The 57,671-nt window shown below is 73.9% G+C and carries 43 protein-coding genes (1 of these 43 cut by a window edge); 29 read left to right on the top strand and 14 right to left on the bottom strand.

Going from position 1 to position 57,671, the window contains the following annotated elements; all coding sequences use genetic code 11:
* The 3 genes from WME96_RS27225 to WME96_RS27215 all read right to left on the bottom strand — a co-directional run.
* A protein-coding gene (locus WME96_RS27225) for a hypothetical protein (protein WP_437284502.1) crosses the window boundary here: on the bottom strand, positions 1–386 show its 5' portion. It extends 157 nt beyond the left edge of the window; 386 of the gene's 543 nt are visible here — the first part of the coding sequence; its start codon is at positions 384–386; its stop codon lies off the left edge, out of view.
* 229 nt (positions 387–615) lie between these two features.
* On the bottom strand, positions 616–6,471 hold the full coding sequence (locus WME96_RS27220; protein ID WP_437284501.1) for a HAMP domain-containing protein: 5,856 nt from the start codon (positions 6,469–6,471) through the stop codon (positions 616–618).
* A 532-nt stretch (positions 6,472–7,003) separates the two neighbouring features.
* Positions 7,004–7,591, bottom strand: coding sequence for a hypothetical protein (locus WME96_RS27215; RefSeq protein ID WP_437284500.1), 588 nt, complete (start codon positions 7,589–7,591; stop codon positions 7,004–7,006).
* A gap of 406 nt (positions 7,592–7,997) precedes the next feature.
* Between WME96_RS27215 and WME96_RS27210 the strand changes: the two genes are divergently transcribed.
* Positions 7,998–9,182: a mechanosensitive ion channel family protein gene (locus WME96_RS27210; RefSeq protein WP_437284499.1), complete on the top strand. Its 1,185-nt coding sequence runs from the start codon at positions 7,998–8,000 to the stop codon at positions 9,180–9,182.
* A gap of 389 nt (positions 9,183–9,571) precedes the next feature.
* Complete coding sequence (locus tag WME96_RS27205) at positions 9,572–10,693, top strand: CBS domain-containing protein (RefSeq protein ID WP_437284498.1); 1,122 nt, start codon at positions 9,572–9,574, stop codon at positions 10,691–10,693.
* Between the two features lie 291 nt (positions 10,694–10,984).
* Here WME96_RS27205 and WME96_RS27200 read toward each other — a convergent pair whose 3' ends face one another.
* From WME96_RS27200 to WME96_RS27185, 4 genes are all read right to left on the bottom strand, one after another.
* A complete protein-coding gene (locus WME96_RS27200; RefSeq protein WP_061618929.1) occupies positions 10,985–11,533 on the bottom strand; it encodes a hypothetical protein in 549 nt (182 codons plus the stop codon).
* Between the two features lie 10 nt (positions 11,534–11,543).
* Positions 11,544–12,038: a YtxH domain-containing protein gene (locus tag WME96_RS27195; protein WP_433926767.1), complete on the bottom strand. Its 495-nt coding sequence runs from the start codon at positions 12,036–12,038 to the stop codon at positions 11,544–11,546.
* Positions 12,039–12,598: 560 nt separating this feature from the next.
* Positions 12,599–13,060: an OmpA family protein gene (locus WME96_RS27190; protein WP_437284497.1), complete on the bottom strand. Its 462-nt coding sequence runs from the start codon at positions 13,058–13,060 to the stop codon at positions 12,599–12,601.
* A 355-nt stretch (positions 13,061–13,415) separates the two neighbouring features.
* Positions 13,416–15,944 (bottom strand): PAS domain S-box protein, encoded by a 2,529-nt coding sequence (locus WME96_RS27185; protein ID WP_437284496.1) that lies wholly within the window; start codon positions 15,942–15,944, stop codon positions 13,416–13,418.
* 300 nt (positions 15,945–16,244) lie between these two features.
* Between WME96_RS27185 and WME96_RS27180 the strand changes: the two genes are divergently transcribed.
* On the top strand, positions 16,245–16,751 hold the full coding sequence (locus WME96_RS27180; protein WP_437284495.1) for a hypothetical protein: 507 nt from the start codon (positions 16,245–16,247) through the stop codon (positions 16,749–16,751).
* A 187-nt stretch (positions 16,752–16,938) separates the two neighbouring features.
* On the opposite strand, the gene mug is transcribed toward WME96_RS27180, so the two are convergent.
* Positions 16,939–17,451 (bottom strand): G/U mismatch-specific DNA glycosylase, encoded by a 513-nt coding sequence (mug, locus tag WME96_RS27175; protein ID WP_437292365.1) that lies wholly within the window; start codon positions 17,449–17,451, stop codon positions 16,939–16,941.
* A gap of 192 nt (positions 17,452–17,643) precedes the next feature.
* On the opposite strand from mug, the gene WME96_RS27170 reads away from it, so the two are divergent.
* The 7 genes from WME96_RS27170 (at position 17,644) to WME96_RS27140 (ending at position 31,830) form a co-directional block, all read left to right on the top strand.
* Positions 17,644–20,889 (top strand): hypothetical protein, encoded by a 3,246-nt coding sequence (locus WME96_RS27170; protein WP_437284494.1) that lies wholly within the window; start codon positions 17,644–17,646, stop codon positions 20,887–20,889.
* 132 nt (positions 20,890–21,021) lie between these two features.
* Positions 21,022–24,189, top strand: coding sequence for a hypothetical protein (locus tag WME96_RS27165; protein ID WP_437284493.1), 3,168 nt, complete (start codon positions 21,022–21,024; stop codon positions 24,187–24,189).
* A gap of 56 nt (positions 24,190–24,245) precedes the next feature.
* Positions 24,246–27,476 (top strand): hypothetical protein, encoded by a 3,231-nt coding sequence (locus tag WME96_RS27160; RefSeq protein ID WP_437284492.1) that lies wholly within the window; start codon positions 24,246–24,248, stop codon positions 27,474–27,476.
* A gap of 111 nt (positions 27,477–27,587) precedes the next feature.
* A complete protein-coding gene (locus WME96_RS27155; protein ID WP_433926759.1) occupies positions 27,588–28,193 on the top strand; it encodes a hypothetical protein in 606 nt (201 codons plus the stop codon).
* A 133-nt stretch (positions 28,194–28,326) separates the two neighbouring features.
* On the top strand, positions 28,327–29,253 hold the full coding sequence (locus WME96_RS27150; protein WP_437284491.1) for an MYXO-CTERM sorting domain-containing protein: 927 nt from the start codon (positions 28,327–28,329) through the stop codon (positions 29,251–29,253).
* 231 nt (positions 29,254–29,484) lie between these two features.
* A complete protein-coding gene (locus WME96_RS27145) occupies positions 29,485–30,954 on the top strand; it encodes an alpha-amylase family glycosyl hydrolase (RefSeq protein ID WP_437284490.1) in 1,470 nt (489 codons plus the stop codon).
* 42 nt (positions 30,955–30,996) lie between these two features.
* Entirely contained in the window at positions 30,997–31,830 is an 834-nt protein-coding gene (locus WME96_RS27140) for a glutathione S-transferase (protein ID WP_437284489.1), read from the top strand.
* A gap of 132 nt (positions 31,831–31,962) precedes the next feature.
* On the opposite strand, the gene WME96_RS27135 is transcribed toward WME96_RS27140, so the two are convergent.
* Together WME96_RS27135 and WME96_RS27130 are read right to left on the bottom strand one after the other, a co-directional pair.
* The gene (locus tag WME96_RS27135) at positions 31,963–33,003 is read right to left on the bottom strand and encodes a phosphatase domain-containing protein (RefSeq protein WP_437284488.1); all 1,041 of its coding nucleotides are present in this window, start codon (positions 33,001–33,003) and stop codon (positions 31,963–31,965) included.
* Positions 32,996–33,262, bottom strand: coding sequence for a hypothetical protein (locus WME96_RS27130; protein ID WP_437284487.1), 267 nt, complete (start codon positions 33,260–33,262; stop codon positions 32,996–32,998). Before WME96_RS27130 ends, WME96_RS27135 begins: the two co-directional genes overlap by 8 nt.
* 202 nt (positions 33,263–33,464) lie before the next feature.
* Here WME96_RS27130 and WME96_RS27125 point away from each other — a divergent pair, with 202 nt between their 5' ends.
* A complete protein-coding gene (locus WME96_RS27125; RefSeq protein WP_437292364.1) occupies positions 33,465–35,417 on the top strand; it encodes a M2 family metallopeptidase in 1,953 nt (650 codons plus the stop codon).
* 17 nt (positions 35,418–35,434) lie between these two features.
* The gene (gene thpR / locus WME96_RS27120; protein WP_437284486.1) at positions 35,435–36,022 is read left to right on the top strand and encodes an RNA 2',3'-cyclic phosphodiesterase; all 588 of its coding nucleotides are present in this window, start codon (positions 35,435–35,437) and stop codon (positions 36,020–36,022) included.
* 84 nt (positions 36,023–36,106) lie between these two features.
* Here the strand turns inward: thpR and norR are convergent, their stop codons facing one another.
* Complete coding sequence (gene norR, locus WME96_RS27115) at positions 36,107–37,681, bottom strand: nitric oxide reductase transcriptional regulator NorR (RefSeq protein WP_437284485.1); 1,575 nt, start codon at positions 37,679–37,681, stop codon at positions 36,107–36,109.
* A 393-nt stretch (positions 37,682–38,074) separates the two neighbouring features.
* Between norR and WME96_RS27110 the strand changes: the two genes are divergently transcribed.
* Positions 38,075–38,542, top strand: a complete 468-nt coding sequence (locus WME96_RS27110) for a globin domain-containing protein (RefSeq protein WP_437284484.1) — start codon at positions 38,075–38,077, stop codon at positions 38,540–38,542.
* Here the strand turns inward: WME96_RS27110 and WME96_RS27105 are convergent.
* Positions 38,523–38,936: a secondary thiamine-phosphate synthase enzyme YjbQ gene (locus tag WME96_RS27105; protein ID WP_061605341.1), complete on the bottom strand. Its 414-nt coding sequence runs from the start codon at positions 38,934–38,936 to the stop codon at positions 38,523–38,525. The genes WME96_RS27110 and WME96_RS27105 overlap by 20 nt on opposite strands.
* 156 nt (positions 38,937–39,092) lie before the next feature.
* Here WME96_RS27105 and WME96_RS27100 point away from each other — a divergent pair, with 156 nt between their 5' ends.
* Positions 39,093–39,467, top strand: a complete 375-nt coding sequence (locus WME96_RS27100; protein WP_433926751.1) for an HNH endonuclease — start codon at positions 39,093–39,095, stop codon at positions 39,465–39,467.
* Positions 39,468–39,478: 11 nt separating this feature from the next.
* Here the strand turns inward: WME96_RS27100 and pdxH are convergent, their stop codons facing one another.
* Positions 39,479–40,066, bottom strand: a complete 588-nt coding sequence (pdxH, locus tag WME96_RS27095) for a pyridoxamine 5'-phosphate oxidase (protein WP_437284483.1) — start codon at positions 40,064–40,066, stop codon at positions 39,479–39,481.
* 246 nt (positions 40,067–40,312) lie between these two features.
* Between pdxH and WME96_RS27090 the strand changes: the two genes are divergently transcribed.
* The 10 genes from WME96_RS27090 (at position 40,313) to WME96_RS27045 (ending at position 53,515) form a co-directional block, all read left to right on the top strand.
* A complete protein-coding gene (locus WME96_RS27090) occupies positions 40,313–41,887 on the top strand; it encodes a serine/threonine-protein kinase (RefSeq protein ID WP_437284482.1) in 1,575 nt (524 codons plus the stop codon).
* Between the two features lie 29 nt (positions 41,888–41,916).
* Positions 41,917–43,113, top strand: coding sequence for a hypothetical protein (locus WME96_RS27085; protein WP_437284481.1), 1,197 nt, complete (start codon positions 41,917–41,919; stop codon positions 43,111–43,113).
* Between the two features lie 12 nt (positions 43,114–43,125).
* Entirely contained in the window at positions 43,126–44,766 is a 1,641-nt protein-coding gene (locus WME96_RS27080) for a hypothetical protein (RefSeq protein ID WP_437284480.1), read from the top strand.
* Between the two features lie 225 nt (positions 44,767–44,991).
* Complete coding sequence (locus tag WME96_RS27075) at positions 44,992–45,930, top strand: ATPase (RefSeq protein ID WP_437284479.1); 939 nt, start codon at positions 44,992–44,994, stop codon at positions 45,928–45,930.
* Positions 45,931–46,040: 110 nt separating this feature from the next.
* Positions 46,041–46,238 (top strand): hypothetical protein, encoded by a 198-nt coding sequence (locus tag WME96_RS27070; RefSeq protein ID WP_437284478.1) that lies wholly within the window; start codon positions 46,041–46,043, stop codon positions 46,236–46,238.
* Positions 46,239–46,282: 44 nt separating this feature from the next.
* A complete protein-coding gene (locus WME96_RS27065; RefSeq protein WP_437284477.1) occupies positions 46,283–48,430 on the top strand; it encodes a hypothetical protein in 2,148 nt (715 codons plus the stop codon).
* Positions 48,431–48,509: 79 nt separating this feature from the next.
* Positions 48,510–50,018, top strand: coding sequence for an FAD-binding oxidoreductase (locus WME96_RS27060; protein ID WP_437284476.1), 1,509 nt, complete (start codon positions 48,510–48,512; stop codon positions 50,016–50,018).
* A 4-nt stretch (positions 50,019–50,022) separates the two neighbouring features.
* Entirely contained in the window at positions 50,023–50,562 is a 540-nt protein-coding gene (gene ruvC / locus WME96_RS27055) for a crossover junction endodeoxyribonuclease RuvC (protein ID WP_433926743.1), read from the top strand.
* 196 nt (positions 50,563–50,758) lie between these two features.
* Positions 50,759–51,448, top strand: coding sequence for a LolA family protein (locus tag WME96_RS27050; protein WP_061619525.1), 690 nt, complete (start codon positions 50,759–50,761; stop codon positions 51,446–51,448).
* Positions 51,449–51,799: 351 nt separating this feature from the next.
* Entirely contained in the window at positions 51,800–53,515 is a 1,716-nt protein-coding gene (locus WME96_RS27045; protein ID WP_437284475.1) for a PrsW family glutamic-type intramembrane protease, read from the top strand.
* 27 nt (positions 53,516–53,542) lie between these two features.
* Here WME96_RS27045 and WME96_RS27040 read toward each other — a convergent pair whose 3' ends face one another.
* Positions 53,543–54,133: a serine O-acetyltransferase gene (locus WME96_RS27040; protein WP_437284474.1), complete on the bottom strand. Its 591-nt coding sequence runs from the start codon at positions 54,131–54,133 to the stop codon at positions 53,543–53,545.
* 149 nt (positions 54,134–54,282) lie between these two features.
* Between WME96_RS27040 and WME96_RS27035 the strand changes: the two genes are divergently transcribed.
* The 5 genes from WME96_RS27035 (at position 54,283) to WME96_RS27015 (ending at position 57,563) form a co-directional block, all read left to right on the top strand.
* A complete protein-coding gene (locus tag WME96_RS27035) occupies positions 54,283–54,990 on the top strand; it encodes a response regulator (RefSeq protein ID WP_437284473.1) in 708 nt (235 codons plus the stop codon).
* Between the two features lie 177 nt (positions 54,991–55,167).
* A complete protein-coding gene (locus tag WME96_RS27030; protein ID WP_437284472.1) occupies positions 55,168–55,944 on the top strand; it encodes an energy transducer TonB in 777 nt (258 codons plus the stop codon).
* Positions 55,945–56,001: 57 nt separating this feature from the next.
* The gene (locus tag WME96_RS27025; RefSeq protein WP_433926738.1) at positions 56,002–56,709 is read left to right on the top strand and encodes a MotA/TolQ/ExbB proton channel family protein; all 708 of its coding nucleotides are present in this window, start codon (positions 56,002–56,004) and stop codon (positions 56,707–56,709) included.
* Positions 56,663–57,121 (top strand): ExbD/TolR family protein, encoded by a 459-nt coding sequence (locus tag WME96_RS27020; protein ID WP_437284471.1) that lies wholly within the window; start codon positions 56,663–56,665, stop codon positions 57,119–57,121. Before WME96_RS27025 ends, WME96_RS27020 begins: the two co-directional genes overlap by 47 nt.
* Positions 57,122–57,125: 4 nt before the next feature.
* Positions 57,126–57,563, top strand: a complete 438-nt coding sequence (locus WME96_RS27015; protein ID WP_437284470.1) for an ExbD/TolR family protein — start codon at positions 57,126–57,128, stop codon at positions 57,561–57,563.
* Positions 57,564–57,671: the final 108 nt, after the last annotated feature.

The raw sequence follows: 57,671 nt of genomic DNA, 5'->3' as shown, positions 1-57,671 counted from the left end.
ACGCGCGCGCGGTGCTCGGGGATCCCCGCGGCGACGAGCGCGCCGACGAGCCCGCCCGCCGCGCTGCCCGCGCCGGCGAGCGCGGCCTCGATCGGCCCTGCCGCCACGAGCCCGAGGCCGGGGAACGCGGCGCTCGTGCCGAGCGCCGCGACCGTGACGACGGCCGCCCCCGCGGCCCCGCCCCTGCCGACGTCCGCCGCCTTCGCGCTGGTTCCGCTCTCGACATGCTGGCCGCGCGCGGCGTGACTCATGACAACGCTGATGGTGTCGCGCCTGTATCCACAGCTCATGACGCGCTCAACCGCCCTCTCGGCGTCCGCCCGCGTCTGCAGCAGACCGGTCACCAGCTTCACCTTCACGTACCACTCCTTTCCCAGGGGCGTCACCGCGCGGCGCGATCCCTCGCTGTATTCTGGAATCCCACACGAGCCAGCAGACGGCGTGCCAGCCGAAATTGCCGCGGATCCCGGGGATCCAGCGCTGTCGGTTGTGGACGTTCGCGCAAGGAGCTGCGCAGGGACGCCACACTGGGGCATCATTGCAGCGCAGACGAACTGTCCGCCATGCCCTGAGCTGAGCCCGCTGTGGCGATGGTGGACAGCGGCGGAGGCGAGCTCAGCGATGCAGCCAGATCCGGAGCAGCGCGAGGAGCTGCTCCGTGTCGACCGGCTTCGAGATGTAGTCGGTCGCGCCCGCCTCGAGGCACTTCTCCCGGTCGCCCTTCATCGCCCTGGCCGTGACCGCGATGATCGGCAGCGTCTGGAACACGGGACGTTTGCGGATGGCGCGCATGGTGTCGTATCCGTCCATCTCCGGCATCATGATGTCCATGAGGACGACATCGATACCGCTCGTCCGCTCCAGGCGCTCGATGGCGGCCTTGCCCGTGTCCGCGGCGAGGGTCGTCATTCCGTGGCTCTCGAGGACGGTCTTCAGCGCGTAGATGTTGCGGAAATCGTCGTCGACGATCAGCGCGCACTTGCCGGAGAGCGCGGTGGCCGACTCGTGGAGCTGCTCCACGATGAGCCGCTTCGGCTCCGGCAGGTCCGAGAGCCGGCGGTGCAGCGCGAGCGTCACCTCGTCGTAGAGGCGCTCTCGCGACTGGACGTGCTTCACCGGGAGCCGCTGCGCCAGCCGGGCGACCTGCACCTCGTCGTCCCCGGCGATGTCGGCCGGCGTGTACACGATCGCCGTCAGCTCGGCGAAGCGCCCGGCACGGTCGAGGTGGTCGATGAGCTCCAGGCCGGACATGTCGGGCAGGCGCAGCCCGAGCACAAGGGCGTCGAACCCCTCGTGCTGGAGCGCCGCGAGCGCGGCCTGCCCCGTCTCCACGGTGGTGATCGCGACCCCCTCGTCCTGGAGCAGCTCGGCCACGGGGTCGCCCGAGGCCCTGTCCGGCTCGATCAGGAGCAGCCGGCGCCGCGGCGAGTTGACCAGCCCGCCGAGCCGCCCGAACGCGTCGTCGAGCGCCGTCCTGCTGCTCAGCGGCTTGTTGAGCAGCCCCACCGCGCCCATCCGCCGCGCGCGGCACCGCTCCTCTTCCGTCTCCGTCGTGATCACCTGGACCGGGATGTGCCGCGCCTGGAGATCGCGCTTCAGGCAGTCGAGCACGCGCCACCCGTCGATGTCGGGCAGGTTGATGTCCAGCGTGATCGCCAGCGGCCGGAGCTCGCGCACGAGCGAGAGCGCGGTCGCGCCGCGGACCGCGACGATCGCCTTGAAGTTGTGCTCCCGCGCGACGTCCACGAGGAACCGCGCGAAGACGGTGTCGTTCTCGACGATCAGGAGCGCGCGATCGCCCGGGCGCACGTTCTCGCTGTCATCGATGATCTGGGTGTCGGCGCCGGCGGACATGCGATCGGACGGGCGGCTGCTGTGGACCGGCTCCTCCTGGACCGCCGGGGCGTCGAGGACGTGCGTCGGCTGCCGCCGCGACGCGCGCACCGGGCGGTAGCTGCGCGGCAGGTAGAGGGTGAACGTGCTCCCGCGGCCCGGCGCGCTGACGAGCACGAGATCGCCGCCGAGCAGCCGCGCGATCTCCCGGCTGATCGCGAGCCCGAGCCCGGTACCTCCGTACTTCCGGCTCGTGCTCCCGTCCGCCTGCTGGAACGCCTCGAAGATGATCTGCTGTTTGTCCGGCGCGATCCCGATGCCGGTGTCGTGGACAGAGAGCGCGATCACCGCGTCGGCCCGGCTGAGCACATCGTTCTCACGGCTCCAGCCCTCGCGGGCCACTGTCACCTCCAGGATCACCCGGCCGCGCTCGGTGAACTTGAAGGCGTTGGAGAGCAGGTTCTTGAGCACCTGCTGCAGCCGCTTCGCGTCGGTGAGCATCGACGGCGGCAGCTCCTGCGCGAAGGCGACCTCGAACTCGAGCTTCTTCGCCTCGGCGACGTGCCGGAACGTGCGCTGCACGTAGTCCGAGAGGTCCTTGAAGCTGATCTCCCCGACGTCGACGACGACGGTGCCCGACTCGATCTTCGAGAGATCGAGGATGTCGTTGATGAGCGCCAGGAGGTCGGTGCCCGACGCGTGGATCGTCTTCGCGAACTCGACCTGCCGCGGGGTGAGGTTCTGGTCGTTGTTCCTGGAGAGCTGGTCCGAGAGGATGAGCAGGCTGTTCAGCGGCGTCCTGAGCTCATGGGACATGTTGGCCATGAACTCCGATTTGTACTTGGAGGTGAGGGCGAGCTGCCGCGCCTTCTCCTCGAGCGCCTGGCGGGCCTGCTCGACCTCGTGGTTCTTCCGCTCGACCTCGACGTTCTGCTCGGCGAGCAGCCGCGCCTTCTCGCCGAGCGCCGCGTTCGTCTCCTGGAGCTCCTCCTGCTGGCTCTGGAGCTCGCGCGCCAGCGACTGGGACTGCTTGAGCAGGTCCTCGGTGCGCATGTTCGCCTCGATCGTGTTGACCACGATGCCGATCGACTCGGTGAGCTGATCGAGGAACGCCTGGTGCGTCGGGCTGAAGCGCTCGAGCGACGCGAGCTCGATGACGGCCTTCACCTGCCCCTCGAAGATCACGGGCATGACGATGATGTTGACCGGGGGCGCCTCGCCGAGGCCGCTCGTGATCGTGATGTAGTCGGGCGGCGCGCTGACGAGGAGGATCTTCTCCTTCTCGAGCGCGCACTGCCCGACGAGCCCCTCGCCCAGCTTGAACTGGTTGTCCACGTGCTTGCGCTGCTTGAACGCGTAGCTCGCGAGCAGCTTCAGGACGGGCTCTTCCCGGGACGAGTCCATGATGTAGAAGACGCCCTGCTGCGCCGTCACGACGGGCGCGAGCTCGGAGAGGATGAGCCGGCCGACGGTGAGCAGATCCTTCTGCCCCTGGAGCATGCGCGAGAACTTGGCGAGGTTGCTCTTGAGCCAGTCCTGCTCGCTGTTCTTCAGCGTCGTGTCCTTGAGGTTCCGGATCATCTCATTGATGTTGTCCTTCAGCGCGGCGACCTCGCCCTGCGCCTCGACCTTGATCGACCGGGTGAGGTCGCCCTTGGTCACGGCGGTGGCGACCTCGGCGATCGCGCGCACCTGCGTGGTGAGGTTCGCCGCGAGCCGGTTCACGTTATCGGTGAGGTCCTTCCAGGTGCCGGCGGCCCCGGGCACGCTCGCCTGCCCGCCGAGCTTCCCCTCGACGCCGACCTCGCGCGCCACCGTCGTCACCTGATCCGCGAACGTCGCGAGCGTCTCGATCATGCCGTTGATCGTGTCCGCGAGCGCGGCGATCTCGCCCTTCGCGTCGACGATCAGCTTGCGCTTGAGATCGCCGTTGGCGACCGCGGTCACGACCTTGGCGATGCCGCGCACCTGGTTCGTCAGGTTGCCGGCCATCGAGTTCACGTTGTCGGTGAGGTCCTTCCAGGTGCCGGCGACGCCGCGGACGTCGGCCTGGCCGCCGAGCTTTCCCTCGGTGCCGACCTCGCGCGCGACGCGGGTGACCTCGGAGGCGAAGGAGTTGAGCTGATCGACCATCGTGTTGATGGTGTTCTTGAGCTCGAGGATCTCGCCCTTGACGTCGACGGTGATCTTCTTGGAGAGATCGCCGTTGGCGACGGCGGTGGTGACGGCGGCGATGTTGCGCACCTGGGCGGTGAGGTTGCCGGCCATCGAGTTGACGGAGTCGGTGAGGTCCTTCCACGTCCCCGCGACGCCGCGGACGTCGGCCTGCCCGCCGAGCTTGCCCTCGGTGCCGACCTCGCGCGCGACGCGGGTCACCTCGGACGCAAAGGAGCGGAGCTGATCGACCATCGTGTTGATGGTGTCCTTGAGCTCGAGGATCTCGCCGCGGACATCGACGGTGATCTTCTTGGAGAGATCGCCGTTGGCGACGGCGGTGGTGACGGCGGCGATGTTGCGCACCTGGGCGGTGAGGTTGCCGGCCATCGAGTTGACGGAGTCGGTGAGGTCCTTCCAGGTGCCGGCGACGCCGGTCACCTCGGCCTGGCCGCCGAGCTTGCCCTCGGTGCCGACCTCGCGCGCGACGCGCGTCACCTGCGCCGCGAAGGCGCTGAGCTGATCGACCATCGTGTTGATGGTGTTCTTGAGCTCGAGGATCTCGCCCTTGACGTCGACGGTGATCTTCTTGGAGAGGTCGCCGTTGGCGACGGCGGTGGTGACGGCGGCGATGTTGCGCACCTGGGCGGTGAGGTTGCCGGCCATCGAGTTGACGGAGTCGGTGAGGTCCTTCCAGGTGCCGGCGACGCCGCGGACGTCGGCCTGGCCGCCGAGCTTTCCCTCGGTGCCGACCTCGCGCGCGACGCGGGTGACCTCGGAGGCGAAGGAGTTGAGCTGATCGACCATCGTGTTGATGGTGTTCTTGAGCTCGAGGATCTCGCCCTTGACGTCGACGGTGATCTTCTTCGAGAGATCCCCGGTGGCGACCGCGGTGGTGACGGTGGCGATGTTGCGCACCTGGGCGGTGAGGTTGCCGGCCATCGAGTTGACGGAGTCGGTGAGGTCCTTCCACGTCCCCGCGACGCCGCGGACGTCGGCCTGTCCGCCGAGCTTTCCCTCGGTGCCGACCTCGCGCGCGACGCGGGTGACCTCGGCGGCGAGCGAGCTGAGCTGATCGACCATCGTGTTGATGGTGTCCTTGAGCTCGAGGATCTCGCCCTTGACGTCGACGGTGATCTTCTTGGAGAGGTCGCCTTTCGCGACGGCGGTGGTGACCGTGGCGATGTTGCGCACCTGGGCGGTGAGGTTCGACGCCATCGAGTTGACGGAGTCGGTGAGATCCTTCCAGGTGCCGGCGACGCCCTTGACGTCGGCCTGGCCGCCGAGCTTTCCCTCGGTGCCGACCTCGCGCGCGACGCGCGTGACCTCGGAGGCGAAGGAGTTGAGCTGATCGACCATCGTGTTGATGGTGTTCTTGAGCTCGAGGATCTCGCCCTTGACGTCGACGGTGATCTTCTTGGAGAGGTCGCCGTTGGCGACGGCGGTGGTGACGGCGGCGATGTTGCGCACCTGGGCGGTGAGGTTGCCGGCCATCGAGTTGACGGAGTCGGTGAGATCCTTCCACGTCCCCGCGACGCCCTTCACCTCGGCTTGCCCGCCGAGCTTGCCCTCGGTGCCGACCTCGCGCGCGACGCGGGTGACCTCGGAGGCGAAGGAGCGGAGCTGATCGACCATCGTGTTGATGGTGTCCTTGAGCTCGAGGATCTCGCCCTTGACGTCGACGGTGATCTTCTTCGAGAGATCGCCGGTCGCGACGGCGGTGGTGACGGCGGCGATGTTGCGCACCTGGGCGGTGATGTTGCCCGCCATCGAGTTGACGGAGTCGGTGAGATCCTTCCAGGTGCCGGCGACGCCCTTGACGTCGGCCTGGCCGCCGAGCTTTCCCTCGGTGCCGACCTCGCGCGCGACGCGCGTGACCTCGGAGGCGAAGGAGCCGAGCTGCTCGACCATCGTGTTGACGGTCTTGGCCGTCCGGAGGAACTCGCCGTCGAGCGGCCTGCCGTCCACCTCGAGGGCCATCGTCTGCGAGAGGTCGCCCTTGGCGACCGCCCCGATGACGCGCGCCGTCTCGGCCGTGGGGTGGACGAGATCGCCGATGAGCGCGTTCATGCACGCGATCGCGTCGGCCCAGGCGCCGTTCACCTCGCCGATGAAGGCGCGCTGCGAGAGCTTGCCCTCCTTGCCCACCACGCGGCTCAGGCGCTGGAGCTCTCGCGCCATCTTGTCGTTGAGCTCGACGACGTCGTTGAACGTGTCCGCGATCTTCCCGTCGAGCCCCTCCAGATCGGGGGGCAGCCGCACCGAGAAATCGCCCTTCTTGAGCGCCGTCAGCGACAGCAGCAGCGTCCGCCGGTCGATCCCGCCCTGCTCGACGGCCGGCGCGGCGCGGGCGACGCTGGCCGCAGGGGCCTTCTTCGCGCGCGCGGCGCCGTGCAGCCCGTCCCCGGACGCGCCCTTCTTGGTCTTGCCGTTGCCAGCTCTCGCCTTGCGGGCCGCCTTGTCGAGGTCGCTTCGCTGCTCCATGCCGCTGTTCTCCTGGCCCCGCCTGTGAGCGGGGCCGATCTTTCAAGGGAAACGAGAGCGCGCCCCGGACACGGAGGTGTCCCGGAGCGCCGCAAGCGGTCGGGCCGGAGGCCCGCGCATGGCCCCCGTGCGGTGCCCGCGCATCGCCGTGAGGCGGGGAGAGGACGGCTGGAGGACAGGCCCTCTCGCCTGGTGGGCAAAACCCTCGATCGCCTCGAGCAGGGCGGGCCTTTGCGGGCCGCTCGCGCCGCCGAAGGGCAGGGCTCTCGCTGCCCGACCGCGGAGATTCCGTCGGGTCTCATCGATGTTCAGGCTTCGGTGCACGATGCGCGTCCGCACCCACCGCACGACAGCATGGGTTCGTATACTACGCAGGCGCGCAGCCGGGCAAGCTTCGCGCCGCGCGCGTCGCGCGCTTTGCCTGTCGTGCGCCGTCGGGCCAGGTGTGTGGCGAGCAGGCCCGCGCAGCCACGCTGTCAGAGCACCGTGAGGGCAGCCATGCGCGGGGAGAGAGGGGGCGAGGTGCGCTGACTCAGGCGACGTCGGCCTTCGGTGTCCGGCGCTTCGGTGGGAGAGAGCTCGGCTTCTTCCGTGGCGTGACGATGCAGTAACGCCCTGCCTCTCCCACCTTCTCGTGGACGCCCGACTCCAGCGCCAGCCGCCCTGGCGCCAGCGGCGGCAGCCACCGCGACACGCTCGCGAGGCACGAGGGGCGCTCGGGGAAGGGCGAGTGACGGGGGCGCGGCCGCTCCGAGGCCGCATCGTAGGGGCGCTCCGGACTCGCGTCCTGCGCCCGCTCTACACCTGCGTCGACGGGCCGCTCCGGGGCCACGACAGCGTCGAGCGCTCGCTCGGACAGGGAGCCGTGCGGCGGCCGATCGGAGGGCGCGGCGTGCGGCGGCCGCTCGGACGGCGGGCCGTGCGGCGGCCGCTCCGTGAGGGCGCCGTGCGTCCCGTCGAGCGAGGCGCCGTTCTGCGCAGGGTGCATGCCGGACGATGCGCGCCGCTTCGCGGTCGTCGCCGCGATCCGGAGCCGGAGATCCTCGACGTGCCTCGCGAGCCGCTCGGTCTCTTCCGTGAGCCGCGTGAAATCATCGACCTGGCTTCTGCGCTCTGACATAAACGAGTCCTTTGCTGCGTTTATCAGCCGATCTCGACTCTCTGACTCGCGTCCGTGCACATCACATGCCGAGCGAGCACAGGACGCTTGAACGGAACGTGCAAGGCGGAGCAGAGCGACGGTGTGGCGGACTGCCGCATCGTGGCAAAGGTGCCTCCACCCTGTAATCGCGATCGCTGCTGCAGGCCAGCGCGACGAGCGGAGAGCAGCCAGAAAACGCGGGGGCGGAATCGGCGGCACGGCCTGTGCCATGGCGAGGCCGCACACACGATGGATGAGCCCGGCGCGCTTCAATGCGTCACGGACCGTCCGCCGGGCCGGCGAGCGCGTCATGCGTCTGGGGCTCGGCGGGCCGGGCCGGAGGCGCGCGCGGAGTGGCGGAGTGGCGGATTGAAGGAGCAGATCCATGCAGAACTCGGTCTTTGAATCGCTCGGTGCCCGGCTGGGGATCCCGGCGGATGGCCCGTGGCCGTGGGTGGTCGTGGCGGCGAGCGTTCCGGTCGGCCTCGGGCTCGCGCGGCTCGTGGTGCACGCGTTCCGGCGCGCCGCCTCGCTCGTCGTGCGGAGGACGGCGACGCCGTGGGACGAAAAGACGCTCGACGCGGCAATCGGCCCCATGACGCTTTGCCTCGGCGTGATCTTGACGGCAGGCCTCGCCAAGACGACGCGGCTCGGCCAGGAGCTCGTGGCCGAGCTGCGGCCGCTCCTCTCGGCGCTGTTCATCGGCGGGGTGGCGTGGCTGCTCATGCGCGTCGTGGGGATCCTCTCCGAGGTGCTGGACGCGCGCGCCCTGCGGCACCTCGAGGAGGGGAGCGAGTCGTCGCGCGGGCTGCGCACCCAGGCGCGCGTGCTCGAGCGGGTCGCGCGCGTGATCATCGTGATCGTCGCGGGCGCGCTCGTGCTCCTGAACTTCGAGACCGTGCGGAACGTCGGTGTCTCGCTCCTGGCGTCGGCCGGCATCGCGGGCGTCGTGCTCGGCCTGGCCGCGCAGAAGCCGGTCGGCGCGATCCTGTCCGGCCTCCACATCCTGTTCACGCGCCCCATCGACCTCGGCGACAAGGTGGTGGTGGACGGGCAGTTCGGGACCGTCGAGGAGATCCGCCTGACGCACGTGGTCATGAAGATCTGGGACGAGCGGCGGCTCATCATTCCGACCGCGCGGCTCCTGGACCAGTCGTTCGAGAACTGGACGAAGCACGGCGCGGAGAAGCTCGGCACCGTCGAGATCTACGTCGATTACCGGACGCCCGTGGAAGCTATCCGCCAGCATTTCGAGTCCATCCTTCCGAACAGCGAGCTCTGGGATGGTCGCGTGAAGGCCGTCCAGGTCACGAACGTGTCAGAGCGCACCATCGAGGTGCGGTTTCTCGTTTCATCGAGCGACTCGGGGAAGCTGTTCGATCTGCGGTGCTGGGTGCGCGAGGAGATGCTCCGCTGGGTGCGCGAGCTCGAGGACGGCCTGTTCCTGCCGCAGGAGCGCTTCACGCGGGCGTCTCCCGTCGCCGAGGCGGTCGAGCGGCGTGGGCCGGCCTCGGGCGGCCGCGCGCGGCGGGCTGGAGGGATGGACGGCGTCGGTGATGTGACGTCGTGACGGAGCGCGCCTGCTACGTAGCGTAACGCCACACCGCGACATCCGGCCATGCCGCACTGTTGGCGTGCTCATCCGGCGCGTCGCGGCCCCGTGAACTCCCCGCCTCACGCCCGCCGACTCGATGACAGCCCGAGGCGCGGAACAGGTCATCGCGCCAGATCGCCGCCCGCCGCGCAGCGCGAGGCGGTGTGTTGCTCATCACGTGGAGCAGGAAAGCGGCACGTGCTTTGCAGTGAGCGTAGAAAAAGTCCGCGACATTGCCCGTCGGCCGTCCACCGCGCGACGAGGTTCTCGCCACACCCCCCGGGGGGAAGGGGGGGCGGTGGCAGGTCGGAACTGCCCTCCCGCCATGCGCAGCGGTCTGCGCGAGAACCCAGGAGCAATGTGCCATGAATTGGGTCATCAGGGTCACGCGGATTGGCGGTATTGAAGTCGTTGCCCACGCGGCGTTCGGCCTGCTCATCCCGCTCGGGGCGCTCCAGTGGGGGGCGCGGCACGGCGGGGGCGGCGCGCTCTTCGGCTGCGCGCTCGGCGCGGCGCTGCTCGGGTGCGTGGCGCTGCAGGCGCTCGTGCACGGGGTGGTGGCGCGGCAGCTCGGGCTCGGTCTGAGCGAGGTCCTGCTCTCGCCGCTCGGCGCGGTGGCGCGGCGCGCGCGCCCCGTGGCCGGCTGGACGCAGGGCGGCGCGCTCGGCCTCGCCGCGAACTTCGCGCTCGCGACGCTGTTCTTCGTGGCGGTCGACGGGCAGCGCGGGGCGGAGGAGCTCCGGTGGGCGTCGGTGCTGCAGGCCGCCGAGGCGCCCTCGCGCGAGGCGGCGCTCGTGTGGGTCGCGAGCGCGAACCTCGGCATCGCGACGCTCGGCCTGCTGCCGGCGCTGCCGCTCGAGGGCGGCCGCCTGGTGCGCGAGGCGCTCTCGCCGCTCACGGGCACCTGGCTCGCGACCACGATGGCGGCGACGCTCGGTCAGGCGATGGCGGCGGTGCTGTTCTTCATCGCGCTGTTCGGCGGTCAGGTCCTGATCGCGGGGCTGTCGGCGCTCCTCTTTCTGGGGGCGCGGCGGGAGTGGAGCGCGGCGCAGGCGGTGATGGCGCCTGTCGAGGTCACCGAGTGCCGTCCGCTCGTCGAGGGCAGGGCCGTCCAGCTCTGGCCTGGCGAGCTCGTGGGCGACGCCGCGCGGCGCATCCTGGCGAGCCAGGAGCCGGATTTCCCGGTGGTCTACGAGGACCGCGTGATCGGGATCGTGACGCGAACGGACGTGATGCGCGCGCTGGCTTCTGGCGAGGAGGGGTCGTTCATCGCCTGGATCATGCGGTGTGACGTGCCCAGGGTGGCGGCGGACGTGCCGCTCGACGAGGTGGGGCGGAAGATGGTGGAGAAGAACACGCCGGTGGTGGCGGTGTTCGATGGGGAGAGCTATCTGGGGCTCGTCAAGCACTCGGATATCGCGGGCGCCCTCACGCGGGGGCGCGGTGGGCGGCTGGGGAGGATTCACCTGGCGGCTCAGCCTGGGTGACCGCAGCCCCTCGAATTCTTCGGAAAATTCACAGGGAGGCGGGGAGGAAGATCTTCAAATACTCCCCGCCTCCCCGCCTCCCCGCCTCCCGGTTCAATTTCTCCGCTGAAAAGGGCTGCTGATGAGGGGATTCCTTGGCGCGCGACGAGCTCCGCCCCTGGGGCCTACGATCCACGTGAAGAGGGGAAGCGACCGCTGCGCGGGACGACTCAGGCTTGATGACGGCGCAAGCGAAACGCCCCGCCCCGGGGGACGGGGCGGGGCGTTCTTGGGTCGCCCTGCGGCGGAGCCTCAATCGCTGCGCACGAAATTGAGCTTGAAGGAGACCACGAGCACGAGCGCGTCCTGACTGATGCGACGCTTGCCCCAGGCGACCCCGATGTGCAGCCCATCGATCGGCTCGAGGTTGGAGGGGAGACCCACGGTGTGCGTGAGCGTCTTCGTGAAGTTCCACTCAGGCTTCTTGTTCGCGAGCGCCGAGTTGACGGCCTTCATGATCGTGTGGTCGATGATCGAGGGGATGCCGCGGATGTCGGCCTCCTCGAGCTCGACGTTGAACGCGAGGACGTTCCCACTGTTCTTCTCGACGATCTCGGGGGAGATGAGGACCTTGAGCTCATCGAGCTTGACGGTGGGGCTCACGACCGGGATAGACCACTTCAGCTCCGCAGGACAGTTGACGCGCAGGCCCATGTCCTCGACCAGCGTGATCTCGGTCGGCTTGCCCAGGTAGAGCCAGCGGTCCGTCTTCTCGTCATCGTCCAGGTGGATTTTCACGGGGAGGAACTCGCCCAGAATCTGGACGAGATCCTCCCGCGTGATGATGGCTTCGAGCCACACGTGCAGCGCCTCAGCTCAGGTGGTGACCGCTCTCGCCGCCCTGCCGCCCGCCTTCGATGCCGTAGTGCGAGTTCCCCGTCTCGGACGAGGAGACCGCGCCCTTCACCGCGTCGACAGCGCCGCCGACCTTGCTCTGGACCTGGCGCTCGGCCTGCTCGACCCCGCGGGTCGCCTGGCGCTTGAGGCCGTCGAGGCGGGTCAGGATGTCACGGCGGAGCGCCTCGCCGGACGTCGGCGAGAGCAGCATGGCCACGCCCGCGCCCACCGCGACGCCGGCGCCGAAGTACGCGAGGGTCGCGAGCGGGCTGCGCCTGCGCGCCAGCCCGACCCAGCCGAGCACATCGTCGAAGCCGAGCGCCCCGATCGTCGCGGCGATCCCGGCGACCGCCTTCGCGACGTCGAACGCCGTCGTCTTGGCGGTCGTGGCAGCGCCGACGGCGCCGACGGCCGCCGTCTCGTACACACCCTTTGCAGCCCCCACAGCGTCATTCAGTCGGTTCGTCATGGCTCTTGTCTCCTTGTGACGGACATGACGTCCGCCGGTTCGTGACGGCAGGCATTGCAGACTCCGGACCAACCCCCAGACCCTGCTGTACGGCCCGCTTGTCCCCGCTGCAGCCGCCCGCTCCCGTGACGCCCCCGTGACGAAATGCCACATCTGTCGTGACGCGCCCCGATGCATCGCGCGCTCCCGTACCAGAACGCCCCCGCGTCGCCCGCGGCCACCGTCAGAAACGGAAATAGGGTTGTCCGGAAGAAGCGCGGAGTGCGTGCCCACCAGGCAGACTGCGTCGTCAGCCCCTCGCCCCCTCGTTGACCCTCGCCACCGAGCGAAACGCTGATCCCAGCCGCCGCCGAGCGAGCGGCTGAGCCCAGTCGCTGTAGAGCGAGAGGCTGAGCCCAGTCGCTGTAGAGCGAATCCCTGAGCTTAGCCGCTGCCGAGCGGGGCGCGCCCCGCACAGGAGACGGGCCCAGATCGGCGTTTTCGGCGCACAGGCGTACTTCAGTACGCCGAGCACCGAAAACGTCGAGGTGGGCCCGTATCCGCAGCGGGGCGTGCCCCGCTCACTGGGGGGAGTGGATGATGCCGACGAGCACGACGTCGACGCGACGGTCGTAGCCGTAGGAGTACATCGGCTGCGTGCCGACCGCCTCGGCGGCGCCCGTCGCGCGCACCGTGACGCGGTCCGCGGGGATGCCCTCCGCCACCAGGATCTCCTTCACCCGCTGGGCGCGGCGCAGCGAGAGATCCTGGTTGTACGCCTGCGTGCCGCGGGGATCGGCCCGGCCGACGAGCTCTATCCGCGCCTTGCTCAGGTTCGAGGAGAGCAGGCAGTCGACCACCGCCCGGAGCTCCAGATGCTCCTGAGGCAACGGCTCGGCAGAGTCGAAGGCGAAGTTCGTCTTGGGCAGCCGGCAGACATCGGCGATGTCCGCCCCGAGCGTGAGCCCGATGAACCGATCCTCGCCCTCCCTCAGATCGGGCCACTCCACCTTGTAAACACCGTCGGGGCCGGGGTTGGGCATCCTCGGCTCCGCGACCGCCGATTGCGCCGGCGCCGGGGACGCGGCGCACGCAGCGAGAAGAGACACAGCCAGCGCGCCCAGGAGACTCCTGGGCAGTTTGAACATCGACATCACGAACACCCTCCTTCCGAGGCGCGCGGCGTGAGCAGCGGGACACGACGCCACGAGAGAAGGAGCCGTGGCTCACCGCCCCGCCATCACCGGCGCTCGCCTCGCATCAAGCCGCTTGTTGTTCCGAGGAGGTGTGTTCAAACTTCGTGCCGGGCCCGAGGACGCGCTGTGTCGGCGCCCGGCGCAGCCCGTGACGCGCGCACGTGGCCCGCACCGCCGGCCGCGCGCGCGGCCGACGCAGGGATCAGCCGGGCGAGGAAGGCTCCCGCGCCTCGAGCTTCGGCCAGGTGAACCGGAACGTGGCGCCGGCGCCGACCGAGGACTCGACCCACGCGCGCGCGCCCTTGCTCTGGACGATCTTCTGCACGACCGACAGCCCGATGCCGGTGCCCTCGACCTTGTCCCGCGCCTTCAGCGTCTGGAAGATGCCCCAGATGCGGTCGTGGTACTCGGGCGCGATGCCCGAGCCGTTGTCGGAGACCGAGAACTCCCAGAACGCGCCGGCGTCGCGCGAGGAGATCCGGACCTCGGGATCGGCGCGCCCGGCGTGCTTCAGCGCGTTGCTGATGAGGTTCAGGAACGTCTGCTGGAGCGGCGCGCGCTCGGTGACCACCACGGGCATGTCCGGGGCGATCTCCACCCGCGTGTCCGGCGGGGGCGCGAGCAGCTCGACGATCTCCCGGAGGAGCTTGCCGACGTCGATCGCCTCGGGCTTCTCCCGGACGCGGCCCGCGCGAGAGTAGCTCAGGATCCCGTCGATCAGGTTCTCCAGCCGGTGGACGCGCCCGCGGAGCAGGTCGAGCTGCTTGCGGCTCTCCGCCGTCATCTTGTCGCTCAGGTCCTCCTCGATCCACTGCGAGAGGTTGGCGATGCCCCGCAGCGGCGCCTTGAGGTCGTGGCTCGTGACGTAGGCGAACTGATCGAGCTCCTTGTTGCTGCGCTCGAGCGCCTGGACGAGCCGCTGCCGCTCCTCCTCGGCGCGCTTCTGATCGTCGATGTCCGTGTAGGTGCCGAACCACCGGACGATGCGGCCCGCGCCGTCGCGCGCGGCGACCGCCCGGCCGATGAACCAGCGGTAGACGCCGTCCGCGCGCCGGAGGCGGGACTGGCTCTCGTACGGCTCGCCCGTGCGCAGCGCCTGCCGCCATGTCTCGATCGCCTGCTCGTGCTCCTCGGGGTGGATGATCCGGCTCCAGCCCTCGCCGCCCGTGTCCTCGGGGGTGAGCCCCGTGTAGTCGTACCAGCGCTGGTTGAAATACTCGTGGTGGCCGTCCGGGCGGTTCGTCCACACGAGCTGCGGCATCGTCTCGGCGAGCAGCCGGAACTGCGCCTCGCTGTGCTTCAGCTCCTCCGCGAGCGTCTCGACCTCCTTGCGCACCGTGACCTCGCGCTCGAAGAGGAGCGCGTTGTCGACGCTGAGCGCCGCGCGCCGGGCGAGCTCCTCGGCGAACTGCACGTCGGTCTTCGTGTAGCGCCGGCCCGACTCCGCGTGCACGAGCGTCATCGCGCCGAGGACGCGCCCGCGCGCCGCCAGCGGCACCACCACCGCCGAGCGGAGGCCGAGCTCGCGGGCGATCCGGAGGTGCTCCTCGTCCCGGGCGATCGAGACCAGCAGCGCGTCCGTGATCTCGGGCACCCACTCGGTCTGGCCGGTCCGCAGCACGTTCGGCACGCCGGTCGGCGACGCGGGGTCGACCGGGTACCGCTCCTCGATCTGCCGCACGAACGCCACCTTCTCTGCGTCGGTGTGCTGGACGGCGACGCGCTGGATGGCGCCGTCTTGCCCCTGGATGTCCACCGCGCACCAGTCGGCGAGCAGCGGCACGGCGAGCCGGGCGAGCTGCCCGAGCGTCTCGCGGAAGTCGAGCGAGGACGAGAGGATCTCGCCCGCGCCGGCGAGCAGGCTGACGTTCGCCTCGGCGCGCTTGCGCTCGCTGATGTCGAGCACGTAGGTGAGGTTGCGCCGCTGCGTCTCGATCCGCGCCGAGCCGACGAGGACCGCCACGCGCTTGCCGTCCTTGCGGATGTACTCCTTCTCGAACTGCTTCGTGACGCCGTGGGCGCTCAGCTCGTTCACCGCGTCGTGGTGCACGTGCTCGTACTCCGGCGGCGAGAGCTGCTGCCACCGGAGGAGCCCCTCCTTCAGGTCCTCGCGGGTGTAGCCGACCATCGAGAGGAAGCAGTCGTTCGCCTCGATGACGCGCCCCTCGTAGTCGCTGAAGAGCAGGCCCATCATGCTCGTGTCCATGATGCGCCGGAACACCTCGTCGCTCGCCTGCCGCTCGAGCTGGCGGAGCGCCGCCTCCTGCCGCTTGATCTGCTCGGCCCTGCGGTGCAGCTCGACGAAGACGGCCACCTTGGCGCGCAGGATGTCGGGATTGAACGGCTTGACGACATAATCGACCGCGCCCTGCGCGTAGCCGCGATACAGCCGGTCCTCGTCCTCCGGCAGCCCCGAGATGAAGATGATCGGGGTGTGCCTCGCCTGATCGAGCCCCCTCACGCGGGCGGCCGTCTCGAAGCCGTCGATACCGCGCATCTTCACGTCCATGAGGATGAGCGCGAACTCCTCGCGGGTGAGGTGCTCGAGCGCCTCCTCGCCCGATTGCGCGGTGACGAGCCGCTGGCGCAGCGGATCGAGCACGGCCTCGAGGGCGAGGAGATTCGGGCGGTGATCGTCGACGAGCAGAATGCTCGCGACGGGCTCGGAGGGCGTGGAGGGCTTGGAAGAAGCGGAGGGGAGCGGGGCGCCAGGCGGGAGCGGGGCCTTCATGATCTGGGGGCTCAGCCCTGGCTTGCGGTCGGGCATAACGATGACGGTTAACGGCGCCCGGACCGTCTGGCAAGCGAAAGCGGCGCTCGCACGGCCGGGTCGAATTCTCCAGCTTCTGCGGTCCGGCGGCGCCGGACGGGCTGCCGTCGCCACGCTGTGGCGAACCGTCTCGCGCGGCGGACGAAGTCGGCTGGTGCTCGCGTCGGGCCGCGCCGCGGCAGCCGGACGCCCGTGGCTGGCATGGGGCCTGCTGGACGTGGGGACTGGACGACCGATCGAGAGATTGTCGAGGGATCACCCATGCGATTCGAACTCAAGCTGGCCTGTCTCGTCGGCGCGCTCGCCGGCGCGCTGTCGCCTTCGCTCGCGGAGGCGGCCGACGGCGCGGGGCTCTTCGCGCTGCCGCCGAGCCGGCTTGACGCGGCGGATCGCGCGGCGATGCCGGCTCCGGAGCCGCCTGGAACGTCTGGAAGGACGATCAAGGCGCTGATCGCGCGCGTGGTGATGTCCACCATGGCGCCGCCGCCGTCGGAGATGCGCGTGGCGCCGCTCGTGAGCCAAGGTGGCGGCGGCGGGCTCCGTCTGGTCCTCCCTGTGTGCGAGGACGGTTGTTCGCGCTACGCGTCGCGCGGAGTCCTCCTGGTCACGCCGCGGACGCCCGACTCGCCGGTGGCGTGGCTCGCCGCGGTGAGCAACCGCGTGGCGCAGCCGACCGACGGGCCGCCCGGCCTCGCGGCGTTCCGCGAAGAGGCCCGCAACGCGCGCGCGAAGGTGCCCCAGGAAGAGGAGAGCGCGCTGCCCGAGTAGGCGCGCCGCGCGCGGAGCGGGGGAGTGCGCGCCGGGGAGAGCGCCTGTCGCCGCGGCGGCGCGGCGAACGACGAGTCCGCATCACGGCGAGGGGCCGAGTCGGCGCAGGGGCGATGTGGCGCGACAGCGGCTCTCGGATCACCACCTTTCCGGAGAGCGCGCTGCCCGCGCAGGCGCGCCGCGCGGCTCACGGAGGGGCAGCGGCGGACGCGACAGCGTCGCGCAGGGCGCGGAACATCTCGGCGAGCTTCTGCGGCTGGTAGCTGGCGTTGAGGCCGCTCGGGTTCGGCAGCACCCAGAGCCTCGTCGCGCCGAGCGTCTCGGGCTGCGGGCCGGGCGCGGCGTGGGGCCGCCCGAAGGCGCTCCGGTAGGCGCCGATCCCGAGCACGGCGAGGAAGCGGGGGCGGTACTGCCGCACCTTGGCCGCGAGCCTCACTCCGCCCGCGGCGAGCTCCTCGGGCGACAGCTCGTCGGCCGACGCGGTCGCCCGCTCGACGACGTTGGTGATCCCGTAACCGAGCTTCAGCAGCTCGCGCTCCTCGGGCGGCGAGAGCACGCGATCGGTGAAGCCGCCCGCGTGCAGCGCCGGCCAGAACCGGTTGCCGGGGCGGGCGAAGTTGTGCCCGACGGCGGCCGTGTAGAGGCCCGGGTTGATGCCGCAGAAGAGGACGCGGAGATCGGGCGCGATGACGTCCGGCACCGTCTTGCCGGCGGCGGCGAGGAGCTCTTCTTTCGTGGGTCGGCGGGGTCGGCGAGCGGTGGGCACGGGCGTTCCGGGCGGGCGCGGCGCGCCGCAGGCCGCAGCTTATGACGGCGCCGCGGAGAGAGCGCGCGGGCGTCGCGCGGTCGAGGCGGATCAGCCCTGGACGGGGGCGGTACAGCGGATACCGTCGTGCTTTCCCCGATGCTGGCGCGCGCGATCGGTCTGCTCACGGCTCTCGTCGCGTCCGGCTGCGCGCGCGGGCCCGAGGCCAGCCCGGCGAGCGGCGCGGCCGGGCCAGCGGGGCGCGCGCGTGTGTCAGGCGTGCCGGGGGCGGCGGGCGCGTGGGGCGCGATGGGCGCGGGCGACGCTGTCGGCGCTCTCCCGGCGGGGGCTCGCTACTTCCAGGAGATCACGGACGGGGTGTTCCGCGTGACGCGCGACGGGCCGGACGCGGCCGTCGTGAATCGCGTCGTCGCGGGCGGGGCGCGGCTCGAGCTCGGCGCGGGCGGGCGCGTCGTCGCGGCGGCGTGGGAGGCCGCGCTGTGGGCGGCGGGCGAGCCCATCGTCGGATCGCTCGCGATCGCGCCCCACCTCGGCGGGGGCTTCCTGCACTGGAGCCGGGGCAGGGCGTTCCGGTCGCGCGGCTTCACGGGGCCGCTCGCGGAGGTGGCGCTCGGCAGGGGCGCGGGCGCCGTGCGGGGCGCGCGGAACGGGCTCCACGGCGTCGTGGTCTTCACGGAGCAGGGGCCGCGGGTGGTCCTGCCGGGCGAGGATCGCGGTCGGGCGCTCGAGGCGCCGGCCATCCACGATCTCGCGGCGCTGGACGGGGCGCGCGCGGTGCGCCTCGACGTGTTCGGCCGCGCCGCGACGACGGCGGACGGCGGCCGCACGTGGATCGACGCCGGTCGGCGGCTCGGGGTCGCCTCGCTCGGCATCGGCGTCGCGCCGGGCGCGCTGTGGCTCGAGACGGGGCTCGGGCGCGCTGCCGTCCTGCCGGACGGCGCGCTCCGCCGGCCCGACGGCGATCTCCGCGCGATCGCGTCGTGGTCGGGCGGATCGTTCCAGCTCCGCTTCGCGGGCGCCGGGGCCGGCGGGCGCGAGGATCTCGCGGAGCGCGAGATCGCGCCGGTCGCCGCGGCGGTCGCCGCGGGCGCGCTCCTTCCGGACGGGACTGCGCTCGGGGTGATCGACGGCGGCGTCGCGAGGATCGACGCGCGGACGGGCGCGACGCGCGAGCGGCTCGCCGGCTGGTTCCCGGACGGGCTGGGGTGCGCGCCGATGCGCGCGGACGACGGGCTGCTGTTTCTGTGCGCGTGGGACGATTACGAGCGCCACGGCAGCTACGTCCTGCGCTCGGAGCGCGGCGAGCCGCCGCGCGTGGAGCGCGCCTTCAGCGACGAGGGGTTCTTCGCGGCGGACGACGGCGGCGCGCTCGGCTTCGTCGGCGGGTGCGGGGCGTCTCAGCGGTTCGTCAGCGACGAGGAGCGCGAGCGCCGGTACGGCGACGTCGTGGTCCACCCGAGGATCTGCGTGCGGCGCGGTCCGGGCGCGTGGGTCGAGCACGCGATCGAGGTCGGCGAGGGGCAGGCGCTCGTCGGCTGGGCGCCGCGCCGGGACGGGAGCGCTGTCGCGCTGCTGCGCGGCGAGCGCGACGCGCTGCCGGCGCCCGTCGGCGCGCCGCGCGCCCGCGACGAGGGGGGCGCGCGGGTGGTGCGGCTGGAGGGGGATCCCCCCGGCTGGTACTGGACGCCGCCGCCGCGCGACGCGTCGCGGGTGCTCGTCGACAGGCGCTTCCGCGCGCGCGAGGACGGCGGGGTCGACGCGTGGCTGTCGTCGGTCGAGTGGTCCGAGCCGATGGGGAAGGCGAGCCTGGGGGTGACGATCGCGCCGGGCGGGGAGGTCGTGGCGCACGCGCTGCCGCCGGAGCCGGCGGGGATGGTGGTGACCGGCGATCACGGCGTGCTCGTCACGCGCGGCGCGGAGCTCCACGAGACGCGCGATCACGGCCGGACGTGGCGCGCGGTCGGGCGCTCGCCGGTGCCGCCGTCGTCGTTCCAGGGCGCGTGCTCCGCGCTCGGCTGCGCGCTGTCCGGCGTGGTGCGGCTCGGCTGGGGCGCGGGCGATCTGTCGCCGGCCGCCGCCGGGCCCGCGCCGGCCGCGGGCGCGGCGGCGACGGACCGCGCCGGCGATCCGCAGGAGCCGCCGGCCGGGCTGCCGGCGCTGTCGTGCGCGCCGGTCGGGCTGCCGGCGCCGCTCCCGGGCGCCGGGCCCGCTGCCGGCGCGGAGCGGTGGACGGTGCCGACGCCGTACGGAGAGGCGATCGAGATCGTCGCGGACGCGGCGGAGCCAGGGCGCGACCGGAAGCCGCCCGAGGCGGCGATGCGGTTCGATAGCGATGCGGCGGAGCAGGGCGGCGAGGCGGTGTGGCAGGGCGAGGCGGCGCCGGGGCAGGGCGACGCGGCGGCGGGGAAGGGCGACGCGGCGGCGGGGAAGGGCGACGCGGCGGCGGGGAAGGGCGGCCCGAGGGCGGCGCCGATCCGGACGCACAGCGCGCTGTTTCGCCCGCCGTTCGATCTGCGCGGCGAGGTGCTGCGGCTGAACGCGACCGACCTCGCGCTGAGCCTCCGGCGCGGCGCGCAGCGCGCCGGCGCGGTGCCGCTGCTCGCCGCGCGCGGCGAGGTCGCGCTGCTCGTCGTCGCAGAGGCGGGCGAGCTGCTCCTCGGCCCCGACGGCGCGCGGGTGCTCCCGGCGTTCGAGCCGCGCCGAGGTCAGCTCGACGGCCCGCTGGGCCAGGCCCCTGGCCTGCTGCTCGGTCCTGGCCGCGCCCTCGTCCTCGGCGAGCTCCGGCGCCGCGCGGCCGTCGAGGAGCACACGCCGGAGCCCCGGCAGCCCGCGCGCGTCGTGGGGCTCGATCGCGAGGAGCTGCGCAGCAGGCCGATCTCGCTCGCCCGGCGCGACGACGGCGAGGCCGGCGTGCTGGTGCTCGACGGCGTCGCCCCGGAGACCGCCGGCGTGGCGGCGCTCGACCCCGCGGCGGGGACGGCCGGCGAGGTGGCGGCGCTCGCGCCCTGGTCGACGCTGACCGCCGCGAGCGACGCGCGCTGCCGCGCGATGGCGGGCGCGTGGCGCGCGCTCGTGACGCTCGATCCGGAGCGCGCCCTGCGCCTGGACCGGCGGGCGCTGCCCGCCGTCTCGCTCGGCGATCGCGGCGTCGCGCAGGTGCGCTGGGGGCGGGAGCGCGTCTGCCTCGAGGCGCTGCACGTCGCGGTCGCCGACGCGCGCCGGCGCGGGGAGGCCCCCGTGGGAGCGGCGCTGATCGCGCGGTGGACGGCGCCGCGCGGGCAGGGGACAGGGGGCGGAGAGGGCGCGCTGCGGACCCGGGAGATGACGCAGCGGCTGGCGTGCCTCGTGGGCGGTCGGTCAGCGGACGAATGAAAGGGGCCTCTCCATGCCCGCCGGCATGCGCCCGAGCCGCCGCTCCGGCGGCGCAGAACGGGTACACTCGCGCCTCCCGAGGGTCGCCATGATCACCCCGAAACAGCTCGCCAGGAACGAGAAGCACCGGCGTTGAGCGCCCCCTCGCGATCGCTCTGCCGCGCGCTCGGCCCGCTCGCCCTCCTCGTCGCGCCGGCGCTCGCGGCCTGCGGGGCGGCCGAGCCGGCGCCGGCGCGGCCCGTCGCGCCCGATCCGCCCGGGCGCGCGCTCGCCGCCGCCCCGCCCGTCGCGCTCGGCCCTGCCCGGTACGTCGCGCAGCCGGCGCCGGGCCTCGTCGAGCGCGTGGTCCAGCGGGGCCAGGAGGTCGACCGGGCGGTCGTCAACGGCCGGCGCGCCGAGCTGCACGGCGTCGCGCGGATCGTGCCTCTCGGCGCCGACAGCCCGGAGGTCGCCGGCGGCGCCGCGTTCCCCGCCTGGGCTCAGGCCAGCGCGCCGCCCGGGCCGCGCTACGCCTTCTGGAGCAGCAAGGAGATCTACACGGCGGCCAGCTTCTCCGGGGAGCTCCGCGCGCTCGCCCCCCTGCCCGGCGACGTGGCCGGCGTGTTCCCGTGGCTCGACGGCATCGGCCTGATCACGTCCGCCGGGGCCTTCGCCGTCGACGGCGCGCGCGGCGCGCTGCGGCCGCTCGGCCTCCCGTCCCTCGTCGCGGCCGCCGCGGCCAGCGACCGCCGCGCCCTCGGCCTCACCGTCTTCGGGCGCGCGCTCCTCACGCTCGACGCGGGGGCCTCGTACCGCGACGTCACCGCGGCGCTCGGCGACGCGGTCTCGGTCGACGTCCGTGGCGAGGAGATCATCGCCTCGCTGGACGACGGCCTCGAGCGCGCCATCGACGCGAGCGGCCGTGTCGGCGAGCTCCGCGCGCCGCGCGCGCGGCCCCCGGCCGACGTCGAGGCCGCGTGGCCCGACCGCGCGCCCTTCGCGCTGCTCGCGGCCGCCGTCGACGCCGGCCTGCCGCTCGCCGACGGCGGCGCCGCGGTCGCCGCGGAGGGCCTCGTCGGCCGCGTCGACCTCGCGACCGGGCGCGCCTCGTCCGGCGCGCCGTTGCCGCCTGGCAGCGGCGCGTGCGCGCCGTTCCGCGCGAGCGACGCGCTGCTCGCCGTCTGCGCCGGCCCGGATCGCGCGAGCGTGGTGGACATCTCCGGCGACGCCCGCGCGCCGCGGGCGCTCCGGATCGAGCGCGCGTTCGAGCTGCGGCCCGGCGCGGAGCCGGAGTCCGATCGCTTCGTGGGCGTCGACGGCGAGTCGCTCGGCTACGTCGGGCCGTGCGAGGGGCTGCCGAGGCCGCGGATCGACCTCCGGGCGATCTCGCGCGCGGCGCTCGCCGGCGGCTCGACGCAGCAAAGCGCGGTGTTCTGCGTGCGCCGCGGGCCGGGCGCCTGGGTCGAGCACCGCCTCGACCCCGCGGACGCGACCGACGTGCTCGCCTGGATCCCGCGCCGGGGCGGGGGCGCGGTCGCCCTCGTCGCGCGCCCCGGCGCGTTCCCGCGGGACGCCGAGCGCGTCGAGGTGCGCGGCGCGCTGCGCGTCGTGCGGCTCGCGCGGGGCGAGCCCCCGCTCTCCTTGCCCGAGGGGCCCCGGTACGGCGAGCGGCCGGAGCTGCTCTCCCGCGCGCTCGCCGTGCTCGCGGACGACACCGTCGAGGGCTGGCTCCCGGTGCAGGACCAGGCGGCGCGCCTCGCGCCGGTCGCCATCGACGCGGCCGGCCGGGTGCGCCGCCGCCCGCTCCCGGCGCGCGCGGCCGCGCTCGAGGCGTCCGGGCCCTTCGCCCTCGTCGAGACGGAGGACGGCCGCCTCTTCGAGACGATCGATCGCGGAGCGCGGTGGGCGCCCGTCGCGCCGCCGCCGGGCGGCGCGGCCGCGCGCGTCGAGAGGTGCTCCGCGGTGGGCTGCCGCGTCGGTCCCTTCCTCCGGATCGGGTGGGCGTCGGTCCCGCGCGCCGGCGCGGCGTCCCCGGCCGACGCGCCCGCGGCGGAGCCGGCCCCCGGCCGCGCGCCGCGCGATCGCGACGGGCCGGCGCGGCCGGCGCCGGCGCGGCTGGAGCCCGTCGTGCGCCTCGACTGCAGCTTCGCGGGGCCGCTCGCCGCCGCGCGCGTCCCGGAGTCGCGCGGGTTCGGCGCCGTCGCCGCGGCGCCCCTGCGCGGCGCGAGCCCGCTGCGGCTCGGCGCCCTCGGGGTGCTGACGCTGCCGTCCCTCGGCGGCGCGCTGCCGGCGTCCTTCGCCGACGCGGAGCTCGCCTGGATCGCCCCGCTCGACCTGCGCGCGGAGATCCGCCGCGCCGCCGTGCCGCTCACGAGCGCCAGCCTGGCGCAGCTCGAGTTCCGACCGTACGAGGCCTCGGTCGGGCTCCTGATCGATCGCGACGGACGCGTGGCCCCGGTCGCTGCCGGCGCGCGGGAGGCGTGCTTCGCCGGCGTGCTGGACGCCGCGCTCGTGACGCGGCCGATCGGCGGCTGCGTTCCGTATCGCTCGGTCGGCGTCGACCTCGGCGACCGCGCGGTGTTCGTGAGCCCCCGGCACGACGGCCTCGCGGTGAGCGCGGTCGATCTCCGCGGGCGGGCGCGGCGCGCGTCGCCGGGCGGAGGCGGCGTGCCCGCGATCCGGGAGCTCCACGTCCAGCGCGCCGCGCGCGCGTCGCCGGCCGGCGCGCAGCAGGCGCGCTTCGCGTTCGGCGCGGGGGCGCGCGACGGCGCGCCCGTCGTCGTGGCGGTCTCCGGGTCCGGCGGCGCGGTGCTCTCGCCGGTGGATCCGGCGCTCGGCACCCTCGGCCCGGAGGAAGCGCTCGCGCCGCTCGGCGAGCTCGCCGCGGGCAGCGCGCCGTCGTGCGCGCCCCGCCGCGGGGAGACGCGCGTGGTCCTGCCGTTCGACGCGGAGATCGGCCTCGTGCCCGGCGCGCTGCCGGGGGTCACCGAGGCCGCGACGGGGGGCGTCGCGGTGATCCGGTGGTCGCGCGATCGCGCGTGCCTCGACGCCGTGGAGCTCAACGTGCGGGACGAGCGCCACGAGATCGAGCCCGGCTTCTACGAGATCACCGGCACCGTGAAGAAGCTCGTCGCGCGCTTCGCGGGGCCGCCGCCCGCGGCGCGCTTCGATGACGGGCGCGCGCGGGCTGCCCCCGGCGGGCCGAGCGCCGCGCTGGCGCGGAGCGACCCGCCGCAGGGAGCCGGTGGAGGCACGCTCGTGATCGTCCTGCACGGCCAGGAGGTGCGGCAGCCGGTGCGGTGCAACGCGGTCGTGCGCTGAGGCGGTTCACCGGGGGCGCGCGGTGGTGTACTTTTCGACCGTCCCCCATGCGCAGCGTGAGCTCATCCGGAGGGCGCGCCGCCGCCGCCGCGATGTCCTCCCGCCCGGCCGCCCTCCTCGCGCTCGCCGTCGCCGCCGCGTGCAGCGCCGCGCCGGAGCGCGCGCCGCGGCCCGCCCCGCCCCCCGCTGCCGCGCCCGCCGACCCGCCGCCGCTCGCTCCGGCGCGCTACGTCCTCACCGAGGGCACCGGCGCCCTCTTCGACGCCGCCGATCCCGGCGACGGCGCTCCCTCGCCCCGCCCGGAGCCGGCGCTCTACGAGGGGATCCGCGTGCGCCTCGACGGCGGCGTCGTGCTCGCCGCCGCGCCCGCGTCCGAGCTGCTCCGGGGGTTCCGGTCGATCCCGGCGCGCCTCGGGGGAGGGTTCGTCCTGTGGTCCGAGGCGCGCGTCTACCGCGCCGGCGATTTCCTCGGTGATCTCGCGCCCATCGCCGACATCGGCGCGCCCGGCGGCGCGCGGCCGTACCTCGGCGCCATCCTCCTGCGCACCGACCGCGGGCTCCTCGAGATCGACCCGGCCACGCTCTCCCTTCGCCGCTTCGGCGCCGCGGGCATCGTCGACGCCGTGGCCGTCGACGCCCGCCGCGCCGCGCGCCTCGACCTGCTCGGCCGCGCCTCGGTCACGCTCGACGGGGGCGCCACCTGGACCGACGTCCTCGAGGAGCGCGGGCTCGCCACGACGCTCCTCGAGGAGCGCGGCGACGCTGTCGCGCTCCTCGGGCCGGCGGGCGTCCCCGCGCTCCACCTGACGGCCGCGGGCCTCGCGCCCGCGGCGCCTGCGCCCCCGAGCCCCCGGCCGAGCCCCGCGCTCCACCTCCCGCCGGCGACGGACCCGCTGCGCGACGCCCCGTCGAGCCGCGCGCTCGCCCCGGACGTCGTCGCGCTGGCCGCGGCGACCGGCGCGCTCCTCCCCGGCGGCAGGCTGCTCGTCGCGCGCGACGGCGGCCTCTCCGTCCTCGCCGCGGCGACCGCCCGGCCGATCGCCGCGGCGGAGATCGCGGGCCTCGACCCGCGCTACGCGCGTTGCCAGCCGTTCCGGGCGGGCGAGGACGTCCTGCTCGCGTGCGCGCACGAGGCCGCCCACGTGCTGCGCCTGGAGGCGGCGCTCGCCGCGCCGCGGCTGGAGGCGACGTTCCCGCCCCGCGACCGCGACCCCGATCCGCGCGCGACCTCGCGCGGCGCGTTCCTCGGCGACGACAGCGGCCGCCTCGCCTTCGCCGGCCGGTGCGGCAGCGCGCCGCCGGGGCTCCACGACTTTCCGGAGCTCCCGGACGACGCCGCGCCGCGAGGCGAGCGGTGGCCCTGGCCTTCCGCGCCGCTGCCGGGCTCGCCCCGCTCCGGCGCGGCGCGCGGCGAGCCCGCGGAGGACCACGTCGCGCGCGTGTGCGTGCGCGCCGGCGGCGGCCGCTGGGTCGAGCGGCGCGTCGAGGGCGAGGACGCTCGCGGCCTCTACCGCTGGATCCCCGGCGAGCGCGGGACCGTCACCGCGCTCGTGCTGGAGGCGCCGCGCGGGCCAGCGGCGCTGTCGCGCGATGCGCAGGGCGGGTCGCCGCCGGCGCGGCCTCCCGGAGCGCGCGCGGGCGACCGCGTCCCCGGAGGAGCTCCCGAGGGCGTCCGCGTGATCCGCGTGCGCGAGCGCGACCCGGCGCTCGCGGGCGGCGTCTTCCCCGCGCCCGCCGATGCCGCCGCGTCGCCGCGCCTCGTCGACACCGACTTCTGGGAGGACGACGACGGCGCCGTGCGCGGCTGGCTCCACCTGGCCGACGCCGCCTCGCCGGCCGACGCCGCCCCGCCGGCCGGCGACGCGCTGCCCGACGCGGAGGCGCCGGCGCTCCTCCCGCGCCTGCTCTCGCGCCGCCTCGGCGGCCGCATCGCCGGCCTGCGCATCGACGCCCGCGGCGGCGCCACGGTCTTTCCCCTCCCGGCCGCCGTCGCGCACGTCGTCGTCGGCGGGCGGTTCGCGCTCGCCGCCTCCGCCGACGAGCCGCCGGCCTTCTTCGAGTCGACCGACGGCGGCCGATCGTGGCGCCCCGTCCAGGGCCCGCCGGCGCGCCAGATCGAGCCGCCGTTCGACGAGGGCACCCCCTTCGCCTGCTCTCCGATCGGCTGCGCCATGGGCGACAGCGGCCTCGTCCGCCTCGGCTGGGGCGGCCCTCCGCCGCCGCCGCGCGGCGCGCCGCCGCCCTACGCCCCGGCCGCCGGCCCCGCGCTCCGCGCCGCGTCTCCGCCGCTCGTCTCCTGCCGCCTCGACGACGACGCCGCGTCTCTCCCGTCCCCATCGTCACTCCCGGCGCCCCGGCGCGCGCCCCCGGCGCCCGGCGATCCCGCGGCGCCCCGGCCCTCCGGCGCCGCGCCCCCGGTCGTCTCGTTGTGGACCGCCCCGTCCTTGCCGCTGGGCGCGCTCCGCGACGGCGTCTTCACCGCGAGCGTGATCCCGCCGTTCGCGACCGCCGCCCCGCGCCGCCTCTCGCTCCGCGCCGGCTCGCTCGCCGCGCCGTCCGGCGATGCCGCCCCCGTGCTGCTCGCGCCCGGCGCGAAGGCGCCCGTGGATCTGCTGCTGCTCTTCCGCAACAGCGACGGCGCGCGCGGCCTCCGCGCGCGGGCGGGCGCCGCGCAGCCGGCGCTGCTGCCGTTCGACCACGCTGGCTCGATCGCCGCCGCGGCCGAGCTGCCGGGCGGCGACCTGCTCGCCTTCGACGCCGCGAAGCGGAGCCTCCTCCTCGCCACGCCGCAGGCCACGCTCACGATCGCCGGGTTCGCCCCGGTCCCCGACGTGGCGGGCGTCCGGCTCACCCTCGGCCGTCGGCTCGACGCGCCCAGCTTCGCCCTCGTCGGCTACGCCGTCGCCTCGGGGGACGTGTTCGCCGGGCCGATCGACGTCGCCCGCGGTCAGGTCGGCCCGCTCGAGCCGCTCGGCTCCCTCGCGTCCCTCCGCGAGATCGGCGCCGGCGATTGCGGCGGCGCGCGGCCGTCGCACCGGTTCGTCGCCGAGCTGCCCGCCGCGCTGCGGGTGGCCTCGAGGAGCGGGGCCCCGCTGCTCGACGAGGGCGTCCCCGCGGTGGCGCTGCTCGCCGGCGACCGCGGCGCGCTCTGCGTCGAGGCGATCGAGGTGCGCGCCTCGACGCGGGGCTCGCCGGATCTCGTCGCGGTCTTCGGCCCCGGCGGGGGCGCCGCGCTCCGCGGCGCGGGCGCGCGGCTCCGCTGCGAGATCGTGCCGGACCGGCCCTGACCCCGGCCCATCCGGACCGGCCCTGACCCCCGGCGCATCCGGGCCGGCCCTGACCCGGGCGCATCCCCGGGAACTCCGCGCCGGCGGGGGTCTCGTGCTAGGGTCGCCCCCATGCCCGCCCTTCGATCCTTGGCCCTGCCGATCGCGGCGGCCGCGTCGATGCTCGGCCTGCTGTTCGCGTGCTCCGAGCGGCCCACCAACTTCCCTGACCGCGACAGCGTCATCGCTGCCCAGGCCGAGTGGTGCGCCGCCCTCGCCCGGCTCCAGCGCGCCGGCGCCAACTGGGAGCACATGAACGCGTGCAAGGCCGCCTACCCGACCTCCTCGCCCACCTACCTCCGCGCGATGACGAGCTGCTTCTCGCGCCGCATGGAGGCCGCCACCGAGAGCTCGCCGGACCGGAGCCAGATCATCCTGGAGTGCAACGACGAGGTGGCCGTCAACATCAACCCGGACGATCCGGCGGCGAAGCCCATCATCGATTCCCGCTGCGCGCGCATGGTCCGCTGCGAGCGCATCTCCGTCGATACGTGCAAGGCGGGGTTCAGCAAGCTCGAGTCGGCCCAGCGCGCGATGTTCACCACGATCTACAACGCCGCCGGCCGCTACGAGATCATCGACTGCTTCGAGAACGCGAGCTGCACGGACAACGAGGAGGCCGGCCGCCAGGCCTGTTACAAGCCCACCTCCGACGCGCTGCTCTGGTTCCCCGACTGAGCCTCCCCGCCGCGGGGCCCCGGCGCGCCGCCGGCGCCGCCGCCCAGCACCCCGCCTCCGCGCCGCCGTCCCGCGCCCTCCGGCGCGCGCGTACGTGCCTCGTTTCCACGAAATCCCTGGTAGCGTGCTCCGCATGCGAACCGCCCGACCTCGAACCGGTCCCCTGTCCCAGCTCGGCGCGCGGCGTCAGCGCGCCGCGCGATCTCACGCTCGCCCCGCCCACGCCGGCCCCGGCGCGGCGCGCCGCCTCGACGGCGGCCGCCGGCTCCTGCTCGCGCGCGTCGTCGCCGCCGCGCTCGCCCTGCTCGGGGCGTGGCTGCCTGCGACCGCGGCGCACGCGGCCGGCACCGTCACCCTCGCCGATCGCTCCCCCAAGGAGGACGGCGGCCGCTGGAAGCTCAAGATGACGATCAACTACGGAGGGACGCCGCACCTCGGGCACATCCCGATGCTGTTCTCGTTCACGCCGACGGTGCACTACGAGCGCGCGCTCACCGACCAGTCGCCCGACAAGCCGATCCTGAACAAGATCCCGCTGCAGAACCAGCAGGCGATCAACGAGAGCATGGATGTCGGCTTCTCCGACGGCAGCGGCAAGGTCTTCTCGATCACGAAGTTCGACTTCGTTCTCCGGCGCGATCGCGGCTTCGAGGCCGGCGAGTACGAGCTCGTGATCAAGCGCGCGAGCGACGGCGTGCAGATGGGGCAGAAGCAGAAGATCACCCTCCAGGGTGAGAACGAGGTCATGGATCGCCGCGCGATCGTCTTCACCGGCGAGAAGAAGAAGAAGGACACCTCGGCGGACAAGGCCGACGCCGAGAAGAGCGATGAGCCCGCCAAGGAGGAGACGGCGAGCGAGCCTGCGTCCGACGGCGCCGAGGCCGACGTACCCTCCGGCGACGTCCCGCCCGACGAGGCGCCGCCCCCGGTGGAGCCGAAGCAGGGAGGCTGCGGCTGCCGGCTCGCGCCCGACGAAGCCGCGACGCCCCTCGCGCTGCCGCTCGTCGCCCTGGGCGCCGCGGCCGCGTTCGCCCGAAGGCGCCGCGCTCGCCGCGGCTAGCCGCGCGCCGCGCCTCGCGCCGCGCGCGCCGATCGCCCTCGCCCGCGCCGGCAGCCCGGGCGGACTGGCCTGCGGCGCGGCGCCCTCTGTGCAGGACGTTGCGCGGCCTCGCTTCGATGGCGCGCGCACCTCGCGATCGCCCTTGCAGGGACCACCCGAGCGCGCCGACAATCCCCGCGACGCCGCCTGCCCACGACTTCCTCGCGGGCCCGCCGTCCCCCAATCCAATCGATGAGCTCCCTAGTCCCCGCCCACCAGCACCCCCTGCTGTACGCGATCTTCGCGCGTGTCTGGCTCCATGAGCTCTCGCGCGCCGCCAAGGCGAGGGTGACGCTCGCCAGCGTGCCCGACGCGGCGCTCGACCGGCTCGCCGCGCTCGGCGTCGACTACGTGTACCTGATGGGCGTCTGGACGCTCGGCCAGGAGGGCCCGCGCTTCTCGCTCACGAACCCGGACCTGCGCGCCGAGTACGACCGCGTGCTGCCGGACTGGACCGAGGCCGACGTCGTCGGCTCCCCGTTCGCCGTCGCGCGGTACGAGGTGAGCCCCGCGTTCGGCGGCGACGCCGCGCTCGCGGATCTGCGCCGGCGCCTCGCCTCGCGCGGCATCGGGCTCCTCCTCGACTTCGTCCCGAACCACGTCGCGCGCGATCACCACTGGGTGAAGGAGAAGCCGGAGTGCTTCATCTCCGGCGACGATGGCGCCCCGCTCAGCGGGCGCGACCCGTACATCCCGCCGTGGCCCGACACCGCCCAGCTCGACTACCGCCTCGCGTCGACGCGCGCCCTCTCCATCGAGGCGCTCCGCAGCGTCGCGTCGCGCTGCGACGGCGTCCGCTGCGACATGGCGATGCTGGTGCTCGACGACGTCTTCCGGCGCACGTGGTCGAAGCGGCCGCCGGCAGAGCGGAAGGCCGAGGCCACCGGCGAGTTCTGGGCCGAGGCCATCGACGCCGTCCGCCGCGACCACCCGAGCTTCGTCTTCATCGCCGAGGCGTTCTGGGATCTCGAGTGGCGCCTGCAGATGCTCGGGTTCGACTACACCTTCGACAAGAGCCTTTACGATCGGCTGAGCCACGCCTCCGCGTCCTCGGTCCGCGGCCACCTCGCGGCGACGCCCGACTACCAGCGGCGGAGCGTCCGGTTCATCGAGCACCACGACGAGCCGCGGATCGCGGCCGTGCTCCCGCCCGACCGGCGCCGGGCCGCGGAGTTCATCGCGGCGACGGTGCCCGGCATGCGGTTCATCCACCACGGCCAGCTCGAGGGCCGGACGGTGCGCGCCTCGCTGCACCTCGCGCGCGCCCCCGAGGAGCCGGTCGATCAGGCCTGCCTCGCCTTCCATGAGCGGCTGCTCTCGGCCGTGCGCCGCCCCATCCTGCGCACCGGCAGCTTCGCCACGCTCACCCCGCGCGGCCCTGGCGCCGACGCGTTCGTCGCCTACCGGTGGGAGCCGCTCCCGGCCTGCGGCGCGCCCCGGAGCGCGGCGCCGCTCGTGGCCGTGGTCAACTTCGCCCCGTCGCGCGGCGGGTGCCGCATCCCGCTCGACATCGCCGGCATCGCCGGCCGCAAGGTCCTGCTGGTCGATCTCATGACCGGCAACGAGCACCCGCGCGACGGCGACGAGCTCGTCGATCTGTCGCGCGGCCTCGGCGTCGAGCTCCCCGCGTACGGCATCCACCTCTTCGAGATCCGGCGCTGAGTCGCGCGGCGCGCCCGTTCCGGCCGCGCCCCGGAGGTCGTCATGTCTGATCCCGGCGCCGACGCGCCTTTCCGCCTCGTCACCATCCCGTTCAGCCACTACTGCGAGAAGGCGCGGTGGGCGCTCGACCGCGCCGGCGTGCCGTACCGCGAGGACGCGTATCTCCCGCTCGCCCACGCGCTCCCGGCGCTCCGCGCCGGCGGGCACCGCTCCGTGCCGGTGCTCGTCTCGCGGGCGGGCGCGATCACCGACTCGACCGACATCGTCCGCTACGCCGACGCGTTCGTCCCGTCGGAGCACGCGCTCTTCCCCGGCGCGCCCGACGCGCTCCGCGCCGAGGTCGAGGCCCTCGAAGAGCGCTTCGATCGCGATCTCGGCCCCGCGGCCCGCCGCGTCGTGTACTTCCACCTCCTGCCCGACGAGGACGCCGCGTTCGTCGTGATGGGCGGGGCCATCCACGCGCGCGCGGCCGCCGGAGCGACGTTGCCCTGGTGGTTCGGGCGCGGCGCCTTCCGCGCCTACTTCCCGGTCACGCGCGCGGTCATCCGGCGCGTGCTGCGCATCGACGCCGCCGGCGCCGAGCGCTCGATGGGCAAGCTCCGCGCGGTGTTCGACACGGTGAACGAGCGCCTGCGCGACGGCCGCCCGTTCCTCGTCGGCGACCGGTTCACGGCCGCCGATCTCACCTTCGCCGCGCTCGCCGCCCCGGTGCTCGCGCCCGAGCACCACCCGGTGCCGCTCGCGCCGCCCAGCGAGCTGCCGGCCGTCCTTCGCGGGCTCGTCGAGGCGCTCCGCGACGAGCCTGCGGGCGCGTTCGCCCTCCGCCTGTACCGCGACCATCGGCAGCAGCAGGCCGGCCTCCGCGCCGCCGCGTGACGCCCGCCGCCGCGGCCTCGCCGGCGGCCTGCGCCGGCGCGCCGGCGCGCGTGTTCACGCCGAGGCGCCGGCGCGCGTGTTCACGCCGAGGCGCCGGCGCGCGTGTTCACGCCGGCGCGCCGGCGCGCGCGTTCACCCGCGCGCCGGCACGCTCGCGAGCAGGTCTCGCACCGCCGGCCCCGCCTTGAGCGGATCGCGGCGCGCGCCGAAGTACCGCGCGTGCTCCCGGACCGCCGCGATCGCCGCCTCGGGGGCGAGGCCGTGCCGCGCGCGCAGCCACGCCACCAGCACGACGCCCGCCCGGCCGTCGCCGGACGCGCAGTGCACCACGATGGGCGCGGCGGCGGCCTCCGCGCGCCGGAGCGCGGCGAGCGCGCGCTCCAGCGACTCGGGCGTGGGGACCGCGCCCCCCTCGAGCGGCACGTGCGTCACGCGGAGGAACTCGCGCTGGTAGCGGCCGAGGAGCGGGATCCGGTGCAGCGCCAGCTCCCCCTCGTCGAGCAGGCAGAGCACCTCGCGGATCCCCTGCCGCGCCATGAAGCCGAGCCACGCCTCGACGGGCGCGTCGCTCGGATCGGGGTTCGCCGCGGACATCGGCGGCGGGACGATGGACGAGCGGATCCCGGACGCCGACCACATCGCCATCCCGAAGCCGGGGCGCTCCGCGCCGTGCACGACGCGATCGAGCGCCGACGCGGGCGCGAAGTTGAACGGCGCCGGCGTCGCCTGGTCGTGATCGCTCCGGTAGAAGATCTCGAACGCCTCGACCGAGGCCTCGAGCTCCGGATCGTCGATCGAGCCGGGCCGCGCGCGCCGCACCTCGGCGACCGCGCTGGCCGCCGAGCTGCCCAGCGACACAAGGCGGCACGCGAGCACCACGCCGGTGCGCCCCACGCCGCCCTCCCCGTGCACGGCGATCGGCCGCGGCGCCCGGTCGAGGAACGCCACGGCGCGCAGCAGGTCCACGCTCGGGATGCGCGTGAAGTCGGCGAGGGGGCAGTGCAGGTGGACGAGCGATCCCAGCGCCTCGGGCGGCGGCGCCCGCCGCGACAGCGACACCACGCTGCGGAAGCCGAGCTCCGCGAGCTCCTCGAGCGCCCGCGCCGCGTGGGGGTACGCCATGCCGGCGAGCTCGCCGGGGATCAGGTAGGAGAAGTTCTCGAGCTCACTCATGGCCGCCGCCCGGCGCGCACAGGGTCGCGGCGCGCGCCTCGCGGCCGGGCATCAGCCCGCACCGGACCTGGACGCCGCGGCGCGACGCATCGAGGCGCTCCGCGTCGCCGCCGGGCGACGCGAGCGAGAGCAGCTCCGGGCCCTCGGGCCGCGATCCTCGCCGTGTGCGCTGGCAAGCGAGGCGGCGGCCGGGGCGGCGGAGGCGGCGAGGTCGAGGCTCGCTGGAGGTCGTGGCCCTGGGCGCGAGAGCATTCCTCATGGTGGGTAGGCATTCTAACGGCACTCCACGGCCGCTTGGCAGCCGTGACCGCGGGCGGTTCGTCCTGGTCGCGGGGGGAGGCGCCGCGGGGTCGAGCCGCGTCGATCGCACGTCGCTCCCGGTTCCCTCGGCACGGTCCGGCGTGTATGAAGGTCCCGTGGTCCGCCATGCCCTCGCCCGGACGGCCGTCCTGCGCCCCGTGATGGTGGTCGCGCTCGGGCTCGGCTCGGCCTGCAGCGGCGCCGGGTCACCGGCCGCGCCGCCGCCGTCCCCCGGCCAGGAGGCGCCCGCGGCGCTGGCCGCGCCCGCGGCGCCGCCGCCCCAGGCCGCCCCCCGGCAGGCCGCGCCCCCCACCGTGGCCGAGGCGCAGGCCTTCCTGGCCGGCGTCGACAGGGACCTGCGCGCGCTCCGGCTCCAGGGCGCGCGCGCGGCGTGGGTCAACCAGACCTTCCTCACGGACGACACCGACGCGCTCTCTGCCTCCGCCGAGGAGGCGAGCATGGAGTACCTCAACCGCACGATGAAGGCGGCGACGCGCTTCGACGGGCTCGCGCTGCCCGCGGATCTCGCGCGCCAGCGGACGCTCCTCAAGGTCTCGACGACCCTGCCGGCCCCGAGCGACCCGGCGGAGCGCGCGGAGCTCGCCGCGCTCTCGGTCGAGATGACGAGCCTGTACGGCAAGGGCAAGTACTGCCCCAAGGGCAAGCTCGGGCAGGCCGGGGCGGCGGGCGGCGCCGCGTCGGTCGGCGGGCGCGGCGCTGCGGCCGCGGGCGGGGCGGCGCCGAAGTGCCTCGCGCTCAATGAGCTCTCCGAGGTCCTCAGGACCAGCCGTCAATGGGACGAGCTGCTCGAGGCGTGGGCCGGCTGGCACGCGATCGCGCCGCCGCTCCGGCCGAAGTTCGAGCGCTACGTCGCCCTCGGCAACAAGGGGGCCGCGGAGATCGGCTTCCCGGACGTCGGCGCGCTCTGGCGAGCCGGATACGACATGTCCCCCGAGGCGTTCGAGGCCGAGACCGACCGGCTCTGGGGCAAGCTGAAGCCGCTCTACGACGAGCTGCACTGCCACGTGCGCGCCAGGCTGCGCGCGATCCACGGCAAGGACAGGATCGGCGACAAGGCCCCGATCCCGGCCCACGTGCTCGGCAACATGTGGGCGCAGGAATGGTCGAACGTCTACGCGCTCATGGAGCCGTACAAGGGCCAGCCGTCGCTCGACGTGACGCGGAAGATCAAGGCGAAGAAGCTCGACGAGAAGCAGATGGTCGCCCTCGGCGAGCGGTTCTTCACCTCGCTCGGGTTCGACCCGCTGCCGGCGACGTTCTGGGAGCGTTCGCTGCTCAAGAAGCCGGCCGATCGCGAGGTCGTCTGCCACGCGAACGCCTGGGACGTGGGCGATCGGGACGATCTCCGCATCAAGATGTGCGTCGAGCCGACCGAGGAGGATCTCATCACGATCCACCACGAGCTCGGGCACATCTACTATTATCATCAGTATTACAAGCTCCCGATCCTGTTCCAGTCCGGCGCCAACGAGGGCTTCCACGAGGGGATCGGGGACACGCTGGCCCTCTCCGTGACGCCGGCCTACCTGAAGACGCTGGGGCTCGTCGACCGGGTGCCCGAGGACGAGAAGGGGGTCATCAATTTCCTCTTCAAGAAGGCGCTCGACAAGATCGCGTTCCTCCCGTTCGGGAAGCTCATCGACCAGTGGCGGTGGGACGTCTTCGCGGGCAAGACGAGGCCGGCCGACTACAACCAGGCGTGGTGGGCGCTGCGGCTGAAGTACCAGGGCGTCGCGCCGCCGGTGCCCCGCAGCGAGGCCGACTTCGATCCGGGGGCGAAGTACCACGTCCCGGCGAGCGTCCCGTACACGCGCTACTTCCTCGCGAGCATCTATCAGTTCCAGTTCCACCGCGCGCTGTGCAAGGCGGCCGGGCACACGGGGCCGCTCCACACGTGCTCGATCTACGGCAGCAAGGCCGCGGGGGAGAAGCTGCGCGCCATGCTGTCGCTCGGCGCGAGCCGCCCCTGGCAGGAGGCGATGCAGGCGATGACCGGCGAGAGCGAGGCCGATCCGGGCGCGATGCTCGAGTACTTCGAGCCGCTCCGGAGATGGCTCAAGGAGCAGAACAAGAATGAAGTCTGTGGGTGGTAGTCGGGCGTAGGTGAGCTGTGCGCGTCTTCGTCGCTGTCGATCCGGGAGCCGAGCTCCTCGCCAAGGCTGGAGATCTCCTTCGGGAGCTCTCGCCCCGGGCTCCGTCCGCCAAGTGGGTGGAGCCTGCGGGGCTGCATATCACGCTCGCCTTCATGGGCGAGATCGGCGAGGAGCGTCTGCCCCTCGTCATCGCGGCGGCCGGGAGCGTCGCCGCCTTCCACAGGCCGCTCACGCTGCGCATCGAGAAGGGCGGCGCGTTCGGCGCGCGGCGCCGGCCGCGCGTGCTCTGGCTCGGCGTGGGCGGCGAGGTCCGCGCCCTCACCGCGATCCACCGTGACCTGGAGCAGACGCTCTCGATGTCGACGGGCTACGTGCCGGAGGACCGGCCGTTCGAGCCGCACCTCACGCTCGCCCGCTCGCGCGACCCGCGCGGCGATCCGGCGCTCGAGGCGTGCGCCCAGGCGATCGGCGACGTCGACTTCGGCGAGACCCGGGTCGACGAGATCATCGTCTACCACAGCGAGCTCACCCCGAAGGGCGCGCGCTACACGGCGCTCGCGCGGGTGCCGCTCGAGGGGATCGGCGCCCCGGGGCCGGGGCACTGAGCGCCGCCCCCTGAAGGGGCGGGAGCTCTCCCGGGCGGCTCAGCGCCGGCGCGGCGTGAAGGGGTGGGAGCTCTCCCGGGCGGCTCAGCGCCGGCGCGGCTCGGGCGGAGGGATAAGACCGAGCCGCACCGCCTCCTTGTAGGCGAACGATCGGCTCACCCCGAGCAGCCGGCCGGCCATCGCGGCGTTGCCGCCGGCCGCCCGGAAGGCGCGCGCGAACGCCTCGCGCCGCGCCCGCTCCAGCGCCTCGACCAGCGGCTCCACGGGCGCCTCCGGCGGCGCGCCCGTGAGCCACAGCCGCTCTTCGGCGAGCTCGATCCGCGCCGCGCCGCGCTCGTCGGAGCCGCCGTCGTCGCCGGCGTCGACGTCCTCGCGGCGGAGGACGAGCTCCCTGCCGGCGGCGCCGGTGCCCTCGGCCATGGTCCGGCGCAGCACGGCGCGCTCCACGGCGTTCTTGAGCTCGCGGACGTTGCCCGGCCAGGCGGCCTGGGTGAGCGCGCGCAGGGCCGGCTCGGTGAAGTCCACCCGCGCGGCGCCGAGCTCGGCCGCGATCTCCGCGGCGAAGCGCTCGCAGAGCGCCGGGATGTCCTCGCGCCGCTCGCGCAGGGGGGGCACGCAGATCGGGTAGACCCAGAGCCGGTGGAACAGATCGGCGCGGAAGCGCCCCTCGGCGACCTCCCGCCGCAGATCGCGGTTCGTGGCCGCGACGACCCGCACCTCGACGCGGCGCGCCCGGTCCTCGCCCACGGGCTGGATCTCCCCCTCCTGCAGCGCGCGCAGGAGCTGCGCCTGCGCTGCCAGCGGGAGCTCGCCGATCTCGTCGAGGAAGATCGTCCCGCCGTGGGCCGCCTCGAACCTGCCGGCGCGCGCCGCCGTCGCGCCGGTGAAGGCGCCCTTCCGGTGGCCGAAGAGCTCCGACTCGACGAGCTGCGCGGGGATCGCCGCGCAGTTGACGATCACGAGCGCCCGGCTCGCCCGGGGCGACCGCTCGTGCAGCGCGCGGGCGACGAGCTCCTTGCCCACGCCCGTCTCGCCCGTGACGAGCACCGGCACCGACAGCGGGGCGAGCACCGCGATCTCGCGCTCGATCCGCCGCATCGCGGCCGAGCGGCCGGGCAGCGCGCCGCCGCCGGGCGCGGGGTCGGCCGCGCGGCGCGCCCCCGCGGAGAGGGCCAGCCCGGCGCCGCCGTCGAGCCGCAGCGCGCCGGCGCAGAGCCCGGCGAACACGCGCGCGTCGTCGTCGCCGAGGCCGCGGAGGCCCTGGGGATCGCACGCGTCCAGCGTGAGCAGCCCGGCGAGGCGGCCCTGCACGCGGAGCGGGACGGCCATGCAGGCGTGGATCGGGTGGATCTCGCCGGTGTTGCCGAGCAGCCAGCCGCTGTACGGGTCGGGCTCGCTCGGATCGAGGAACCGGATCGGCCCGGCCGCCAGGGTCGCCCGGCGGAGCCGCGGGTGCTCCGCGGGCGTGAAGCTGAGCCCCAGGGCGGCCGGAGACAGCCCGATCTGCGCGGCGACGCCGACCGACCCGTCGTCCGCGGCCGTGAGCACCGACAGCGCGTCCGCCGCCGTCGCCCGCGCCAGCGCGCGCAGGATCCGCTGCAGCGCCTCGTCCCGGGCGGGCGCTTCGGACAGGCTGAGCACGGCGTCGAGCAGGGTCACGAGGATTCCTCGGGGAGACGGGGGCGGCGGCGGTTTCCTGCCGGAAACCACGGCAGGAGACAGCGTGACCACGGCAGGAAACACCGCGGGGCCGGGCGGGGCAAGCGCGCAGGCGGGGCGGCGCGCGCGAGCGACGACCGCGCGCGGCAGCTCGCCAGGTTTCCCTGGGGAGACCGCCCCGGCCGCCGGGCGCGCCGATCCCGCGGGATCCGCGCGGTTCACGGGCGAGGCGCCTCTGGCATGGCCCGTGCGAAGCCTGCGAGCGACGAGCGATCAGCCGGTGGAGCTCGTGAATCCCACGTCACCTGACGTGAGCTGATCGCGACGGACGATGCGCGGATTGACGATGGACGACGGCCTGCGCGCGGCGCAGCGACCGCTGGGAGGTATGTCATGGGATTGAACGTCGGCTTGCTGCGGGAGAGCTTCGAGCTCGTGCTCGAGAGGGAGCCCAACCTCACGCACCGTTTCTACGGGATCCTGTTCTCGCGCTACCCGCAGGTGAGGCCGCTCTTCGGGCGCAACAGCCGGGAGCATCAGGAGAAGATGCTCGCGGAGGCGCTCGTCGCGGTCATCGACCGGCTGGAGGACGCGTCCTGGCTCGAGGAGAAGCTGATGGCGATGGGGGCCAAGCACGTCGATTACGGCGTCACGGACGAGATGTACCCCTGGGTCGCCGATGCGCTGATCACCGCGATGTCCGAGGTCGCCGGCCCCGCCTGGTCCCCGGCGCACCAGCAGGCCTGGTCGGACGCGCTCGGCGCGATCGCCTCGCTCATGCAGCGCGGGGCGAGGGAGCACGGCGCCGTCCGTCCCGCCGCGGGCCAGGCCGCCGGCGGCGTCACTCCCCCATCGCCTTGACGACGACGCGCTTGCGCCGCTTGCCGTCGAACTCCGCGTAGAAGATCTGCTGCCACGGGCCGAGATCGAGCTTGCCCGCGGTGATCGGCACGATCACCTGGTGGTGCACGAGGATCGACTTGAGGTGGGCGTCGCCGTTGTCCTCCCCGGTCCTGTGGTGGTTGTAGTCGGGCCCCTCGGGCGCGAGCTCCTGGAGCCACGTCCAGATGTCCTCCCAGAGGCCCGGCTCGTGGTCGTTCACGAACACGCCGGCGGTGATGTGCATGGCGCTCACGAGGACCATGCCCTCCTGGATGCCGCTCGCCGCGACGACCGCCGCGACGCGGTCGGTGACGTTGATGAGCTCGCGCTTGGCCTTCGTCTCGAAGTAGAAATAGTCGGTCTTCGACTTCATGGCTCCTCCCGCGCGCGCGTCGCGGGGCGCGGCGGGGCGCGCCCTCGGTGACCGCGCGACCGCGCCCCGGCCGCCTGCTCCCCGCGGCGCGCGCCGGCTCCGGGGATCCATAGCCCACCTGCCGGCCCGGCGCGAACCGCGTGCGAGCCCGGCGACGTGAGGCTACGATCGCGCGCCGTGAAGGCCGCGCGGCGCCGGTTGATCCTGGACATCGTGGCGACCGACGCCACGTTCGAGCGCACCGAGATCCGCGGCCAGGCGGCGTGGGTGGGCAAGTGCATCCATTGCCTGTCGCACGTCGTCGTCGGCCTCGACGGCGAGCCGATCCAGCGCGCGACGATAGAGCACATCGTCCCGCGCACGCATGGCGGCACGGACGCGCTCGACAACCTCGCGCTCGCGTGCGGCCGGTGCAACGCGCTGAAGGGCATGCGGCTCGACGTGCGGCGCCGCGACGACCCGAAGCTCGTCGCGGTGATCGAGCGGCTCAGGGAGCGCAAGGCGAGCCGCCGCCGCGCGACCGGCGCGTAGCGCCGCCGCGATCAGGGGTACAGGCGCTCGACGCGCCAGCCGCCGCCGTCGCGCAGGTAGACCAGCCGGTCGTGCAGTCGGCTCTCCTGGCCCCGCCAGACCTCGATGCGCTCGGGCACGACCCGGTAGCCGCCCCAGAACGCCGGCCGGGGCACCGGCTGCCCCTCGAAGCGGGCCTCGATCTCGCGCACGCGCTCGATGAGCCGCTCGCGCGAGGGCAGCGGCGCGCTCTGCCGCGACGCCCACGCGCCGATCTGGCTGCCGCGGGGGCGGGTCGCGAAGTAGGCGTCCGACTCCGCGTCGCTGATCCGCTCGACGCGGCCCTCCACCCGGATCTGCTCCGCCGCCCTCGCCCAGTGGATGCACAGCGCGGCGAACGGGTTCGCCTCGAGATCCATCGCCTTGCGGCTCCCGTGGTTGGTGAAGAACACGAACCCGCGATCGTCGATGCCCTTCAGCAGCACCATCCGCGCCGAGGGGCGCCCCGACGCGTCCGCCGTGGCCAGCGTCATGGCCGTCGCGTCGGTCGGTTCGGAGGTTTGCCGCTGCTCGAGGAGCTCGCGCGCGAGGACGAGGGGATCGGTCGGCTCGGTGGTCATGGTGAAATTGCGGCATGCATATACAGGCGCGGGGCGCCCCTGGCGAACCCGAACGGCTCGCCGTATCGCTGCGGGCCGCGGCCTTGTCGCGGTGTCGCTGCGCCGCCGTACGGGGAGCCCGCGCGAGGTGCTCCGTGGCGCGTCGGGCGCACATCGGCCTTCCTTTCCGGGAAAGCTCGCGTTGTGGCCCACTCCCTGGTTTGATACTAGCGAGGAGCCAGAGCGAGGGCGTGCATGGTCGCACCGGTGAGCGTGGGGGACGTCCTCGCGGAGAAATACGAGGTCGAGCGCGTCCTCGGGGAGGGCGGGATGGGCGTGGTCGTCGCCGCCCGCCACCTCCTGCTCGGCGAGCGGGTGGCCATCAAGTTCCTGCTGCCGAAGGCGCGCGAGCGGGCGGATCTCGTCGCGCGCTTCCTGCGGGAGGGGCAGGCCGCGGCGCGCATCCGGAGCGAGCACGTGACGCGCGTGTTCGACGTCGGCACGCTCGCGCGGGGCGAGCCCTACCTCGTGATGGAGTACCTCGAGGGCACCGACCTGAAGGCCCTCCTGCGTGACCGCGGGCCGCTCCCGGTCGAGCTCGCCTGCGACTACCTGCTGCAGGCGTGCGAGGCGCTCGCGGAGGCGCACGCGCTGGGCATCATCCATCGCGACCTCAAGCCGGGCAACCTGTTCCTCAGCCAGCGGGCCGACGGCAGCCCACTCATCAAGGTCATCGACTTCGGCATCTCCAAGATGGCCCTCGGGGCCGAGACCACGGCGCCCAAGGAGCACGACATGACCGAGAGCGCGGCGATGCTGGGCTCGCCGCTCTACATGGCGCCCGAGCAGATGGTCTCCTCGAAGAACGTCGACGCGCGCGCCGACGTCTGGTCGATGGGCGCGATCCTCTACCAGCTCCTCACGGGCGCCATCCCCTTCCGGGGCGACTCCGTGATGGAGATCTACGACCGCATCCTGGAGGGGCCGCCGCAGATCGTCGCCGTGCGCGCCGACGTGCCCGCTCGGCTCGAGTGGGCGGTCCAGCGCTGCTTGCAGAAGAGCCCTGCCGATCGTTTCGGCAGCATCGCCGAGCTCGCCGCCGAGCTCGCCCCGTTCGCGCCCCCGCACGCGCAGCACCTGGCCGAGCGCGCCGCGCGCGTGCTGCGGATCCGCCGCGACTCGGCGGTGGACGGGGCCGCCGACGGCGGCCGCGCGCTCGCGTCGCCGCGGCGCCCGCTCTCCACGGCGCCCGGGCCCCTCGTCGCGACGCCGCCCGCCGGCGGCAGCTCGGGCGGGCGGGGCGCGCCGGCGGAGGCCGCGTGGGGCGCGCCCACGGCGGTCCTGTCCGACGGCGCGGCCACGGATCGCTCCTGGGGCGGCACGCGCGCCTCGTCGGGCAAGGGCCGCTCCGGCGCGCGCGCCCTCGGGATCGCGGCGGGCATCGCCGCGGCGCTCCTCGGCGCCGCGGGGCTCGCGTGGTTCGCGCTCCGGCCCCCTGCGCCGGACGTCGCGCCCTCCGCCACCGGGGCTCCCGCGTCCGCGCCCGAGGCGCCGCCGCCGGGCGAGGCGCCGCCTGCGACCGGTCTCACGGCCGGCAAGGTCCCCGAGCTCCTCGACGGGGGCCCCGCGCCGCCGGCGGGCTCGAGCGCGACGGCGCAGCCGGCGGCGAGCGTGACGGTCCAGCCGGCGGCGAGCGCGGCGGTCCAGCCGGCGGCGAGCGGATCTGCGGCGCCGCAGCTCGCCGCGTCCGTCAGGGGGACGCGGCCGCCGGGGGGGCGTCCGCCGAAGCCCCGGCCCACGCCGACCCGCCCGCAGGACGAGCTCTTCTCCGATCCGCGATGACACCACGTGAGCCCAAGCGAGGTCCCGTCTTGCTCTGCCATCGTCGTCTGTCGAGCACCTGTCCGGAGGCCGGGCGCCGCGCGTCAGCCTCCAGCGCGCCCCTGACCGGCGGCGCGCGCCGCCGCGCGGCGGCCTCCAGCGCGCCCCCGGCCGGCGGCGCGCCGCGCCGAGCGCTCGCGCTCCTGTCGACGCTCGCCGCGCTGACCGCGCTCGCGCCCGCCGCGCGCGCCGCGGAGCCCACCCGGGAGGAGCGCGCCGCCGCGGTCGCGCTGTTCGACGAGGGGCGCGCGCTGATGGCCGCCGGCAAGTACGCCGAGGCGTGCCCGAAGTTCGCAGAGAGCCACGGCATCGACCCCGGCATCGGCACCCTCTTCAACCTCTCGGACTGCCACGAGCGCATCGGCAGGACGGCGACGGCGTGGATCGGCTTCCGCGACGTCGCGGCCGCCTCGCTGTCGGCCGGGCAGATGGAGCGCGAGCGGGTGGCGCGCGCCCGGGCCGCCGCGCTCGAGCCGCGGCTCTCGCGCCTTCAGATCGTGGTTCCCCCGGAGTCGGCGGTCGCCGGCCTGGAGCTCACGCGGGACGGCGTCCCCGTCGGGCGCGCGCTCTGGGGGACGGCGGTGCCGCTCGACCCCGGCGAGCACCGGGTCGCCGCCGCGGCGCCCGGGCACAGCCCCTGGGAGACGACGATCGCGGTCGAGAAGCCGGGCGTCGTGAGCGTCACCGTGCCGGCGCTTGCGCGCGCGCCGGCGTCGAGCGCCGCCCCGGGAACGGACGTCGCGCCGAAGGCGATCGCCGCGCCGCCGCCGGCCGACCCGCCGAAGGCCGACGCGCCCTCGCCGCAGGGCGGGAGCATCCGCAAGCCGATCGGCATCGTGGGGGTGGGGCTCGGGGTGGTCGGCCTCGGCGTGGGCACGGCGCTCGGCTTCATGGCCAAGTCGACCTTCGACAAGGCCACCGAGGGCGGCCACTGCAACGAGGCGGGCGAGTGCGTCGACCAGACGGGCCTCGACCTGCGCGACGACGCGGTCATGAAGGGCAACATCGGGACGGCGGTGTTCATCGCCGGGGCGGTCCTCGCCGCTGGCGGGGCTATCCTCTGGATCACCGCCCCCTCGGCGCCGCCCGCCGGGACGGCGTCCGCGCGCGGGCTGACGGGCGGCGCGCCCTGGAGCGCGCGCGTCGGCATCGGCCCCGGGAGCGTGTGGCTCGAGGGCAAGCTCTGAGCGGAGCGCGTCATGAGGGGCAGCTACAGCTTCGTCGCGATGCTCGCGCTCGCGGGTTGCAACGCGGTCTTCGGCATCGAGGCGGGTAAGCCGATCGGCGCCGGCTCGGGCGCTGCGGGCGCCGGCGGAGAGGGCGGCGCGGGAGAGGGCGGCGGCGCCGCGGGCAGCGCCGGAGAGGGCGGCGGCGGCGCGGGAGAGGGCGGCGGCGCGGGCAGCGCCGGAGAGGGCGGCGGCGCGGGCGGCTCTTCGACGTGTGGCACGGGCGGCGGCGGGCCCTTCACGGGCGCGCTCCGCTGGGCGGCGCAGTCCGCGGCGTCCTCGAACGCGATGGCGACCGCCGTCGCGTGGGGCGGGAACAACGACGTCATCGCCGCCGGCGTGTACAGCGAGGGCCACCTCCAGATCGGCCGCGATGTCCTCGACTACCCGCACGGAACGGGCTTCGACATGTTCCTGACGAGCCTCGACAAGGCGAGCGGCCGGCCTCGCTGGGCCGTCGGCTTCTCGGGCGAGAACACGCAGGAGCCTTCCGCGGTGAAGGTGGCGGCCGGGTCCGGCGACATCGTGTTGACCGGCTGGTACGACGGCGCCTTCTCTTTCAACGCCGGGGAGCAGCTCGTCGCGCAGGACCAGGACGCCTTCGTCGCGCGGCTCACCCGGGAGGGCGAGCTCCGCTGGAGCCGCCGCATCGGCGGCGCTGGTCAGCACATGGGCCTCAACGTCGCCGTCGACGGTGACGAGGCGGTCGTGGTGGCGCTGTACATCGACGGACCGGTCGCGTTCGCGGGCGAGACCTTCGGCAACGTGGACGAGCGCGGCGTCTTCCTCGGCAAGCTGGATGCGCAGGGCAACGAGCTGTGGGGCCGCTATGAGCCGATCTGGTTCGATCCCGGGATCCCCCTCGGCCTCGACGTCGACGCCGCGGGGAACATCGCGCTGACGGGCCCCACGGACCGCCATGCGTTCCGGAGCACCGACGAGCACCGCGGCGCGTTCGACGTCTTCGTGGTCAAGCTCGACCCGAGCGGCAAGCCGATCTGGAGCCGGATCTTCGGCGGGACCGCGGCCGTCCACACGGAGAACGGCATGCAGCGCGGGACCGCGGTCGCCATCGACTGCTCGGGCGCTGTCTACGTGACTGGCACGTTCCAGAAGGATCTCGTGCTCGGCTCGCTGCCGGTCCTGACCAACGTGGCTCCGGCCGCGGAGGAAGACGACATGTTCGTCGCCCGGCTGAGCGCCGATCGGGGAGAGCCGGAGTGGGCGAGGGCGCTCGGGGACACAGGCGTTCAGCGCAGCGCCTCGATCGGCACGGATCGCGGGTCCAACGTGGTGATCGGCGGCACCCTGGTCGATGACGCCGCGTCGACCGGGATCGATTTCGGCGGCGGCATGAAGCACGGCACGTCGCTGCCCGACGGCACGACGTACCAGCCGGACTTCTTCGCTGCCAAGTACGCGCCGGACGGCGAGTATCTCTGGAGCACGCGGGTCGGCGACGAGTTCATCCAGGAGGGGACGGTCGCGATGGATCCCTCGGGCGCGGTCGTCGCGGCGGGCAACTTCTTCTTCAGCATGCGATTCGGCGATACCCCCGACGGCGTTCTCTCCTCCGAGCGGCGCGACCTGTTCGTCACGGTGCTCGAGCCCTAGCCGTCCCCGTGCGCCCGGACGAGCGTCCTCGACGCTCGGTCGCATCGGCCCGCGCCCCTTCGTATCCACCGCTGACGCGCGATGACACGCCTGCCCCCCTCGGTCGTCGCCCGCGAGCGGCTCGATTCCTCTGGCGATCGTCCGCGCCGCGATGGTAACGCTCGAGGTTCCGGCTGCGCCCCGGAGCCGGAAATGCAGGGGTCCCGCCCCGGCAAGGAGGCTCGAGTGGCACCGAGGACGTCCTCCACGCCGTCGAGGAACGGCAAGAAGAGCAGAACACCCGATACGGTGAGATCCGCGCTCCCGGGATCTCCCCGCCCGGCGCCGCGACACCACCTCACGGCCGCCCGCGAAGCCGAGCTCGCCCGAGAGGCCGAGTCGCTCGGTGACGTGCTGCTCCTCCTCCCCGGAGACCTCGCGCCCCACGTCGCCTGGTTGAGCCGGCTCCAGCGCGCCGCGCAGCGTGACGCGGCGGACCTCCTGCGCGCGCCGTTCGCGGGCGACGACCCGCCGCTCACGCGCGACGAGATCCGCGGCTTCCGCGACAAGATCGAGCTTCTGCGCCTTGCGCAGTCGCGCTGGCAGGCGACGCAGCGGGGTCCGCGGAGGGCGGCGACGAGCGTCGAGCAGCCCGCGAACGAGGCCGGCCAGCACCGGAGAACGCTGCTGCGCTTCTTCGACCTCCGCTTCAGGAGCGACCCGGAGGGCCAGCGGCGCGTCTCCCTGATCCGCGCCCGCGGCGACGCGGAGCTGATCCAGGGCGTATCCGAGCTGCTCGCGCTCTGCGCGGAGCACGGCGACGCCCTCCAGCAGGCCCCGCGCGGCGAGGCGGACGCCGCCGCGCGCCTCGGGGCGCTGGCGCCGCTCCTCTCCCGCCTCGTCGACGACAGGACGCTCTCGACCGAAGCGCGGCGCGCGCGCCGGCTGCGCGACGCCGCGTACGCGCTCGCGATGCGCGCCGAGCGCCGCGTGCGCGCGGCGGCCGAGTACTGGTACGGCGACTCCGATAAGATGAAAGATTACGAATGCTTGCGCGTGTTCACTGCCGCGGGAGACGACGCGGGCGCCGAGCCGGAGCGAGGCAAGGAGGCCGAGCGCGGCGCGAGCGGCAGCGTCGATATCTACGCCGGATACCGCGCTGACGCCGACGCGCCGCCCGCCTAGGTCACCCCTGCGCCGCGCCGCCCTGGCACGATGTGGACCGCGCGCCCTCTTCCGATCTTCCGAGCGCCCGGCGGATGTGGTTGGCTTGCCGCCTCGTTCAGGAGGAGCCCATGAAGAATGTTGTGACGGTGCTCGTGGCGCTCGGCGCCGCGTGTCTCTTCGGCTGCGAGGACAAGCACCAGCAGGTGAAGCCCGAGCCGCCGAAGCCGGCGACAACGGCCGAGGCGGCGCAGCCCGCGCCCAAGGCCGAGCCCGCGAAGGCGGCGCCGGTCGAGACCGCCAAGCCGGCGAGCACCGGCGGCTGGTGATCCGCGCGGCGGCGCGCGCCGCCGCCGCCCTGTCGCCTCGACGCATGGACGCGACGCGCCTCGCGCTTGCGCTCTCGCTCGGCCTCGCGGCGCTGGCCTGCGACGGTCGCCCCGCGTCGCCGGCTGCTGGCGGCGGCGGACCGGATCGGCTCGAGCCGCTGCGGCAGCTCGAGGCGTCCCGCCGCGCCGCCGCTGATTTCTCCCGCCTGCCCAGCTCCGACCGCCTCCTCGGGCCCGACCCGATCGCGCTCCGCCCCGTGGATCCGCGGGGCCGCCCCGCCGCGCCGGGCGCGCCGGCGCTGCTCTCGCCGCTCCGCGGCCGCGACGCGCTCGTCCTGCTCGACGCGTCGCTGCGCGAGCTCTCCCGCGCGCCCGCGCCGGCCTCGCCGACGGGGGTCGCGGTCGTGCCCTCGGGCGAGGTCTTCGCGAGCGGCGAGGCGTCGCCCGCGCTCTTCCGTTACGCCGTCCGCGGCGCCTCGCTCGAGCCCGCCGGGCGCGTCGAGCTCGCGGGCGTCCGCGGCATCCGCGACCTCGCGGCCGGCCCCGAGGGCGTCCTCTACGCGCTCGACGAGCGCGCCGGCGCGCTCCTGACGCTGCGCCCCGGCCGCGCCGGCGCGGGCGGGCGCCTCGACGTCGAGCGCTGGGACGAGCCGATCGGCGCCGGCCCATTCCGCGTCGTGCGCCTCGCGCGTCACCTCATCGTCGCCTGCCTCCTCGACCACACGCTCGTCGTCCTCCCGGTCGGCGCGGACGGCCGCCCGCTCTCCGGCGGCGCCGCGCGTATCCGTCACGACGGCCCCCTCTGGAGCTTCGACGCGCTCGAGACCGAAGGCGGCGGGCTCCTGCTCGCCGCGGGCGGGGTCGAGGATCACCCGCTCGACCGGACCGGCGGCTCGTTCGGCTACATCGACTCGTTCGTCTTCCTCTACCGCGTCGCCACGGGCGCGCGGCCCGAGGTGACGCGCCTCTCGGCCGTGAACGTCTCGGAGCACGGCGTCCTCACCCCGAAGGCGATCTCGCTCTCGGCCGTCCCCGGCGCGGCCGACGTGCGCGTGATCGCGACCGGCTACGGCGGCGATCGCCGCGCCGAGCTCCTCTTCCGCGCCTCGCACGCCGGCCTCTCGCCCGCGCCCGAGGTCTCCACCCGCGCGCTCGTCCCCGGCGTCGCCGCGATGGTGGCGCTCGGCGACGGCGCGTTCGCCTACGCGAACCCCCTGCTCGACGCGTGGCTGCTCGACGCGGGCGGCGCGCTCGAGAAGCGGCCGGTCCCCGACGGCGGCGACGATGCCCGCGCCGAGGAGGTCCGCCTCGGCGAGGCGCTCTTCTTCACGTCGCTGATGGCTCCCTGGAACACGACCGACGGGCCGCTCAGCCGGTTCACGTGCGAGACGTGCCACTTCGAGGGGTACGTCGACGGCCGCACGCACCACACCGGCCGCGGCGACGTGCGCGCCACGACCAAGCCGCTGCTCGGCCTGTTCAACAACCGCCCCCACTTCTCGCGCGCCCTCGACCCGGATCTCACCACGGTCGCGGACAACGAGTTCCGCGTCGCCGGCGCGCTGAGCGGCCACGACCCGTGGTTCTCCCTCCCGAGCGAGGCCGCGCCGTGGCTCGCCGACCTCGGGGTCTTCAGCGCCGGGGGCGCCGCGCGCGCCGAGCTGCCGCCCGAGGCGCTCCGTCGCGCGCTCATGAGCTTCCTCATGGCGTTCTCGCACCGCGCGAACCCCGCCGTCCTCGGCCGCGCGGCCTTCACCCCGCTCGAGCGCGACGGCGCGCGGGTGTTCCTGGACCGCTGCGCGCGCTGCCACGCGCCCGTGCTCCGCAGCGACGATCCCGGCTCCGCGGTGCCGTTCGAGCGCTGGGAGGAGCTCGTGCTCGCGCCCGAGGGGGCGATCGTGTGGGGGAGGGCCGGGTACGAGAAGACCGGCGTCGTGCCGTACGTGCACGAGGAGGGCGCGCGGGTGCCGTCGCTCCGGCGGCTCTACAAGAAGCGGCCTTACTTCACGAACGGCTCGGCCAGGACGCTGCGCGACGTGCTCGAGCGGGCGCGCTTCGCCGCGCCGCTTGCCGCGGGCCCCCTCGCCGCGCCGGGCGCCTTCTTCCACGACGGCGCGCCCGCGGGCGAGGGCCTCGCCGCGCTGGATCCCGGCGCCACCGAGGCGCTCCTCGCCTTTCTCGATCTGCTCTGACGGCCCCACCCCCGAGCCCGCCCGCGCGGATCCCGCAGCAGCGCCCGGCGATCCGCGGTAAGGTGAGCGGACCAAGGCCATGCGACTTCACCCTACATTCCCTCGCCCGTCGGCGTCGGCCATCGACAAGGCGCGCCGGCTCCTCGAGCGCGCGCTCGGCCCCTCCAAGGTCATCACGTCGGCCGATGGGTGCGCTGCGTACGCGGGGGACGAGTCGGATCAGCCGCCGGTGAGCCCGGATGCGGTCGTGCTCGCGTCGTCGCCGGCCGACATCGAGAAGGCGGTGCGGGCGGCGAGCGAGGCGGAGGTGCCGGTCGTGCCGCGCGCCGCCGGCAGCGGCAAGTCGGGCGGCGCGGTGCCCGTGGGGGGCGGGATCGTCATCGCCACCATCGGCATGAACTCCATCAAGGAGATCAGCCGCGAGGAGCAGGTCGCGGTCGTCGAGCCGGGCGTCATCCTCGCCGATCTGCACGCGGCGGTGGAGGCCGAGGGGCTCTTCTACCCGCCCGATCCGAACTCGCTCAAGATGTGCGCGCTCGGCGGCAACATCGCCGAGAACGCCGCCGGGCCGCGCGCCTTCAAGTACGGCCCCACGCGCGACTACGTGCTCGGCCTCGAGACGATCCTCATCGACGGCACGCGCCTCCGCACCGGCCGGCGCACGGTGAAGGGCGTGACGGGCTACGACGTCACGGCGCTGCTCGTCGGCAGCGAGGGCACGCTGGCGATCACGACGGAGGCGACGCTCCGGCTCATCGCGAAGCCCCCGTCGGTCATGACGATGCTCTGCCTGTTCCCGGACGTCCGCGCGAGCGGCCGCGCGGTGAGCGCGCTCGTCGCGGCCGGCGTCGTCCCGCGCTGCCTCGAGCTGCTCGACCGCCCGACGCTCGAGGCGGTCCGGGCGCGCGGCGTCGGGGTCGACGAGCGCGCGGGCGCGATGCTGATCATCGAGGTCGACGGCGAGCCCGCGGACTGCGAGGTCCAGACCGAGCGCGTGGGTCAGGTCTGCATGGATGCGGGGGGGCTCGACGTGCTCGTCGCGCAGGACAAGGCGCAGCGCGACCGCCTCTGGGAGGCGCGCCGCCAGCTCTCGCTCGCGACGCGCGCGATGGCGCGCCACAAGATCTCGGAGGACGTCGTGGTCCCGCGCGACAAGATCCCGGCGCTGCTCGACGAGGTCGCGGAGATCTCGGCGGCGACGGGCGTCCGCATGCTGACGTACGGCCACGCCGGCGACGGCAACCTCCACGTCAACCTGCTCTGGAACGACCCCGAGCTCGTTCCCCAGGTCGAGACGGCGCTTTCTCGCCTGTTCCGCGCGGTGATCGGCATGCGCGGCACGCTGAGCGGCGAGCACGGCATCGGCACGTCGAAGGCCGATTTCCTCGCGCTCGAGCAGTCGCCGGAGCTCATCGCGATCGAGAAGCGGATCAAGGCCGTCTTCGATCCGAAGGGCCTGCTCAACCCGCACAAGATCTTCCCGCGGCGCGCGCTCGAGGCGGCCGAGCGCGATGAGCGCGACGGCGGGGTCGAGCGCGCGCCGGGCTTCCCCACCCACGTCGCGACGCCGTCGCACGGGGCGTGCTGAGCCCATGAGGGTCCTCGGCATCGATCCCGGGTCGCGCCACCTCGGCTGGGGGCTGCTCGTGCGGCACGGCACGCGGGTCGAGCACGTCGCGCACGGCGTCATCGACATCGACACGAGCGGGACGTTCGCCGGCCGGCTGGTGGAGATCGACGACGAGCTCGGCAAGGTGATCGCGGCGCACGCGCCCGACGCGGCGGCGGTGGAGAGCCTGTTCTTCGCGAAGGACGCGCAGAGCGCGGCCAAGCTCGGCCACGCGCGCGGGGTCGTGCTGCTCCGGCTGGCGCGGGCCGGCGTGCCGATCTCGGAGTACCCGCCGGCGCTGGTGAAGCGGACGATCGTCGGCCGGGGCGCGGCCGAGAAGGCGCAGGTGGCGCAGGTGATGACCGCGGTCCTGCGCCTCGCCGCGCCCCCGCGGCCGGACGCCGCCGACGCGCTCGCCATCGCGATGACGCACCTCAGCGCGGCCGGCTTCGCCGCCGCGCTGGCGGCCTCCGGCGCCCCCGCCCCGTCCCGGTCCCGGCCGCGCCGGGCGCGCCTGGCCTGAGCGTGGCGCCGGGGGGCGTGTGCTATGGAGGCTGCATCGGACGCGCCCGCGCCGCGTCCAAAATGAAAACGGTGCGGCGCGCCCCGTCTTCAGCGAGGGCGGCGGCCGCCGGGGGAGCCGGCGATCACCACCGGCGCCCCTGTCTCACGGAGCGCGGAGGCGACACGCCTCTGGACATCAAAGGAGATCGGGAAGGATGACGCGAACCTCACTTTACCGCCTCGCCGCCGCGTGCCTCATCGGGCTGACGGCGCCCCTCACGGTCGTGATGGCGACCGCCGGCGAGTCCCAGGCCGCGGGCCCCACCGCCGAAGAGCTCGGCAGGCGCGTCCAGCAGTTCTACGACTCCACGAAGACCTTCAAGGCGACCTTCACGCAGACGTACACGATCAAGGTCCAGGACGTGAAGAAGGTCTCCACGGGCAAGGTGACCTTCGAGAAGCCCGGCAAGATGAGCTGGATCTACGACGCGCCGAACGGAAACCGCGTCGTCTCCGACGGCGTCACGATCAAGGTCTACGAGAAGGACAACGAGCAGATGTTCGAGACGCCGGTGAAGGGCTCGCAGTACCCGGCGGCGCTCGCGTTCCTGATGGGCAAGGGGCAGCTCACGAAGGACTTCTCGCTGCGCCTGCTCGACCCTGCGCAGATGAAGTTCGAGGGCGGCTATGTCCTCGAGGGGACGCCGAAGGAGGCGACCCCTGCCTATCAGAAGATGCTTCTTTACGTCGACGGGCAGACCAACCAGGTCCGCCGCGTGCTGATCCTCGACGCGCAGGGCAACCGGAACCGGTTCGACTTCTCGTCGCCGGTCGTCAACCAGCCTGTCACGAAGGGCGAGTTCGACTTCACGCCCCCTCCCGGCACGCGCGTCGTCCGCCCCTGACGCCATCCCGCCACGCACCGTTCGTCCGCGCCGGGCAGCGACCGCTGCCGGTGCCATCGCCATCAGCTCGCGTCAGCTCGCGTCAGATCGAGGAAGCGGAGCGTCACCTTGCCTGCGAGCGTCGCGGCCACGCGACGCGCTGACGCTTCCGGGATGTATGCCCGGCGCGTCCGCGTCGTGGTAGAAATATCGAGTGACGCTTCGATCCGACGCGCGTGGACGACAGGGCCGAGACGGCCGTCGCCCGCCGCGGATCGTGGCCGTTGCTGGCGGCTCCCTGCGTGGGGTGGGCGTTCGTCTCGGCTGCACGGTCCCCCGCTGTCACGAGGACATCGCGAGCGCGCTCGAGCCATGAACAACCCCCCCGGACACCGTCCCGAGTTCCCCGGCGTGCCGCAGCAACCCCGGCCGACGGAGCGCCCGAGCGAGCACGCCCACCCAGGCGGCGCGCAGGTCTCCCCGGGGTATCCGGCGCGCGGCGCGGGACATGTCCCCTCGGCTCAGCCGTCGCAATGGCCTCAGCGCCACGGGCAGCCGCCGCAAGGCCATGGGCAGGCGCCGCAAGGCTACGGGCAGCCGCCGCAAGGCTACGGGCAGCCGCCGCAAGGCTACGGGCAGCCGCCGCAACAAGGCTACGGGCAGCCGCCGCAACAAGGCTACGGGCAGCCGCCGCAAGGCCATGGGCAGGCGCCGCAAGGCCATGGGCAGGCGCCGCAAGGCCATGGGCAGCCGCCGCAACAAGGCTACGGGCAGGGGCCGCATGTCCACGCGCCGCCGGGCCGCTCGCCGATGCCGGCGCAGGGGCATGCGCCGCAGCACGGCGCTCCCGGGCAGTACGGCGTCCCCGTGCGCCCCGTGGCGGGGCCCGCTCCGCACGGCGCCCCGCACCCGGCGTACGCGCATTCCCCCGCCGGCTACCCGGCGGTCATCCGGGTCGCGCGGAGGCCCGACCCGGACCGGCGGCGGCGCATCGCCGGGCTTTGGCTCTGGGCCAACGGCATCATCGCGGGCGTGGTCCTCAACGTGATCTTCACGCTCTTCGGCGTGCTCGGGTCCGGGGGGAGCATGCTGAGCGCCATGGTCGTCGGAGCGCTCTTCGCGTTCCCGCCGCTCGTCATCTACCTGTTCGTCCCGATGATCATCGACCGGTACGACCCGGAGCCGTGGTGGTGCCTGCTGATGGCGTTCCTCTGGGGCGCGCTCGCGGCGACCGGCTTCTCGATCCTGATCAACACCGGCGTTCACGTCGGCGTCTCCAGCAGCTTCGGCGAGCCGCTGGGAGAGCTCGTCAGCGCGTCGGTCAGCGCGCCGTTCGCGGAGGAGCTGTTCAAGGGGCTCGGCGTGTTCGGCTTCTTCTACTTCCTGCGCCGTGAGTTCGACGGCATCGTCGACGGCATCATCTACGCCACCTTCTGCGCGCTCGGCTTCGCCGCGGTGGAGAACGTCCTCTATTACGCGCGCGCCTCGATGCAGGGCAGCGACGTGCTCGCCGGCACCTTCGTCCTGCGGGGCGTGTTCACGCCCTGGCTTCACCCGCTGTTCACGTCGATGACCGGGATCGGCTTCGGCCTCGCCCGGGAGTCGTCGAAGACCTGGGTGCGCGTCGCGGCCCCGATCGGCGGCTACCTGCTCGGCGTCGCATTGCACGCGGTGTGGAACTTCCTCCCGACCGCGCTGGGTCGCGCGATGGGGGACCTCTTCATGCCGTGGCTCCTGCTCTGGCTGTGCTTCGTCGCCTCGTTCTTCGGCATCATCGTGGCGCTCGTGATCCGCAAGGGCTGGGTGATCCGCGATCATCTGCGCGACGAGGTGGCGCTCGGCATGCTGACCCAGGACGAGCTCGAGCTCGTCTGCTCGCCGATCGGCCGGCTCCGGTGCACCCTGGGCTGGCGCGGCGCGACCGGGCGGAGCTTCATCCGCGCCGGCGCGCGCCTCGCGCTCAGCAAGTGGCACACGGCGCGCGCGCTGGAGGGTCGGAACCGGACGCTGAGCGCCGATTTCATCGGCCCGCTCCGCGACGAGATCGCGCAGCTCCGGCAAGAGCTCCTCGCCCGCGCCCCCCGCTGACGCCACGCGCGGGCGGCGCGGCGCGGGTCAGCTCTGCGAGCCGTTCGTCTCGTCGGTCGTCGTCGTCGTCGGCCGCGCGGCGGCCTGGGCTGCTCGGTCCTCGCGCCGCTGCACGGGCTTCGCGGGGATGCCGACGACCGTCGTGTTCGGCGCGACGTCGTGCACGACCACCGCGTTGGCGCCGATCCGGGCGCCGTCGCCGACCGTCACGCCGCCGACGATCTTCGCGCCCGCGCCGATGAAGAGGTCGCTCCCGAGCACCGGAGTCTGCCGCCGATCGGCGCCGATCGTCACCTGGTGCTCGATGAGCACGTTCGAGCCGCCGCGGACGTTGCCGTTGATGACGACGCCGTTCGAGTGAATGAGCACGAAGCCCGGCCCGAAATCCGCGCCGCGACCGATGACGCAGCCGCCGGCGAGGTTGGTCGCCTTGTTGAGCACCATCTCGAGCACCGGCATCCGGTGGACGCGGGCGGCCTGCGTGAACCGGTAGAGGACCATCGCCGCCGTGCCGTCGGTCGCCAGCGTCTTCAGGATCGTCGGCAATGGAGCGCTGCCGTAGCACCATGTCGCCTTCTGGCGCACGTCGGCCGCGATGAGTCGCAAGGTCCGCAGCATCGCGACGAGAATAGCGCATCCCGCCCACGCGAATCCACGCGAATCGCGAGCAACGGGGGCGCCGTGTTGTCAGGCGAACTCGGCCGCACGTCCCTGTTGCTGTTCGGTCATCGGTCCGACACATCGCTCGGGTACACGCGCTATTCAGCATGGCGCGGATTTTGGTTATCGAGGACGAGCCGGCGCTCCAGAAGGTGCTCGACTACAACCTCAGGCAGGCCGGGCATGAGGTGCTCCTCGCGGGGCAGGGCGGTGAAGGGGTCCGGCTGGCGATGGACCAGCGGCCCGATCTCGTCCTGCTCGATCTGATGCTGCCCGACATCTCCGGGACAGAGGTGTGCCGCGCGCTCCAGCAGGGCGAAGGCACCCAGCAGATCCCCGTGATGATCGTCTCGGCGCGCGGAGACGAGGTCGATCGCATCGTCGGCTTCGAGCTCGGCGCCGTCGATTACGTGGTCAAACCGTTCAGCGTCCGGGAGCTCGTGCTGCGGGTGCAGGCCGTGCTCCGGCGCGCCAGGTCCTCCGAGGCAGGGGACCGGTGCATCGAGTTCGGGTGCCTGCGGATCGACGAGGGCGCTCATCGCGTGTGGGTCGACCGCGAGGAGGTCGAGCTGACGCTCCTCGAGTTCAAGCTCCTCGTCGCGCTCTACGAGGCGCGCGAGCGCGTGCAGACGCGCACCGCGCTCCTCGACGGCGTCTGGGGCATCGACGTGAGCATCACGACGAGGACCGTCGACACCCACGTCAAGCGGCTGCGCGACAAGCTGCGTCGCGCCGGCGATTACATCCAGACCGTCCGCGGCATCGGCTATCGATTCGCCGCGTCGCCCGAGGTGCCCGAGAGCCGCAGCGCCTGAACGTGGCATCGGGAGATCCACGACAATCGTTGCCTCCCCGTCATCCTGCCGCAACGCAATCGCACTACGGTGCGGACATCGGCTCACACGATGGGCCACACCGATGAAGCCCTCCTGTCCCTCTCATGAGGTCAGGCGGTGCTCCGGTGTTCGCGCCAGAGGGCGCCGGGAGCTTCGATGTACCTTGAGACGTGGAATGCGGGGGAGGCCGATCCTGACCGAGCGAAGCGGCTCGCCATCGGGTACGCGGCGGGTCTCCTGCTGTTCGCGGGCATCGCGCTCTCCGCCGCCCGCCTGAGCGGCGCGATCAAGCCTCCTCCGCCCGAGGAGGACGTCGTCGACGTCAAGCTCGCCGCCCGCATCCCCGAGGCGCCTCCCGTCGTCGCGGCCCCTGCGCCCCCGCCGCCGCCGGCGGAGGCGCCGGCGCCTCGCCCTGCGGCGGCCAGGCGCCCGGCGCTTGTCGCGCCGACCGCGGTACCGAAGGACGCGCCGCCCGAGGCCGACCCGAGCGAGGCCACGCCGAGCGACGACGACACGTACGGAGAGCCCGGCGGTGCGCCGGGTGGCGTGCCCGGCGGGGTCCCCGGCGGGACGGGGACGGCTGTGGTGGAGGCGCCCCCGCCGCCTCCGCCCCCGCCGCCTCCTCCTCCGCCGCAGCCGAGAGGGCCGATTCACCTGCCCGAGAACGCCACGCCGCCGGTCGCGCTCTCCTGCGCGCCGCCCGTCCCTCCCGAAGCTGCGCTGAGCGCGGGGGTTGAAGCAACGGTGGCGGTCCGGTTCGTGGTCACCGAGACGGGCGAGGTCACGAATGTCACGATCGTCCGCGGCCATCCACTCTTCAATGACGCGGTCCTCGCGGCGATGAAGGCGTGCCGCTACAAGCCGGCGATCTCCGAGGGGAGGCCGGTGTCCGTCTGGAGGACGGTGCCATTCCGCTTCACGGCGAAGCGATGATTTTCAGCGCACGGCCGCGCACGCGGCCTCTCGCGAGAGGAACGAAGGAGGTTAGCCATGATGCAGTTTGATCTCGGGCACATCTGGGCGAGCATGGGGCTCTTGAGCAAGCTCGTCGCGTTCGCCCTCGTGCTCATGGCGCTGGCGAGCGTCGCTGTCGTGGTCGAGCGGCTCATCGCCCTCGCGCGCCAGGCCGCCGAGACCCGGCGCTTCGCGAGCGAGGCGCGGCCGGTGATGGAGGCGTGGGACACCGCGCGGCTCGTGCAGATCGCCGGCGAGTACGAGCGATCGGCGCTCGCCCGCGTCGTCGCGGCGGCCGTGCGCCGGTTCCAGCGCGCCCTCGACGCCGGCGAGGGCGGCGTGCCCCCGGTGGAGCTCGCGCGCCGGGAGGTGTCGCGGCGTCGCGAGGCGATCTCGGCCGATCTGCGTCGCGGCCTCTCGGTCCTCGCCACGGTCGGCTCGGTGGCCCCTTTCGTCGGGCTGCTCGGCACCGTCATCGGCATCATCACCGCCTTCCAGACCATCGCGTCCACCGGCTCTGGTGGCCTCGGCGCCGTGAGCGCCGGCATCGCCGAGGCGCTCATCGTGACCGCGCTCGGGCTCGGCGTCGCCATCCCGGCGGTGCTCTGCTTCAACTACCTCACCACCCGGATCGCCGCGGTCGAGCTCGCGCTCGAGCGCAGCGCGGGCGAGCTCATCGACGAGATGGAGAACGAGCATGGGCGTTCAAGTGGAGAGCAGGCGCTCCGGTCGGCAGCAGCCTGAGCCGGACATCAACGTCACGCCGCTCGTCGACGTGGTGCTCGTGCTCCTCATCATCTTCATGGTCATCGCGCCCCAGATGGAGCACGGCGAGCGGGTCGAGCTCCCGGCGGTGTTTCAGCCGGATCCGAGGTCGAGATCGAAGCTCGATCCCATCTATGTCACGATCACCGGAGCCGGCATCGTGTACCTGGAGAAGGAGGCGGTCGCCGACCTCCGGTCGCTCGGCGAGAGGCTGCGGGCCATCCGCGCCGCGGAGCCAGAGCGCCGGGTGGTCATCAAGGGCGACGCCTCCGTGAGCTACGGCCGCGTGCGGGAGGCATTCGCGCTGTGTCAGGAGGTCGGCTTCACCGGGATCTCCCTGCAGGTGAGCCAGCGAGGCGGCGGGGCCGCCGAGCAGCCAGAGGAGGGATGACGCCGTGGGGATGAGCGGTCCGCAGAGCGGAGGCAGGAGAGGCGGCGTCGCGCCGAGCATGAACGTGACGCCGCTCGTCGACGTGGTGCTCGTGCTCCTCATCATCTTCATGGTCGTGACGCCGCTGCTCGCGAAGCAGTTCTGGCTGAACCTGCCCAGGAAAGACGACACAGCGAAGCTCGAGCCACCTCCGGACGACGCCAGCAAGCCCGTGGTGCTCACGGTGGATCAGCGCGGCGTCCTCCGCATCAACCAGACCGAGGTGCAGCGCGGCGAGCTGAAGGAGCGGCTCGCCCGCATCTTCGCGGCGCGCTCGGACGACGTGCTTTACTTCGACGCGGAGGACGAGGCCGCCTACGCGATCGCGGTGGAGGCCATGGACGCCGCGCGCATGGGCGGGGCGAAGACGATCGCCGTCCTGACAGAGAAGACCGGGCGCTGAGCGGAGCTCAGCCCCGATGAGCCGCTGACGACGCGCGCACGGGCGCCTGCGCCCGAGGGCGCGATCGCGGCGCGGTGCACACGAGGGGACGGCGGGGAGCTGGCTCTC

Source organism: Sorangium sp. So ce406, from assembly GCF_051474675.1.
GTDB classification, from domain to species: Bacteria; Myxococcota_A; Polyangia; order Polyangiales; family Polyangiaceae; genus Sorangium; species Sorangium cellulosum_G.
The sequence above is the reverse complement of the archived record's forward strand: the minus strand, read 5'-3'. Positions and strand labels throughout refer to the sequence as shown.

Bases quoted from the DNA above. Each gene is read 5' to 3' on its own strand.
- WME96_RS27220 (WP_437284501.1), bottom strand. From the start codon at position 6,471: ATGGAGCAGCGAAGCGACCTCGACAAGGCGGCCCGCAAGGCGAGAGCT.
- WME96_RS27215 (WP_437284500.1), bottom strand. From the start codon at position 7,591: ATGTCAGAGCGCAGAAGCCAGGTCGATGATTTCACGCGGCTCACGGAA.
- WME96_RS27210 (WP_437284499.1), top strand. From the start codon at position 7,998: ATGCAGAACTCGGTCTTTGAATCGCTCGGTGCCCGGCTGGGGATCCCG.
- WME96_RS27205 (WP_437284498.1), top strand. From the start codon at position 9,572: ATGAATTGGGTCATCAGGGTCACGCGGATTGGCGGTATTGAAGTCGTT.
- WME96_RS27195 (WP_433926767.1), bottom strand. From the start codon at position 12,038: ATGACGAACCGACTGAATGACGCTGTGGGGGCTGCAAAGGGTGTGTAC.
- WME96_RS27190 (WP_437284497.1), bottom strand. From the start codon at position 13,060: ATGCCCAACCCCGGCCCCGACGGTGTTTACAAGGTGGAGTGGCCCGAT.
- WME96_RS27185 (WP_437284496.1), bottom strand. From the start codon at position 15,944: ATGAAGGCCCCGCTCCCGCCTGGCGCCCCGCTCCCCTCCGCTTCTTCC.
- WME96_RS27180 (WP_437284495.1), top strand. From the start codon at position 16,245: ATGCGATTCGAACTCAAGCTGGCCTGTCTCGTCGGCGCGCTCGCCGGC.
- WME96_RS27155 (WP_433926759.1), top strand. From the start codon at position 27,588: ATGCCCGCCCTTCGATCCTTGGCCCTGCCGATCGCGGCGGCCGCGTCG.
- WME96_RS27150 (WP_437284491.1), top strand. From the start codon at position 28,327: ATGCGAACCGCCCGACCTCGAACCGGTCCCCTGTCCCAGCTCGGCGCG.
- WME96_RS27145 (WP_437284490.1), top strand. From the start codon at position 29,485: ATGAGCTCCCTAGTCCCCGCCCACCAGCACCCCCTGCTGTACGCGATC.
- WME96_RS27140 (WP_437284489.1), top strand. From the start codon at position 30,997: ATGTCTGATCCCGGCGCCGACGCGCCTTTCCGCCTCGTCACCATCCCG.
- WME96_RS27135 (WP_437284488.1), bottom strand. From the start codon at position 33,003: ATGAGTGAGCTCGAGAACTTCTCCTACCTGATCCCCGGCGAGCTCGCC.
- WME96_RS27130 (WP_437284487.1), bottom strand. From the start codon at position 33,262: ATGAGGAATGCTCTCGCGCCCAGGGCCACGACCTCCAGCGAGCCTCGA.
- WME96_RS27125 (WP_437292364.1), top strand. From the start codon at position 33,465: ATGGTGGTCGCGCTCGGGCTCGGCTCGGCCTGCAGCGGCGCCGGGTCA.
- WME96_RS27110 (WP_437284484.1), top strand. From the start codon at position 38,075: ATGGGATTGAACGTCGGCTTGCTGCGGGAGAGCTTCGAGCTCGTGCTC.
- WME96_RS27105 (WP_061605341.1), bottom strand. From the start codon at position 38,936: ATGAAGTCGAAGACCGACTATTTCTACTTCGAGACGAAGGCCAAGCGC.
- pdxH (WP_437284483.1), bottom strand. From the start codon at position 40,066: ATGACCACCGAGCCGACCGATCCCCTCGTCCTCGCGCGCGAGCTCCTC.
- WME96_RS27080 (WP_437284480.1), top strand. From the start codon at position 43,126: ATGAGGGGCAGCTACAGCTTCGTCGCGATGCTCGCGCTCGCGGGTTGC.
- WME96_RS27070 (WP_437284478.1), top strand. From the start codon at position 46,041: ATGAAGAATGTTGTGACGGTGCTCGTGGCGCTCGGCGCCGCGTGTCTC.
- WME96_RS27065 (WP_437284477.1), top strand. From the start codon at position 46,283: ATGGACGCGACGCGCCTCGCGCTTGCGCTCTCGCTCGGCCTCGCGGCG.
- WME96_RS27060 (WP_437284476.1), top strand. From the start codon at position 48,510: ATGCGACTTCACCCTACATTCCCTCGCCCGTCGGCGTCGGCCATCGAC.
- ruvC (WP_433926743.1), top strand. From the start codon at position 50,023: ATGAGGGTCCTCGGCATCGATCCCGGGTCGCGCCACCTCGGCTGGGGG.
- WME96_RS27050 (WP_061619525.1), top strand. From the start codon at position 50,759: ATGACGCGAACCTCACTTTACCGCCTCGCCGCCGCGTGCCTCATCGGG.
- WME96_RS27045 (WP_437284475.1), top strand. From the start codon at position 51,800: ATGAACAACCCCCCCGGACACCGTCCCGAGTTCCCCGGCGTGCCGCAG.
- WME96_RS27040 (WP_437284474.1), bottom strand. From the start codon at position 54,133: ATGCTGCGGACCTTGCGACTCATCGCGGCCGACGTGCGCCAGAAGGCG.
- WME96_RS27035 (WP_437284473.1), top strand. From the start codon at position 54,283: ATGGCGCGGATTTTGGTTATCGAGGACGAGCCGGCGCTCCAGAAGGTG.
- WME96_RS27030 (WP_437284472.1), top strand. From the start codon at position 55,168: ATGTACCTTGAGACGTGGAATGCGGGGGAGGCCGATCCTGACCGAGCG.
- WME96_RS27025 (WP_433926738.1), top strand. From the start codon at position 56,002: ATGATGCAGTTTGATCTCGGGCACATCTGGGCGAGCATGGGGCTCTTG.
- WME96_RS27020 (WP_437284471.1), top strand. From the start codon at position 56,663: ATGGGCGTTCAAGTGGAGAGCAGGCGCTCCGGTCGGCAGCAGCCTGAG.